General features: G+C 54.3%; 47 protein-coding genes, 1 other RNA gene and 2 pseudogenes (1 of these 50 only partly in view). 39 read left to right on the top strand and 11 right to left on the bottom strand.

Going from position 1 to position 53,983, the window contains the following annotated elements:
• Positions 1–214, bottom strand: a pseudogene (locus tag H627_RS16485) (IS21 family transposase); the annotation flags it as partial.
• Between the two features lie 108 nt (positions 215–322).
• On the opposite strand from H627_RS16485, the gene H627_RS18975 reads away from it, so the two are divergent.
• Positions 323–2,269, top strand: coding sequence for a BspA family leucine-rich repeat surface protein (locus tag H627_RS18975; protein ID WP_051225066.1), 1,947 nt, complete (start codon positions 323–325; stop codon positions 2,267–2,269).
• A gap of 275 nt (positions 2,270–2,544) precedes the next feature.
• Complete coding sequence (locus tag H627_RS0101350) at positions 2,545–3,837, top strand: alpha-L-fucosidase (protein WP_027827468.1); 1,293 nt, start codon at positions 2,545–2,547, stop codon at positions 3,835–3,837.
• Between the two features lie 147 nt (positions 3,838–3,984).
• Here the strand turns inward: H627_RS0101350 and H627_RS0101345 are convergent, their stop codons facing one another.
• A complete protein-coding gene (locus H627_RS0101345; RefSeq protein WP_027827467.1) occupies positions 3,985–5,133 on the bottom strand; it encodes a glycerate kinase family protein in 1,149 nt (382 codons plus the stop codon).
• A gap of 33 nt (positions 5,134–5,166) precedes the next feature.
• Positions 5,167–6,477 (bottom strand): GntP family permease, encoded by a 1,311-nt coding sequence (locus H627_RS0101340; RefSeq protein WP_027827466.1) that lies wholly within the window; start codon positions 6,475–6,477, stop codon positions 5,167–5,169.
• Between the two features lie 168 nt (positions 6,478–6,645).
• On the opposite strand from H627_RS0101340, the gene H627_RS0101335 reads away from it, so the two are divergent.
• On the top strand, positions 6,646–7,803 hold the full coding sequence (locus H627_RS0101335; RefSeq protein WP_162143209.1) for a pyruvate kinase: 1,158 nt from the start codon (positions 6,646–6,648) through the stop codon (positions 7,801–7,803).
• 67 nt (positions 7,804–7,870) lie between these two features.
• Positions 7,871–10,021 (top strand): glycoside hydrolase family 65 protein, encoded by a 2,151-nt coding sequence (locus H627_RS0101330; RefSeq protein WP_027827464.1) that lies wholly within the window; start codon positions 7,871–7,873, stop codon positions 10,019–10,021.
• Between the two features lie 88 nt (positions 10,022–10,109).
• Here H627_RS0101330 and H627_RS16475 read toward each other — a convergent pair whose 3' ends face one another.
• Together H627_RS16475 and recU are read right to left on the bottom strand one after the other, a co-directional pair.
• Entirely contained in the window at positions 10,110–12,425 is a 2,316-nt protein-coding gene (locus H627_RS16475; protein ID WP_081674537.1) for a PBP1A family penicillin-binding protein, read from the bottom strand.
• A gap of 16 nt (positions 12,426–12,441) precedes the next feature.
• On the bottom strand, positions 12,442–13,068 hold the full coding sequence (gene recU / locus H627_RS0101320; RefSeq protein ID WP_027827463.1) for a Holliday junction resolvase RecU: 627 nt from the start codon (positions 13,066–13,068) through the stop codon (positions 12,442–12,444).
• 72 nt (positions 13,069–13,140) lie between these two features.
• On the opposite strand from recU, the gene H627_RS0101315 reads away from it, so the two are divergent.
• From H627_RS0101315 to H627_RS0101295, 6 genes and pseudogenes are all read left to right on the top strand, one after another.
• Positions 13,141–13,710 (top strand): SLOG family protein, encoded by a 570-nt coding sequence (locus H627_RS0101315; RefSeq protein WP_027827462.1) that lies wholly within the window; start codon positions 13,141–13,143, stop codon positions 13,708–13,710.
• A 174-nt stretch (positions 13,711–13,884) separates the two neighbouring features.
• Positions 13,885–14,205: pseudogene (gpsB, locus tag H627_RS20575) on the top strand (cell division regulator GpsB); the annotation flags it as partial.
• Between the two features lie 459 nt (positions 14,206–14,664).
• Positions 14,665–15,022: RNase P RNA component class B (gene rnpB, locus H627_RS19545), an RNA gene on the top strand.
• 349 nt (positions 15,023–15,371) lie between these two features.
• Positions 15,372–16,550 carry a THUMP domain-containing class I SAM-dependent RNA methyltransferase gene (locus H627_RS16465; protein ID WP_051225076.1) on the top strand — a complete coding sequence of 393 codons (1,179 nt, stop codon included), beginning with the start codon at positions 15,372–15,374 and terminating at the stop codon, positions 16,548–16,550.
• A gap of 108 nt (positions 16,551–16,658) precedes the next feature.
• Positions 16,659–16,892, top strand: coding sequence for a hypothetical protein (locus H627_RS0101300; RefSeq protein WP_027827461.1), 234 nt, complete (start codon positions 16,659–16,661; stop codon positions 16,890–16,892).
• A 119-nt stretch (positions 16,893–17,011) separates the two neighbouring features.
• Positions 17,012–17,353, top strand: a complete 342-nt coding sequence (locus H627_RS0101295) for a hypothetical protein (RefSeq protein ID WP_027827460.1) — start codon at positions 17,012–17,014, stop codon at positions 17,351–17,353.
• A 51-nt stretch (positions 17,354–17,404) separates the two neighbouring features.
• Here H627_RS0101295 and H627_RS16460 read toward each other — a convergent pair whose 3' ends face one another.
• Entirely contained in the window at positions 17,405–18,292 is an 888-nt protein-coding gene (locus tag H627_RS16460) for a DegV family protein (protein WP_035439614.1), read from the bottom strand.
• Between the two features lie 146 nt (positions 18,293–18,438).
• Here H627_RS16460 and H627_RS0101285 point away from each other — a divergent pair, with 146 nt between their 5' ends.
• Complete coding sequence (locus tag H627_RS0101285) at positions 18,439–19,041, top strand: nitroreductase family protein (RefSeq protein WP_027827459.1); 603 nt, start codon at positions 18,439–18,441, stop codon at positions 19,039–19,041.
• Between the two features lie 74 nt (positions 19,042–19,115).
• On the opposite strand, the gene H627_RS0101280 is transcribed toward H627_RS0101285, so the two are convergent.
• Positions 19,116–19,508, bottom strand: a complete 393-nt coding sequence (locus tag H627_RS0101280; protein WP_027827458.1) for a reverse transcriptase-like protein — start codon at positions 19,506–19,508, stop codon at positions 19,116–19,118.
• A gap of 65 nt (positions 19,509–19,573) precedes the next feature.
• On the opposite strand from H627_RS0101280, the gene H627_RS0101275 reads away from it, so the two are divergent.
• The 14 genes from H627_RS0101275 (at position 19,574) to H627_RS0101210 (ending at position 34,232) form a co-directional block, all read left to right on the top strand.
• Positions 19,574–20,005 (top strand): EbsA family protein, encoded by a 432-nt coding sequence (locus H627_RS0101275; RefSeq protein ID WP_027827457.1) that lies wholly within the window; start codon positions 19,574–19,576, stop codon positions 20,003–20,005.
• 27 nt (positions 20,006–20,032) lie between these two features.
• The gene (locus H627_RS0101270) at positions 20,033–21,709 is read left to right on the top strand and encodes a formate--tetrahydrofolate ligase (protein WP_027827456.1); all 1,677 of its coding nucleotides are present in this window, start codon (positions 20,033–20,035) and stop codon (positions 21,707–21,709) included.
• Positions 21,684–22,169 (top strand): signal peptidase II, encoded by a 486-nt coding sequence (gene lspA, locus H627_RS0101265; protein ID WP_051225065.1) that lies wholly within the window; start codon positions 21,684–21,686, stop codon positions 22,167–22,169. Before H627_RS0101270 ends, lspA begins: the two co-directional genes overlap by 26 nt.
• Positions 22,166–23,086 carry an RluA family pseudouridine synthase gene (locus H627_RS0101260; RefSeq protein WP_035439612.1) on the top strand — a complete coding sequence of 307 codons (921 nt, stop codon included), beginning with the start codon at positions 22,166–22,168 and terminating at the stop codon, positions 23,084–23,086. The genes lspA and H627_RS0101260 overlap by 4 nt, the downstream gene beginning before the upstream one ends.
• A 284-nt stretch (positions 23,087–23,370) precedes the next feature.
• Positions 23,371–24,624 carry a hypothetical protein gene (locus H627_RS0101255; RefSeq protein WP_027827453.1) on the top strand — a complete coding sequence of 418 codons (1,254 nt, stop codon included), beginning with the start codon at positions 23,371–23,373 and terminating at the stop codon, positions 24,622–24,624.
• Complete coding sequence (locus tag H627_RS0101250; RefSeq protein ID WP_027827452.1) at positions 24,617–25,327, top strand: ABC transporter ATP-binding protein; 711 nt, start codon at positions 24,617–24,619, stop codon at positions 25,325–25,327. The genes H627_RS0101255 and H627_RS0101250 overlap by 8 nt, the downstream gene beginning before the upstream one ends.
• Positions 25,320–26,429 (top strand): hypothetical protein, encoded by a 1,110-nt coding sequence (locus H627_RS0101245; RefSeq protein WP_027827451.1) that lies wholly within the window; start codon positions 25,320–25,322, stop codon positions 26,427–26,429. Before H627_RS0101250 ends, H627_RS0101245 begins: the two co-directional genes overlap by 8 nt.
• Positions 26,430–26,555: 126 nt before the next feature.
• Positions 26,556–26,771, top strand: a complete 216-nt coding sequence (locus H627_RS0101240) for a hypothetical protein (RefSeq protein WP_027827450.1) — start codon at positions 26,556–26,558, stop codon at positions 26,769–26,771.
• Between the two features lie 95 nt (positions 26,772–26,866).
• Positions 26,867–27,442: a GDSL-type esterase/lipase family protein gene (locus tag H627_RS0101235; protein WP_027827449.1), complete on the top strand. Its 576-nt coding sequence runs from the start codon at positions 26,867–26,869 to the stop codon at positions 27,440–27,442.
• 231 nt (positions 27,443–27,673) lie between these two features.
• Positions 27,674–28,177 (top strand): bifunctional pyr operon transcriptional regulator/uracil phosphoribosyltransferase PyrR, encoded by a 504-nt coding sequence (gene pyrR / locus H627_RS0101230; protein ID WP_051225075.1) that lies wholly within the window; start codon positions 27,674–27,676, stop codon positions 28,175–28,177.
• 15 nt (positions 28,178–28,192) lie between these two features.
• Entirely contained in the window at positions 28,193–29,512 is a 1,320-nt protein-coding gene (locus H627_RS0101225; RefSeq protein ID WP_027827447.1) for a uracil-xanthine permease family protein, read from the top strand.
• 5 nt (positions 29,513–29,517) lie between these two features.
• Positions 29,518–30,612 (top strand): carbamoyl phosphate synthase small subunit, encoded by a 1,095-nt coding sequence (locus H627_RS0101220; RefSeq protein ID WP_027827446.1) that lies wholly within the window; start codon positions 29,518–29,520, stop codon positions 30,610–30,612.
• Positions 30,605–33,775: a carbamoyl-phosphate synthase large subunit gene (carB, locus tag H627_RS16455; protein WP_051225064.1), complete on the top strand. Its 3,171-nt coding sequence runs from the start codon at positions 30,605–30,607 to the stop codon at positions 33,773–33,775. The genes H627_RS0101220 and carB overlap by 8 nt, the downstream gene beginning before the upstream one ends.
• A gap of 139 nt (positions 33,776–33,914) precedes the next feature.
• Positions 33,915–34,232: a hypothetical protein gene (locus tag H627_RS0101210; protein ID WP_027827445.1), complete on the top strand. Its 318-nt coding sequence runs from the start codon at positions 33,915–33,917 to the stop codon at positions 34,230–34,232.
• Between the two features lie 68 nt (positions 34,233–34,300).
• Here the strand turns inward: H627_RS0101210 and H627_RS0101205 are convergent, their stop codons facing one another.
• The gene (locus H627_RS0101205) at positions 34,301–36,016 is read right to left on the bottom strand and encodes an NFACT RNA binding domain-containing protein (RefSeq protein ID WP_027827444.1); all 1,716 of its coding nucleotides are present in this window, start codon (positions 36,014–36,016) and stop codon (positions 34,301–34,303) included.
• Positions 36,017–36,182: 166 nt separating this feature from the next.
• On the opposite strand from H627_RS0101205, the gene H627_RS16450 reads away from it, so the two are divergent.
• From H627_RS16450 to H627_RS0101190, 3 genes are all read left to right on the top strand, one after another.
• Positions 36,183–36,893 carry a YoaK family protein gene (locus tag H627_RS16450; RefSeq protein ID WP_051225063.1) on the top strand — a complete coding sequence of 237 codons (711 nt, stop codon included), beginning with the start codon at positions 36,183–36,185 and terminating at the stop codon, positions 36,891–36,893.
• Positions 36,894–37,042: 149 nt separating this feature from the next.
• Complete coding sequence (locus H627_RS0101195; RefSeq protein ID WP_027827443.1) at positions 37,043–37,330, top strand: hypothetical protein; 288 nt, start codon at positions 37,043–37,045, stop codon at positions 37,328–37,330.
• A gap of 136 nt (positions 37,331–37,466) precedes the next feature.
• Positions 37,467–37,760 carry a hypothetical protein gene (locus H627_RS0101190; RefSeq protein WP_027827442.1) on the top strand — a complete coding sequence of 98 codons (294 nt, stop codon included), beginning with the start codon at positions 37,467–37,469 and terminating at the stop codon, positions 37,758–37,760.
• 45 nt (positions 37,761–37,805) lie between these two features.
• Here H627_RS0101190 and H627_RS0101185 read toward each other — a convergent pair whose 3' ends face one another.
• Positions 37,806–38,534, bottom strand: a complete 729-nt coding sequence (locus H627_RS0101185) for a hypothetical protein (RefSeq protein WP_027827441.1) — start codon at positions 38,532–38,534, stop codon at positions 37,806–37,808.
• Positions 38,524–39,309 carry an ABC transporter ATP-binding protein gene (locus H627_RS18970; protein ID WP_226999248.1) on the bottom strand — a complete coding sequence of 262 codons (786 nt, stop codon included), beginning with the start codon at positions 39,307–39,309 and terminating at the stop codon, positions 38,524–38,526. The genes H627_RS0101185 and H627_RS18970 overlap by 11 nt, the downstream gene beginning before the upstream one ends.
• A 202-nt stretch (positions 39,310–39,511) precedes the next feature.
• On the opposite strand from H627_RS18970, the gene H627_RS18965 reads away from it, so the two are divergent.
• The 7 genes from H627_RS18965 (at position 39,512) to H627_RS0101145 (ending at position 49,434) form a co-directional block, all read left to right on the top strand.
• A complete protein-coding gene (locus tag H627_RS18965) occupies positions 39,512–41,068 on the top strand; it encodes a serine hydrolase domain-containing protein (protein WP_051225061.1) in 1,557 nt (518 codons plus the stop codon).
• 84 nt (positions 41,069–41,152) lie between these two features.
• Positions 41,153–42,454, top strand: coding sequence for an alkaline phosphatase family protein (locus H627_RS0101170; RefSeq protein WP_035439611.1), 1,302 nt, complete (start codon positions 41,153–41,155; stop codon positions 42,452–42,454).
• A 27-nt stretch (positions 42,455–42,481) separates the two neighbouring features.
• Positions 42,482–43,351, top strand: coding sequence for a DegV family protein (fakB, locus tag H627_RS0101165; RefSeq protein WP_027827439.1), 870 nt, complete (start codon positions 42,482–42,484; stop codon positions 43,349–43,351).
• Positions 43,352–43,503: 152 nt separating this feature from the next.
• Complete coding sequence (locus H627_RS0101160) at positions 43,504–44,277, top strand: ABC transporter ATP-binding protein (RefSeq protein ID WP_027827438.1); 774 nt, start codon at positions 43,504–43,506, stop codon at positions 44,275–44,277.
• A 6-nt stretch (positions 44,278–44,283) separates the two neighbouring features.
• A complete protein-coding gene (locus H627_RS0101155) occupies positions 44,284–46,059 on the top strand; it encodes a hypothetical protein (RefSeq protein ID WP_027827437.1) in 1,776 nt (591 codons plus the stop codon).
• Positions 46,060–46,095: 36 nt separating this feature from the next.
• Positions 46,096–47,868 (top strand): hypothetical protein, encoded by a 1,773-nt coding sequence (locus H627_RS0101150; protein WP_027827436.1) that lies wholly within the window; start codon positions 46,096–46,098, stop codon positions 47,866–47,868.
• Positions 47,869–48,009: 141 nt separating this feature from the next.
• The gene (locus H627_RS0101145) at positions 48,010–49,434 is read left to right on the top strand and encodes an MFS transporter (RefSeq protein WP_051225073.1); all 1,425 of its coding nucleotides are present in this window, start codon (positions 48,010–48,012) and stop codon (positions 49,432–49,434) included.
• A 46-nt stretch (positions 49,435–49,480) separates the two neighbouring features.
• On the opposite strand, the gene H627_RS0101140 is transcribed toward H627_RS0101145, so the two are convergent.
• Complete coding sequence (locus H627_RS0101140) at positions 49,481–50,959, bottom strand: alpha-amylase (protein ID WP_027827434.1); 1,479 nt, start codon at positions 50,957–50,959, stop codon at positions 49,481–49,483.
• Positions 50,960–51,120: 161 nt separating this feature from the next.
• On the opposite strand from H627_RS0101140, the gene H627_RS0101135 reads away from it, so the two are divergent.
• The 4 genes from H627_RS0101135 to H627_RS0101120 form a co-directional block, all read left to right on the top strand.
• Complete coding sequence (locus tag H627_RS0101135) at positions 51,121–51,678, top strand: NUDIX hydrolase (RefSeq protein ID WP_027827433.1); 558 nt, start codon at positions 51,121–51,123, stop codon at positions 51,676–51,678.
• A 9-nt stretch (positions 51,679–51,687) separates the two neighbouring features.
• The gene (locus H627_RS0101130) at positions 51,688–52,533 is read left to right on the top strand and encodes an aldo/keto reductase (protein WP_027827432.1); all 846 of its coding nucleotides are present in this window, start codon (positions 51,688–51,690) and stop codon (positions 52,531–52,533) included.
• Positions 52,534–52,635: 102 nt separating this feature from the next.
• The gene (locus H627_RS16435) at positions 52,636–53,334 is read left to right on the top strand and encodes a deoxynucleoside kinase (protein ID WP_051225072.1); all 699 of its coding nucleotides are present in this window, start codon (positions 52,636–52,638) and stop codon (positions 53,332–53,334) included.
• A gap of 151 nt (positions 53,335–53,485) precedes the next feature.
• Positions 53,486–53,983, top strand: partial view of a Cof-type HAD-IIB family hydrolase gene (locus H627_RS0101120; protein ID WP_027827431.1) — the 5' portion only. It continues 312 nt past the right edge of the window; only the first 498 of its 810 coding nucleotides appear in the window; its start codon is at positions 53,486–53,488; the stop codon falls past the right edge of the window.

Here is a 53,983-nt window from a genome sequence, read left to right as displayed (position 1 = left end):
CTTCGACCTTCTCTCGGATGAGCCCTTTGAACGGATCTAATTTACTGGGCCGTTTCAGTTTTTCTGGTGGCTTGGCAGCTGGGTTGAGGCTTTGTTCGTAGTATCGTTTGACCGTTCGTGGGTCGGTATCGAATCGCCGGGCAATCTCGGCAAAGTTAGGTTTAATTTTATTCATCAGGTGCTGGTGGACGCAGTGCTCAACATCTAAACGCATATGGGATTCCTCCAAATTCAGTATGCGTTTAAGTGTACTAAAAAATGCAGGAAATCCGACATTTCTTAATCGGCAATTTCCTACATTTTACCGCCGGCGTTAACAGATGTGACCAATTTCGACACCAGTAACGTCCTTGATATGAGTTATATGTTCGCTTCGGATCTCAAACTCAACGCACTGGATCTGACCAGCTTTGACACCAGCAAGGTCACGACCATGTACTGGCTGTTTTATGGCGACAGCGGGCTGAAAGCCATTACTTTCACCCCGACCAAGTTCAATACCGGCAATGTGACGAATATGGTCGGTATGTTTGGCGGATGCAGCAGTTTAACTGCTCTGGACGTGAGCCACTTTGATACGGCGAAAACGAAGGCCATGAACCAGATGTTTTGGAACTGTGCCAAGCTGACGACCCTTGATCTGAGTCATTTCAATACCAGCCAAGTGACCGATATGAGCTGGATGTTTTACCAATGCGCATCGCTCACGAAGCTTGATTTACGCAGCTTTGACACGCGTAAAGTCGGTACGATGTGGATCATGTTTGCCGCCTGTCCGGCACTGACCAGCCTCGACGTCAGCAGTTTTAATACGAGTGCCTGCCGAAGTTTTGCCAGCATGTTCATTGGCGACAGCAAGCTGACAACATTGGATTTGAGCGGCTTTGATACGCGCAACTATGATCAAAGTGTCCTGGGTAATTTAGGCAAAGATGCCTTCAACGGATGTACCAGTTTATGGCGCCTGTCAGTTGGTGATAAAACAACGCTGGTTAATAGCAGTCTGCCGGGGCATACCGTAGGCGCCATCACTCAGAATGATCCGACGTACAAAGCGGCCGCGGGCTGGCAAGAGCTGGGCGTAGCTGCCGATCCCCTTGAGGCCGCCGGTGCTCAGTTCAGTAATTCCACCGCTCTGGCGACCGAGCTGGCCACGGCCCGGGTGGGCACAGTCAACCCCGCCACCGGCAAGCCGGTTTGGACTTACGTTTGGCAACCGCAGCGGTGGTGGACCATTAATGGCGACACATTGACGATCAATGCCCATACCTTAAATTTTGCGACGGATAAATACTCGACCGAGACCTGGCCGTGGTATAGCCAGCGCAGTGCGATCAAACATGTTGTGCTGGCCACCAGCGGATTGAATGCGCAGGGGGCAGTCAACGGACTGTTCAAAGGGCTAAGCAAGACTGTTGACATTGCCAATCTGAAGCAGCTCGACCTGAGCCGGGCCACCGACATCAGTGATATGTTCAATGGCTGTGCCGCATTGACTAATCTTGATCTGAGTACTCTGGATACGCGGCAGGTGACCAACGAAACCGGCATGTTCACTGGGACCACGACTCTTTGGCTCCTGGTTCTAGGGCCGAACTTCAAGACGACCACCGATGTCCTCGGGCTGGGCGGACCAGTGCCAAACACCGTCATTACCCGGACCGACACTGCCGGTCAAGCCCATTCGTATATCGTTCAGTCCACGGACACCGCCTGGCAGGCACTGGGAACCACCGGAACTATTCTTGCCCCCGCGGGCACCACGTATACGCCTGCAGATCTCATCAAACTGTACAATAACAGCACCCGGCCGACAACCATTCAGACTTATGTGTGGCAACAGACCAGCTCTGGTACGATTGCCCTGACAATCAGCGGCAGTTTCGATTACGGCAAGCATTTTCAACCGCAATTCAGCGGGTTGAACGCAAAAAATGCCGAACCGTTTACGATCAATGTGACTGACTCCCGCGCAGATCGAGCCAATATGCCATGGCATATTGATGTCCTTGGTTCTGATTTTGTCAGCGCCGATGACGCACAGGTCAAAGTCTCGACCAATCCCTGGCGCTTCAATTCAGGCAATGGGGCGCTGCAATCGATCGCGACGCCGTACACAATCTGGCAAAACACCAGCAATGGGACGGATACGGCATATATCAAGACTTGGCCAGCGAATCCCTTTGAATTGGATTTCGCGCCTGGGAGTGTACCGGTTATTGGTAAGTATCATGCCACGGTTACTTTTACGTTGACTAACGGGCTGTAAAATACACATTAGGCAATATCTGCTCTCTGATGGGCAAACAGAATTCAAATTGTTGGTGATTCTGTCTGTCCATCAGTTTTTGTGCAAAAATGCTGATTAATAATTTCTGACTGATTGTTTTTGAATCTTTATGAAGAAAGATGATTGATCTCTCTGACGAGTTACCAATTATCTTGAAGAACTTCTGCGAAATAATGAAAGACGTTACACTAGACGTGGTTCATTGTTAAAAATAGAAGGATGGCAGCAGATGCGATACTGAGAGGAGACAATATATGAATTCCAAGAAGACAAAGTGGTACGAAGACAGCCGGTTTGGCATGTTCATCCACTGGGGGCTCTATTCGTTAATCGGTGTGGACGAGTGGATCAAGAGCATCAACCATATGTCCGATGAAGATTATGACCGCCTGGTCGGCAAATTTACGGCAGATCAATTCGATGCCGATGAATGGGCTGCCGCAGCTAAGCAGGCCGGGATGAAATACGCCGTATTCACAGCAAAGCATCACGACGGCTTCTGCATGTATGACAGCCAACTGACCGACTACAAGTCCACCAATTCGCCGGCGGGACGCGATTTTGTCCGTGAGTTCCTTGATGCCTTCCGAAAAGCGGGGATCAAAGTCGGCCTGTATTACTCCCTGTTGGATTGGCATCACCCAGACTATCCGCATTATGGCGATATCAACCATCCGCAACGGAATAATCCGGCAGCCAAGGGGGTCGAACGGGACTTTCAACGCTATCTGGACTACATGCACGGCCAAATCAAAGAGCTGCTGACCAATTACGGCCAACTGGATATCATGTGGTTTGACTTTTCTTATCCTAAAATGGCCGGTGAGACGTGGCAGCCGCAGAAGATTATGGACATGATTCATCAGTATCAGCCGCAAATGCTGATCGACAATCGGATGGAGGGGAGCGGGGCGAATTATGGTACGATTTTGTCGGCCCATCCCTCGAATTATGCCGGTGACTTCGCTTCACCAGAGCAAATGATCCCGCCTAAACCGATCGTTAACGAACTGGGTGAACCGGTACCCTGGGAAGCCTGCATCACCATGAACAAACATTGGGGCTATAATGCGACCGATGACCAGTTCAAATCAACATCGCTAATCATCCATACCCTTGTGGAGTGTGTCAGCAAAGGCGGCAATTTGATCCTGAATGTTGGACCGACGCCGCTGGGCACATTCAGTGCGCCGACCAAAAAGCTGCTCGCTGAAATCGGCGAATGGATGGCCGTCAACGGCGAGAGTGTCTACGGCTGTACTACTGCGGAATTAGCAAAACCTGAGTGGGGGCGGTATACCCAGAAGGGCAATACGCTTTACGCCCACATTCAGGAGGAATCAATCAGCGCATTCCCGATTGCGGTGCCCAAGGAGCGGATCAAACAAATGACGCTGCTGATTGATGGAATTGAAGTCAAAGCAACCGATTACTGGGCACTGTCCGCGTTCAAAGAGTATAGCTACATTTTCTTGCATCAAGACGTCACGATTGGGTATCCGTTGCCGGATCCAAAGGACACTGTGGTCCGTATTGAGCTGACATAACGACAACGATTCGTGTGAAAAAACAGGTCTTTTCCAATAGGGGACGATCTGTTTTTTTGATTGGGTAACAACCAAGGAATAGACGAAAAAAAAAGCAGTCAGCTGAATTGGCCAACTGCTGATTATCGTCACACCGTTAATTCGGCCTTATTTGCGCTGCATTGCAGCAATCAGCCGGCCGATATTCTCAGAGACCATTTCGATATCGGAAGCAGCATCTGCGATGGCTTTCTCCAGCGATTTGGCCGCCGTGGCGGTGGGGAAGATCGCGTCGATAGCGTCCGGCCGATACAAGACATTAAGCCCGTCGCCAATGTTCCCAGAGAGAACGATCACCGGTGCTTTCGGCGCGACAGACTTCGTGGCCAGCGCCACCCCGAACGGGGTCTTGCCATACTGGGTCTGGGAATCGATCCCGCCTTCACCGGTGAAGACGAAGTCCGCATCCTTGGCGCGTTCCTTCAGATGGGTGTATTCAATAACAATATCAACGCCTTTTTCCATTTGGGAGTTGGTAAAGGCCATCAAGCCCGCCCCAAGTCCGCCGGCAGCGCCAGCCCCGGGGGCCTCCGCGAGATCTTTGTTCAATTCATGCTTGATCACTGCCGCGTAATGGGCCAGATTGGCATCCAAAATCTTCACCATTTCCGGGGTCGCGCCTTTTTGCGGACCAAAGACTGCGGAAGAGCCGGTTTCACCAACCAGCGGATTGGTCACATCAGAGGCGATCAAAATCTTGGTCTTGGGAATCCGCGGATCGATCTCCCGGGTATCGATAGTCGCTAGTTTGTCCAACTGACCGCCGCCATATTCCAGCTCATTGCCTTCAATATCCCGCAAGTGGACCCCGATGGCTTGGGCCATGCCGGCGCCGCCGTCATTGGTGGCGGAACCGCCGATACCCAAGATGATTTCTTTTGCCCCATGATCCAGGGCGTCCAGAATCATCTCACCGGTACCGTATGTGGTGGTGATCATCGGATTGTGGGTCGTATCGTCAACATACTGAATGCCGCTGGCTTGGGCCATTTCGATTGCGGCGGTGGTCCCGTCGCCCAGCATCCCATAGCGGGCAATGACTTGATTGCCCAAGGGACCGGTCACCGAGACGTTGATGATTTCGCCGTGGGTGGCGTCGACCAAGGACTGGACGGTGCCTTCGCCGCCGTCGGCCATCGGTACTAAATCGTATTCGGCGTCCGGGAACACCTTACTCAAACCGGTTTTCATGGCCGTCGCCACCTCGATCGCCGAGCGGCCGCCTTTAAATGAATCAGGCGCAAGTACAAATTTCATCGTGATGAAGCCTCCTTTAAATTTGTTATTGGCTTACAGGTGCAAGAAACCATACATGACTGTGGCCACGATGGTGGCAGACAGGCCCACCAGTGATTCATAGAGAATCGCGTGGGACCGTTCGCTGATATCCATGTGCATGGCATTGGCGGTGACGTGGAAATAGTTCCCATGGGGCAGGTGGTCGATGACGATCGCCCCCGTGTGAACCATCGCCGCCCCAGCGATGGGGCTGACCCCGAAGCCGAGAATTGCTTTACTGAAGGAGCCGGTTGCCAAGATAACACCTGTGGATGTGGACGCAGCCGCCGCACCCATCAAGATACCGGAAATCGGCGCCAGGAAGACGCCGGAAATACCGGAGGCTTTGATCAAATTGATAATCTGCGCCGGTAAATCAGAGGATGTGATCGTTGCCCCAATCGCTCCGGCGCCGATCAAGATCAGGACCACATCGGTCATCCGGGATACACCGGACTTGGCAAAGGGCAGGATTTTCTTCCATTGTTTCATGGCAATCGCGCCAACAATGGCGGCGAAGGGCAGAACATAAAAGGCATCCAGATTGATGCTTTCCAATAAGCTAATATGAAAAATGGAGCCAATCGGGTTTAACAACAGCAAGACAATCGCCACCACCGGCGTCACCAGCGACGAGGCAAGAGAAGGTAATTCCTTGGTATCGGCGGAACTTTCTGCAGCGAGATTCTCCAGATCGGCATCCAGCACGGCGGAGCCTTTGCCCCGGAGCAGGAACGCCAACAGCACCGCCACGATCAGGGCCACGATTGCCGGAATAAAGTCGGCGATCATGACTTGACTCAATTCCACGTTGAACCCCTTGGCCGCCGCAATGGTATTGGGGTTCGGCGAGATAATGTTCCCCGCCTTGCCGCCACCGGACAGGGCGACCAGCAACGATAGTTTGGAAAAGCCCATCCGTTTGCCAACTTCCAAGGCGATGGGCGCCACAATCAACACAGCCACTGGGATAAACACCCCAACGGCTGTGATCACCATCGAAGCGACCGCCAAAGCCAGCAGGGCCCAGCGGTCACCGAAAGTTTTGACAATCGCGCGAGCCAATGTATCGGCGGCTCCGGACTCCATCATCACTCCGGCCAGCATCCCCGCTGCCAGCACCCGGAGTACAGTCCCCATGACACTTTGGGACCCCTTGATCAGGATATCAATGGTTTGGACAAGATTAGCGCCCCCTAGCAGGGCACCGATCACTGCTCCCAGCAGTAGTGAATACACTGGGTTCAGCTTCCTCAGAATCAAAATAATGGCAACGGCCAAGCCGATTAACGCGGCCCACCAGGATAAAACTGGACTCGCCATAAAATTCCCCTCCTAAAATAATGTATTCTTGTGAACAATATTAGTGTAAGCGACTTCCCACTTATGCACAACAAAAACATACCGGAATCTGTTTGGTGTTCAAAATCCGGCAATCTCGGTACAATAGAGTCAGCAATTGTGGGAAGAAGAATGGAGTGGACGAAAATCGTGAAGACAAAAATCGTGATGAAACTAGGGCTGCCGGTCCCCGCTGAACAAGCGGTCAGAGAGTACATTCGCGCTGGTGCGACCGTGTTCAGTGTTGATCCCAATATGGGTACCAGTCAGGATCTGGATGACTTGTACACCGCTGTACAGCAAGCGAGTGCGGCGGAAAAAGCAGCCGTCGGCATCCTGCTTGATCTGCCGGTCACAAATGATCCGTTACGCATCGAACGCAACATCAGCAGCACGGAGGGAACGCTGCTGACCCGGATTGATCGGGCGTTGGCCGTCGGGGCGGCAATTATTGCCATTCCAGTGATCACAAATGCCGTTTATCAAGCCATTTGGGACCTGGCCCGGCAGCATCCAGATGTCCTGATTCTAGGCAAAATCGCCAGTGCGGCCAACATTACCGATTGTCCCGATATTCTAAAAACTTACGACGGCCTGCTCATTGACCGGGATCACCTGGCCAGGGAGATCCCTGTGGAAGACGTGCCCGAAGTGGAGCAATCACTGATTCAACAATGCTTGGCGGCGGGCAAGCCGGTCATCACGGCGGGGCAAATGCTCAGCTCACTGATGATGTCCAGCCGACCTTCCCGGGGTGATGTAACCGACGTGGCCTATGCGGTCGTCAGCGGCACTGATGCGGTTTATCTCTCTGAAGCGGCCAGTCGCGGCGGCGATCCGGCCGGTGCCGTAGCCATGTTGAACCGGATCAACAACAAAGCGGCCACAATGCTGCCCAGCGAGTCGCCACTTTTAACGCAGCAGCCGGCTAATGACTCTATCACCGAGACCACCGCCACGCAGGCGGTGGTCATGACTCGGCAAGCCCAAGTCAAAGCAATCGTGACAATCACCAGCGCTGGCTTCACAGCTCGGCAAATCGCGCGCTACAAGCCTCAGGTGCCGGTCATTGCAGTCACTGCTGAGCCGATTGTCGCGGCTGGTCTGCAGCTCTCCTGGGGTATTGACCCATTGGTCGTAGCCAGCGGCAGCACTCGCGAGGCAATGATTCAAGAAGCAGAAAATGTACTGGCCCAAACCGGTGTGATCCAAATAGGCGATGCGATTGTCGTCGTGGCCGGTTATCCTTTTGGCCAAGCTAAAGACGTGAACAATGTGACGATTCATGAGTATGGTGTTTATGAATAATTCTCCCACCATCCGGACGCCGCACTCTGACAACCCGATGCTCTAACCATCTCGAAGGGAGAAAATTATGTTTGATCCATACAAATTACAACTTGACGACTTAAAGAACCGGGATCCCAAATATCTGGAAACTATTTTTTCAATCGGCAACGGTCATTTCGGTTCCCGCGCCACCGATCCGCTCAAGCCGACCCATAACGGCGGTACGGTCATCAACGGCTTTTACGAAAGCAGCCCGATCATTTACGGCGAACAGGCTTACGGCTACGCCAAGAATCATCAAACGATCATTAATCTGCCGGATTTGCGCAGCATCCAGATTGCGGAAGGAGACGGCCAGTTCTTTGCGACTGAGCAGCTGATTAGTCAAACACTGAATCTGAAAACCGGTATCATGACGACGGAGAGTACTCTGATCAGCCCCAGCAGCCATCGGATTCGTTTGACCCTGCAGGCGATTCTTGGCCAACACCGGCAGCAGGCGGCGGCTTTTCGATACACTTTAACCGCCCTGAACTTTTCCGGACCAGTCCGGATGGCAAAACAACTATGGTTGGATGCGGCGGACACCCAATCCGATGATCCGCGCCTGGCCCGCAGTGTGCAAACCTTGAATTTTACGCACAGTGCCAACGAAAACGGACAGCAAGTTGTTGTCACTACTGACCGAAGCCAACTCCAGACGGGGATAAAAATCGACGCGCCCGCGAAATGGGAACTGACCCTCGACGAAAGCATCAGCAGCTCGTTTGACGTTCTGGCAGCAGTCGGACCGATCGTGGATGCGGCAGCTGCGTATCCGGAGCTTGCTCTGCCTGAATCATTTGACATCCTGGCCGAAGATGCCCAAACCTATTGGAACAAGACCTGGGCGAACGGAAATGTGGAAATCACGGGGGATGACGCGCTTGCTCAGGGTATTCACTACAACCTTTTTCAACTGAACGCTTCCGCTGGCCGGGACGGTCTGACGAATATCGCGGCCAAAGGAGTCAGCGGCACCGGCTATGAGGGTCACTACTTTTGGGATACGGAAATGTACATGCTGCCGTATTTCACGTTGACTAATCCGACCATTGCCCGCAGTTTGCTGGCGTACCGCTATCATGTGCTGCCAGCGGCTAAAAAACGGGCGCGCGAACTCGGTGTTGATCACGGTGCTTTATTCGCCTGGCGCACGATCAATGGGGAAGAAGCGAGTGCCTACTATCCTGCCGGCACGGCTCAATATCACATCAACGGCGATATTGCCTATGCCATTGGCCAGTATTTTGCGGCGACGAGAGACTTTGCTTTCATGAGAGACATGGGTTTCGAGATGCTCCTTGAAACAGCAAAGTTCTGGGCAAGCTTCGGGTCATGGTTCACTGTTCGCGGAGAAAGCTATTTTGGCTTCTTTGACGTCACCGGACCTGATGAGTACACAGCCATCGTCGACAATAATTTCTACACGAATAAAATTGCCCAGCACAACCTGCAACTCGTGGTGGCGGTGGCCCGGGCGTTTGAAAAAGCCGGCCAAGCGATCCCGCTCGGGGTCACTGAAAGCGATCTGACCGAGTTAGCCCGCATCGCCAAGGGCATCTATCTGCCCGTCGATGACGCCCTCAAGATCCATCCCCAGGACGACAGCTTCCTCAAAAAGCCGCGCTGGCCGTTTGCAACAACGCCGAAGGACAAATACCCGCTGCTGCTGCATTTCCACCCGCTGACCATTTATCGCTATCAGGTCAACAAGCAGGCCGATACGCTGCTGGCGGATTACTTGTTCCCGGACAGCATCAGCGATAGTCAGACCCAGCGCGATTATGCATACTATGAGCCTGTAACGACCCATGATTCATCCTTGTCCCGAGCCATCTTCAGTGCTGTCGCCGCACGGCTGGGCATGGCCGGCAAGGCGTATGCTTACTTTACCGACACTGCCCGCATGGATCTGGTTGATCTGCAAGGGAACGCCGCCGACGGGCTGCATCTCGCGAACCTTGGCGGCAGCTGGTTGTCGATCATCACCGGGTTTGCCGGCGTGAAATACACCGGCGCACAGTTATCTGTGACCAACCATCTGCCGGAGCAGTGGGAATCGTTGGTCTTTATCATTAATTATCATGAGCGGGTACTGAAATTTACGCTGACCCACGGGACTACGACGGCCAGTTTGGAGTTTGGTGCACCAACCAACGTCGTAATTGATGGGCATCAGACATTGGTGTCTTAGACGATATAGAGAACCGGCCGTTATCCCATGTTCATTGTGAACACGGATACCGACCGGTCTTTTAATATAATACGTATTATATTAACACTTACGGCGTTTGTCCGCCGCCTTGATTATTACTGTTACTGCTGCTTTCAGCCGGCGGGGTGGTCGTACCGCCTGTTCCACCGGTATTGGTGCTCGACGAACTGGCTGCGCCGCCCTGACCTTGGTCGGTACCGGTGCCGGTACCGTCTTGTCCTTGATCCGTACCGGTGCCCGTTCCGGGCTGGTTCTCAGTCGTACTGCTGGAGGCCGACGATTCTGCCCCCGGACCAGTGCCGGACGATGCGCTGCTGCTGGAACTGTTCTGGGCTGACCCATCTTCAGCGGCGGAACCGTCATTACGCTGGCTTTCCGAACTGGAGGAAGACCCCGGTGTCACAGTGGCCGCTGGTTGGGTCCCGCGGATGTAGAGTTCCTGACCAGAGCGGACGACATCACTGGGTTTCTTCCAATCGGTGTTGGTCTGCTTTTCAGCCAGATAACTCATGATCTGGCGATAGAAGAGGATCGCCGTGTTTTGTTCACTGCCGGCGAGGCCGCGTTTATTAGCCTGATCATATCCGGTCCAAATGGCGACAGAGAAGTGGCGGGTGTAGCCGGCCATCCAAGAATCCCGCACGGTATTATTCAATGCGGAATTATTGGCCAGAGTCGTGCTGTCGTAGTCGGTAGTCCCGGTCTTGCCGGCTTGATAGAGGCCGCTGATATTGGCCGCAGTGGCCGTGCCGCTAGTGAAGACGCCCTTGAGCATATCAGTGATCATGTATGCCGTGCTGGCCTTCATAGCCTGGCGGTGGGCGGCAGAATACGTATGGTCCACGCCGTCGGCCGTCGTGATTTTATTGACGTACTGCGGTTCGTAGTAAGTGCCGCCATTGCTGAAGGCACTGTAAGCAGAAGCAAGTTGAAGCGGAGAAACGTCGCTGCCGATGCCGACGGATAGACCGGCCGTGCTGGGAATCTTGATGCCTAAACCGCTGGCAAAGGTAGATGCCCGGGATAGACCGACTTTCTCCAGCGTCCGAATTGCCGGCACATTCCGGGATTGGACCAACGCCTGACGCATGGTCATTTGACCCATGTACTGGCGGTCCCAATCGTACAATTGAATGTCCGTCCCCGGATAGGTGTAGGCGGTATCGGATACCGGTTCGCTGGTTGGCCAATTCAGATATTCAATTGCCGGTCCGTAATCCATGATCGGCTTCATCGTTGAGCCATTGCTCCGGTCCGCGGTGACGGCTCGGTTCAAGGCCAGGCGCACATTGCCGAGTTTCCGTCCGCCAAGCATCGCCACCACCTGGCCGTTGTTCGGATTGGTAATGGCCACCCCGGTTTGCATTAGATTGTTGGTAAATACTCCGCCATCCGCGTTGGCCAAATCATAAAGCTGTTTCTGGACATCATAATCCACATTGGTATAAATCTTCAGATTATCGATGTAGGGGTTATAGCCCTTGGCCTTGACGTCATCAATGACCTGCTTCAAATACGGGTCCAGCACTAAATCCGTGGTATCGTTGCTTTGGTGGCTTTCCTTCGGCTGCAAGCCATCAGTGATGGCCGTGGCCTTCGCCGCGGCGCCTTGCTGGGCGGTGATTTTCTTATTAGTCACCATGGCATTCAGCACCTGATTGCGGCGGTTGGTCGCCTTACTGGGGTCCTTGTATGGATCATAGGACTCCGGCGCCTGGGGCATGCCGGCCAGGGTAGCAGTCTGGGCGATGGACAGCTGGCTCAAGTCCTTATTGAAATAATATTTCGCCGCGGTGGCCATACCATAAATGCCATTGCCCATGTACACTTTGTTAATGTAGAATTCCAGCACCTGATCCTTCGAATAATCCCGGGTCACTTTGAAAGACAGCCAGGCTTCCTGGGCCTTGCGCCGCAACGTCTGATCTGATGCTTTAGTGGAGAAAACGGTCAATTTGACTAACTGCTGGGTAATGGTACTGCCGCCCTGGAGCGAATCGGTGGTCACGTTGTTGACGAAGGCGGAGGCGATTCGCAGGGGATCCACGCCCAGAAATTCCTGGTAGAAACGGCGATCCTCGATGGACACCACGGCATCCTTCAATTGCTGGGGAATCTTATCTCCGGTGACGTAAGTCCGGTTTTGACTGCCCAAGCGGGTGAGCTGCTTGCCATCAGCGCCGTAAATGATGGAGGAGCCGCCGCTTTGCAGATCATCTTGGGTAATGGCCGGGGCGTCCTTCGCGTAGTACGCAAAAAGCGCCGTGCCGGCCAGCAGCACGGTGACCAAAAGAATTGCCAGCCACTTGAAAAAGCGGCGGATCGGATGCCGTTTTTTCGGCTGGTGCTGCCGCCGTAATTCAGGTTGTTCTTTATCACTCATCTAATTTATCGTTCCTTTATTTTTGTGCTTCTGTCCGGGTAATCAGAGCATCCACAGCGTCAAGATAGGGAATTGGCGGGGCAAAGCCGACAGTCAGCTCAAACCCGGCGGCAGCGACTTCTTTGCGCGGAATCGAGTGCCGGCCTTGATACTGGTCCCAGTAAGCCAGCAGCGTCGTCGCCGGAAAGAGATAGACCGTCTCAGGATCCGCAAACTGCATCAGCGTAAAGCAGATGCCGTCTTGGGCCAAGCACCGGCGAAAATGATCGATCTGGTGCTGGTGGTAGTTCTTCAAGGGAAAGGACTGTTTATTCTTGGTTTGTTTGGCTTCGAAGTCCAGATAGTAGCCGCGATACACCCCGTTGTAATCGGTGGTGGAGGGTGTGCGGAAATAGGCTTCTTTGATCACGGCTTGGGAACGGGCGGGATAATCCACATGCACAATTTGCACGGGCGTGGGTTTCTTATACACCACAGCTTGATCATGAACGCGATAATAGTCGTTGCTTTCATTGATCGCGTCCTCCAGCCGCATGCCCCGTTTGCCGAAAATTACATGGTCATTCTCGTTTTTTTTCACCGGCGTCGGAGAATCTTGCGCTGGCGCGAGATATTTCTTACCATTAGGGTACGAGATCGTCATCGATAACACCTGCCTGTGAGCTTATTATACCAAGTCGCGGGCATAATTTGTACAGGAGAAGGGAACGAGAGTTTGGAACGTGTGTGGATCACGGGTTACCGCAGCTATGAACTCGGCGTTTATGGCGCTCAGGACCCGAAACTCAAAGTAATTAAGTATTTATTAGATCGTACCCTGCGCCGGTATGTCGACGACGGCTTGCGCTGGGTGATCACCGGCGGCCAGCTGGGCGTCGAGCAGTGGGCTTTGGAGACCGCCCTGGCCATTAAAGCCGACATTGGCTTGCCCAAAGCGGCAATGATGCTGCCATTTGCGGATTTCGGGCAGAAATGGAACGAAGAAAATCAGGGCCATTTGGCGGCCCTGAAAAGTCAGGCGGATTTTTCCGCTAGCGTCACCTCAGCGACCTACCAAAGCTGGCGCCAGTTGCAGGCATACCAGCAGTTCATGCTGGGCCATACCGACGGTGCCATCCTGATTTACGATACGGAGCAAGAGGGCAAGCCGAAATACGATTACGACATTATAACGAAATACCAGGAAACGCGGCCTTATCCGCTGGAATTAATCGATTTTTATACATTGCAGGATGCCGCCAATGAGTATGAGGAGAGCCAGCGGCCGGATCAATGGGACGAATAAGGACATAAGAAATCCCGGTTGCCTTTCTCTCACCCCGGCACTTTGCTATACTGAAAGGGACAACATACTTGCTGTGGGTTTTTTAGTTGAATTACGAGGTGGATAAGAATGGATAATCGGAATAATCAAGCACAAGCCGGGCAGGGCGGGACCAATGCGCCGCAAAACCGGCGGTTGAACCTGACCCCGACGGATATTGTGAATCAAGACTTTGGTCATAAGATGCGCGGTTATGACGTGGAAGAGGTCGACAATTATCTTGATCTCGTCATCAAGGACTACGAAACATATAATGAGCAGATCAAGGCCTTTCAACAGGAAAATAACCGGTTGAAGTCCCGGATCGATGAACTGACGAAACAGATGAATGCCCAGGGCGGTCCGGCTGTGGCCGGTGCCGCTAATCCGGGCAGCAATGTTTCAAATTACGATATTTTGAAGCGGATCTCTAATTTGGAACGGCACGTCTTTGGTGCCAGCAAGGCCAACACCACGCCGAGTATGCCGCGCTCTTATACGGCGCCGCGGTTCTCCGCACCGCAGCCGCAACAGCCGAATCCATCGGCCGCGCCGGCGGGTTATGGTCCGGCACCTAAACCAAGCACGGAACCGTCGTTCGCCAGCGGCAGCCCGTTTCAAGAGTCCAGCCAACCGCGGCCGACTCAGCAGCAAAGCGGTCAACCGCAGCAGTCCGCGGCGCCCCGCAATGAACCAAATCCCTATCAGGGCGGCGGTACGCAATACCGCAACTACGGTCCGGCAGCCAATAATGGCGGCCAGCCCGCCCCGCAACCGAATAATGCCCCGTACGGTAATCCGCGTCCCAGCAACCCAGCGCCCCAAAACGGACCGGAACAGCCGGCCAATGGTGAAAACAACGGCTATCGGCCGCAACAACCCCAGCAGTAAAGCCAGTGGACACCGGCATACCAATGGTGTATGATAATTAATCGTGGTCTTGAGTAATCGCGGTCAAGTTAGCTTGGCTGAGGAAAGTCCATGCCCGCACAGGCTGCGATGCCTGTAGTGTTCGTGCGTCGCCCAATAAGCGGCGGTACGCTTCGGCGTAACGGCAAGACTTAAGCTAAGGGTCCTCGGATCTATGCGGCGGTCTTTGAAAGTGCCACAGTGACGATCCCGTTTGGAAACAGACGGGTTGGAACGGGTAAACCCCGCGAGCGAGTAACCCAAACTTTTTGGTAGGGGCGTCCCATGAGGGAACTGAACTGGACATGGGAGCACTTCGGTGCAGATAGATGATTACTGAAGAGACGGCCGACACCCGTCTTGGAACGGAACATGGCTTATAGAGACCACATGTCAGCGACTGGTTCAGAGCGATCTGCCAGTCGCTTTTTGTATAGAGAGAGGGCGAAAGCGGCCGCTCAGAAGCGTAGGCGTAAGACAAAGCGGGCCGAAAACCCGCCCTTAGGTTTTTGGCCCGCTTTGTCTTACGCCCTAGCTTCTGGCCGCTTGAGCCCGTTTAAGCGGAGGAGCCCTAGCTTCTGTCGGCCGAAGCCCGTTTAAGCGGAGGACACCTCTTCGAACGCCGTGCCAAGTGCTCCGCAAGCTGAAAAGCCGTCAACCCTAATCCAGGAATAAATAATCTACTAAATAAAAACCGATCAACCAGCAGAGGAGAAACACAAAAAAATATGGCAATAAAATACAAATTAATGGCCGCCATGGCCGGCGGTTTCGAAGCCGTCACCGCCCGAGAACTGATGGATATGGGCTACCAGACCCACAACGAAACCGGCCGGGTGGCTTTCGAAGGCACCATGGCTGACGTTTACCGCACCAATCTCTGGCTGCGCAGCGCAGATCGCATCTTGATCGTGCTGAAAGAATTCAAGGCCCTGACTTTTGACGACTTGTTTGAAAGTGTCAAAGCCTTTCCGTGGGAAGATTGGCTGCCGATGACGGCCCATTTCCCGGTCACGGCCAAGGCGGTCAAGTCGAAGCTGCACAGTGAACCTGATATTCAAAGTATCGCCAAAAAGGCCATCGTGGAGCGCTTAAGCACCTATTACCACCGGCGCACGCGGCTGCCCGAAACTGGCTCGACCTACCACATTGATGTGCGGATCACCAAGGATGAGGTCCGGCTCACGCTGGATACCACTGGTGAGAGTCTCTTCAAGCGCGGATATCGGGCAGAATCCGCCGGCGCTCCGTTGAAGGAAAATTTTGCGGCCGCGCTGGTGCTGTTGACCCGCTGGCACCCGGAAGACATGCCGTTTTTGGACCCGACCTGCGGGAGCGGCACAATTCCCATTGAGGCGGCGTTACTGGCCCGAAATATTGCCCCCGGCATCCAGCGGCACTTTGCCTTCGAAGAATTCCAAGTCTTTGATCCCCAAGAATTTGCGGCCCAAAAAGAACAAGCGGTGGCCGGCCAAAAGAATGATCCGCTGATGATTTTCGGCCAGGATATTGACCAGAACATGGTCGAGCTCTCCCGCACCAACGCCCAGAAGGCGGGGGTACTGCACGACATTCGCTTCAAGCAGCTGGCCGTCAAGGATTTCAAGACCAGTGTGCCAAACGGGGTGATTGTCGCCAACCCGCCATACGGGAAGCGGCTTTCTGATGCGGCTGGCGTCCATGAGCTGTACAAACAAATGGGCGACGTGTTCCGGCCCCTGACTACCTGGAGCAAATACTTTCTGACCAGCGATCTGGCTTTCGAAAATCTGTATGGGGCTAAGGCCACGAAGCGTCGGAAACTTTACAACGGCGCGATGCGGGTCGATTTCTTCCAGTACTGGGGCAAACCGGATTGGAAACAACCCAAGGCCCTGGTCACATCGTTAAGCGACCCGGTAAAGGAAGACTAAAGCCGGGCTGGATTTCCCTATTCTCATCCCTCAGCGTGGTATAATAAAGCTACAGTGATATCGGTTACACCGATGCACTGCAATCGTTTCGAAAGGGTGGATGAGATTATGGCACATCGTCAAGATCTTCAAGAAATTTCTACTATTCTCGACCAGTCGCTGCAAAATGAGGCACCGGTCAAGATCAAGACCATCGACCACCGGACCTTGGGTGGTATCGTGACGGGCTTTGAAAATGGGACTGTGAAGCCCTACTTTGAACGGCGCACCGTCTTCCTTAACACCCGAAAAGGCATGAAACGGATTAAACAATATGCGATTCAGCAGGTCCTTGCTCAATAATTTGTGACTAAAACCAAAGACGCTGTACCGGCCGTTGTGGGGTCGGGCAGCGTCTTTTTATTTTTCTGAGCCGCTGGGGCGGCGAGGTGCGCTATAATCGAAGCATAGGAGTGATTACGATGGCAAAGAAGAAGCAACGCGAAGCGCGGCACCAGGCAATTGTGGATATGAACGACTTTTTATTCAATTACGCGCATAAAACATTGCCGGACGTACCTTTGGACCAATTGGCCGAAAAAGTGATCAGCGCGGCCAAGCCGGATTTGAAGGGGTTGGACGGGTTGTTCCATGATAACGGCATTGGCCGAGAGGATAATTTCTATGCGATCGGCCTCGGATTCGTCAAGGATTATTATGATCTGGGCGGCGAACAAGCCAAGCAGGAGACGGACAAACTGGCCGAAGAAGCGCTGGATTACCTCGGCGGGCACAGCAGCGACTTTGTACGTTGGGAACATTAAGCAGTGATGCAAAAAGCGCCTCGGCAATTAAATTTGCTGAGGCGTTTTGCATTATTGGGCGTACTTTGCTGCTAGGTCTTGATAATCCTGGGTCCAGATAATGGCCATGGCGCCTTTACCGGTATGCACCCCGATCACCGGGCCGATAATACTTTGATCAACTTGGACTTGCGGGAAGGAATCCTGCAGGTCCTTGACCCATTCAGCCTTCATCTTCGGTTCATCAGCATCGAAGACCGTGACCCGGACTGGATAGTCCACATTTGCGATCGCATCACCAAAGTCTTTTTTAATATGCTCAAAGGCCTTCTTTGCCTGACGCTCCTTGGCAATCGCCGTGATCTTACCAGCGCCCTGGATATCAATGGTCAAAATCGGCTTCACTTTCAGCAGCCCGCCGATCGTGGCCGAAACACCGCTCAAGCGGCCAGTCCGACGCAGATGGGCCAGATCGTCCACCATGAACCGGACCCCCATCCGGTCACGCATCACTTCCAGCGCCTTTTCCACAGTATCCAAATCATGGCCCTGTTCCAGCATCGTCGCCGCCAGCAGATCCATGTAGCGCAGTCCGGCACAGGTGATGTGAGAATCGTAGGTCACCACTTTAATGGTGTTGAAGTGTTCTGCGAACGCGCGCAGATTGTCCACAAAGGACGAAATGCCGGAGGACAAGACGATACACAGTACGTTGTCGTACCCCTCGGCGGCTAATTTCTTGAAAGTCTCTTCCATTTCGCCCAACGCGGGGAACGAAGAAGTCGGCTGGACCGGATCGGATACCAGCCGGTCGTAAAAGTCAGTGAAAGAAATGTCGATCAGGTCGCGGTACGTGTTTTCTCCCCAATGAATCGTGACCGGGACGACGGTAATGTGGTGCTTGGCCGCTTCCTCGGGGGTCAGGTAAGCAGTGGAATCAGTAACAATAGCTGTCTTCATAGATGTAAGCCCCTTAGTTTAGAATAATTGCAGTACATCATTGATTTTACCATGCTTGGCCAGAAAAACTGGCAAAAACCGGTTGACTTACTTTAAGTAAGCATGATAAAGTCTTGATAACGCTAAAAACAAGGTGGTAAACAATTTTGAATGATCAAGTTTTGACAACCCTGAAGAACCGTCGCTCCATCTATCAATTGGGCAAGAACGTCAGCCAGAAGCCGGCAGACATCGTTAAGCTGGCTGAGGATATTATTATGGATTCCCCGACTGCCTTCAACGGTCAAACGGTACGCGCCGTCTTCCTATTCGGCGCCAGCCACGACAAGCTCTGGGACATGACCGGCGCTCGCTTGAAGAGTGAAGTTCCGACTGAAGAGGCGTACCAGCGCACCCTCGACAAGATCAACGGCTTCAAAGGCGCTTTCGGGACGATCCTGTTCTTCCGCGATCAAGACATTGTCACCCAGGAAGAGAACGATTTTGTCCTCTACCGGGACAACTTCCACGATTGGGCCGAACAAGGCCAGGGCGGGGCGCAGCAAGCCATTTGGGCCGCTTTTGCGCAGAACAACATTGGCGCCAATTTGCAGCACTACAACCCGCTGATTGATGACCTGGTAGCCAAGGAATTCGATATTCCCAGCAACTGGGTTCTGCGGGCGCAAATGCCGTTCGGTTCCATTGAAGGTCAAGCTGGCGAGAAGGAATACTTGGCCCGGGAAGACCGGTTCAAGACGTTTGGTTAATTAATCAATTGATCACTCCCCACAAGAGTTGAAAAAAGGCCGGCACGTTTGTCATATTTGGCAGGCGTGTCGGCTTATTTTTTTCGTTGCCGCTGCAGCGCCTGCTGGGCCAGCGCATGGGCCTGATGGGTTTCTTTCTCCGGCACCCATTTGGGGAAAACTAATTTAAAGCGATCAGTGACTGCCAGCAGCGCGGTCAGATCATCCCCGTAACCATGACTGTACCGTTTCTGCATGGCGGTCACCACGGCTTTAGAATCCGTGGTAAACTGAATAATGTTGTCCGCCAGGCCCAAATCGTTAAGAATTTGGAAACCGGCCAGAGCCGCGGCGAACTCAGCGGCGTGGTTGTCCCGGGCACTGATCACTCGGCTGATTTGCTTGGTATCACTGTCTTTTTGCCACAAAATCCCCGCCCCGGCCAGACCGTCGGGGGCGAAGGCGCCATCGGTTTGTAACCGAATCATTGCAAAAGTCCTTCCTTGATAAGGTATACTGTATTACGTATCTTAACACGAAAGCAGGGATTGCTTTGCAGAGCAAGCACCGCAAGTTGTACTACCAGCCTGGTATTCCGGTGACCATCATTTACTGGTCCCTGACGATTGGGCTGATCCTCATCGGCTGTATCTGGGAAATGGAGTCGGCCAACTTCCATTGGTGGGCATTTGCCCTTTGGATCCCCGGAGTACTGCTGGCGATTTATGGCATTCTGGCCAACACGGTGACCCTGAGCGATGCAGCGGATGAACTGATTTTTCGCCGGATCTTTTGGCTCAAACCGCGGACCGTGCGGCTGGTCAATGTGGCGCGGGTCGAAACCACGAAGATTACTCGCACGGTGCAGTACAAACACCCGCGGTATATGCGGCACGAGTTCATCTTTTTGAAAAAAGACCGGGCCCGTTTCGATGAGTGGACGCACGCGGTCCGCCGTATCAAGCGGCCGGACCAAGCAGAATAAGAAGTTTGCAGAAGGGAACGATGTTTAGTGGAAACTGATTTGGCGATTGCCCAAGAAAATGAAAAAAACGAGATCAAGCCAATTACAGACGTTGCCCAACAAGTCGGCCTGAGTACCGATGACATTGAAGTCTATGGCAAATACAAAGCAAAGCTGTCCTATGCAGCGATGAAGCGGCTGCAGCAGCAAAAACAAGGCAAGCTGGTTCTGGTGACGTCCATCAACCCGACCCCCGCTGGGGAAGGGAAGTCCACCGTCACCATCGGCCTGGGCGATGCGCTGAACCAGATCGGCAAGAAGACGACGATTGCCCTGCGGGAACCAAGCCTGGGACCGGTCATGGGGATCAAAGGCGGCGCCACTGGCGGCGGTTATGCCCAAGTCGTGCCGATGGAAGACATCAATCTGCATTTCACCGGCGACATGCATGCGCTGACGACGGCCAACGACACCTTGGCTGCGCTGATCGACAATCACTTGCAGCAGGGTAATGAATTGAACATCGATCCCCGTCGGATTCAGTGGAAGCGGGCGCTGGACATCAACGATCGGGCGCTGCGCAATGTGGTCATCGGCCTAGGCGGCCATGCCAACGGCATTCCCCGGGAAGACGGCTTCGATATCACCGTCGCCTCCGAGTTGATGGCTGTGCTGTGTTTAGCGGATTCTTTGGCGGACTTGAAGCAGCGGATCGCGGCCATCGTGATCGGTTATACGTATGACCGCAAACCAGTCACAGTGGCTGACTTGGGCGTTCAGGGCGCCATTGCGATGCTCTTGAAGGACGCCATCAAGCCTAATCTGGTGCAATCCTTGGCCCATACCCCGACATTCGTCCACGGCGGGCCGTTCGCCAACATCGCCCATGGGGCCAACAGTGTGCTGGCTACCCGGGCGGCGTTGGGTACTGGCGACATCGCCATCACGGAAGCCGGCTTCGGTGCAGACTTGGGCGGGGAGAAATTCATGGACATCACCGCCCCGGCCATTGGCCATTTGCCCGATGCCGTCGTGATCGTCGCCACTGTCCGCGCATTGAAGTATAACGGCGGGGTCAAACTGGCTGATTTAAAGACGCCGGATGTGACTTCGTTAAAGTCAGGTTATGTTAACCTGCAAAAACACATCCGCAATATGCAGCGCTATGGCCGACCGGTGACGGTGGCCATCAACGTTTTCACCCAAGACAGCCAGGCAGAGATCCAGACCCTGCAGCAGCTTTGCGCCGCTGACGGCGTCCAAGCCTTCCCGACCACCGTCTGGGCCGACGGCGGGGCTGGGGCCAAGGCGTTAGCGCAGCATGTGGCTGAATTGGTGGACGAAAAGACAGAATTTCTGCCGTTATACGCCAATACCGATGACGTGGAAAGCAAACTAACGACCATCGCCCAGACCATTTACGGGGCGAAAGACGTGGAGTACAGCGTCGCGGCGAAGCGCGACCTGCGCCAGATCAAGCGCAACGGCTGGGAAGCTCTCCCAATTTGTGTCGCCAAGACACAATATTCGCTGTCCGACAACGCGAAGGTGTTGGGCGCCCCCACTGGCTTTACCCTGCATGTCCGTAATTTGGTGCCGAAACTCGGCGCGGGCTTCATCGTGGCGATGACAGGCGACATTTTGACCATGCCGGGTTTACCGAAACATCCGGCCGCACTGGATATGGATGTGGATGATAATGGCAAGATCACAGGTCTTTTCTAAACTCTGGTGGCTGTATAGCCTCCTGATCGTGGTACTGGTCGTCATTGGCGATCAATTGTTAAAAAAGTGGATCGTCGCTAACGTGCCGCTGAATACGGCCAAACCGGTGATTCCTGGGGTGTTCTCCCTCGCCCACGTGCGCAATGACGGCGCGGCTTGGAGTATCCTTTCTGGCCGGCAGCCGTTTCTGATCGGGATTACCGTCATTGCCCTGGTGGTGCTCGGTTATTTACTGTTCCACTACCGGTACTCAGCCTTTCTTACCATCGGCATTAGTCTGATGATCGCGGGGGCAGTGGGGAACTTCATTGACCGGCTGCGTCAGGGTTATGTTGTGGACATGTTCCAGCTCGACTTCATCAACTTCCCGGTGGCTAACGTCGCCGACATTGCCATGACCGTCGGGGTAGCGCTGCTGTTCATCTATCTGCTGTTCCTAGATAAGGGGAGAAATTCATGACTGCACCAATTGACTGGACCGTGACCGCTGCCGGGGCGCAAGCCCGGATTGATAAAGCGCTGGCAACGGCCTTGGCCGATCAGGACATCACCCGGTCCCAGATTCAGAAATGGATCAAAGAGGGCCGCGTGACCGCCGCCGGCCAGCCGGTGAATGCCAAGGCAAAGCTGGCCGAGGGCACCGTGGTGACCGTCACGCCGTCTGCGCCAGCACCCATTGCAGCGGAACCCGAGGACATTCCGTTGGACATTGTCTACGAAGACCACGATGTGATTGTCGTGAATAAACCTCAGGGAATGGTCGTTCATCCCGCGCCCGGGCACCATCATGGCACGCTGGTCAACGCCTTGCTGGCCCACGGTCAGCTAGCCACGATCAATGGCGCCATTCGGCCGGGCATCGTGCATCGGATCGACAAAGATACATCGGGCCTGCTCATGGTGGCCAAAAACGACAAGGCCCAGCAAAGCCTGACAGCACAGTTGAAGGCGCACAAGAACGCGCGCAAGTATTTGGCCATCGTCCATGGTGTGATCCATGAAGACCAGGGTACGATTGACGCGCCCATCGCCCGCAACCCGAAAGACCGCAAAAAAATGGCGGTAGTCGTCGACGGCCGGGAAGCCGTGACGCATTTCAAAGTGCTGCGGCGATTCCGCCACTACACTTACATTCAGGCGGTGCTGGAAACCGGCCGAACCCACCAGATCCGGGTACACATGGCTTATATTGGCCACCCCGTGGCCGGAGACCCGTTATACGGGCCGGCCAAGACGCTGCCAGGGGCGGGTCAATTTCTCCACGCCGCCACGCTGAGCTTGACCCAGCCGACGACGGGGGAAGAAATGACGTTTTCGGCTGAGCCGCCGGAGAACTTTCGAGAGATGTTAAAATGGCTAGCGGAAAACGACGATTAAATAACGGGAAACGGTTGCATTTTCCTCCACACCGAGGTATAGTTTGCTTGTTAGGTAATGCACGAGACTATGGGTGTGTGGGGACTTAATTTGTGGAGAGAGTCTGGACAAACTGTCCAGGCTCTTTTTTTCGGCCTGATGCGCACTGAATCACGGTCAAAGACAAGTGCAAATGCTAACACATCAGACCACTGATCCGATATAATTTCGGTGATGAGCGAAATGAGAACAATAGGACATTGAGCAAACGCATGGCCCAGCCGTAGTTGGTAGGAGGCGCCGACATGATTCAATTGGAATTGATTAAGTTGTGGCGGCAAAACAAGCTGCTTCCCGGAATACTCGTACTGCTCATCTGTATGATCGGGTCCATTGAAGCATCCCTTTATTTTCAAAACCAAAGCGTTAACACGGCTATTCAATATAGTCAGACCAATTTGGCGATTTTTAAAGTCAGTGCAGACAAACGTTGGGCGGAAGGCTGGCTGCCGGATGTGAAAACTGACTACAAATCATACGAAAACCAACTGACCGATTTACAACATCGTAATCGATCTGCAATGACCACTGATGCCTTAACAAGTTACTCTACACCAACGCCGTATTTGTTATATACCGGTTTTGATATAACCCAAGGATTGCATGCCGGGGAAAACGAGGCCACGCACCAAGAACTGCTGTACCTGCACCGTTACCATATAGGATCTATGATTCCAGTCACTATTCGAACTAATCCGGAAACCGCTGGCACCAACAATATTCCAGCCAACGAAGCTGAAGTCTTTCAGAATCTCTCCACCCGCTACTACGAATGTGGCTGGTGGCAGATTTGGTTCTGGGCGATTGCCGGCGGTTTATTGGTTTCATTAGCCATTATCAATCTATTTTTCGGGGACATCCTAGCCAGCGAGTGGGAGGGATCGACAGACCGTACCCGCTGGCTGCGGCTGCAAAATGAGACCCATACCAAACTGATTCTGACCAAGTTGGCCGTCCATTTTGGGTTATCCTGCCTTTTGCTTGGCCTAGCGCTAGGGTTGTTCCTACTTTATGCCTGGCTGCGCACGGGTTTGGGCGATCTGCGCTATCCGGTACAAACTTGGGCCCTGGGTAAACGAGTGGTCTCTTTTTACAACTGGATGACCGCTAACGCTGAAGCCAACTACTTTTATCCGCTGCACATCGTTTTTATCCCTTTGGCCCGTTACCTTGGACAGTTGAGCGTTTTCTGGGTGAGTCTGCTGTTCTTGAATAGTACCGTAACACTCTTAGTGAATCGCATCTTGCACATTCGGCTGCTGGCACTGCTAACGATGGTGATCGTCCCGTTACTGGGACTCGTCTTGCCAACCAGTATCTACAATCCCTTCACATATTTGAAGGGGGATTGGGTCATTACCAACTATCTCGGATATCTGCTGAATCAGCGTGCGCCGGTATTTCCCTGGGTCGTCGGGATCATGATTGCCGCAGGCGCCGTGTGTCTCGGGTTGACTTTAGTGCCGTTATCGCACAGAGGGGGTGTTCATTTTGACTGACTCGATTTTTCAAATTCAGAATCTCAGTTTTGCGTATCACCGCCAAGTGATTTACGGTCAGGCCAACCTGACATTAACTGATCCGGGGGTCTACGGACTGATCGGGCCCAACGGAAGCGGGAAGAGTACCTTATTTAATTTGATCACGCGGTTGTTACGTCCGGCCAAGGGCACAATCTCGTTAGATGGCACAGTACTCACGCCCGCCCGGGTCTTCGCCAGCGTGGCTTATGCTCAAGACAGCAGTGTGCTCTATCCTTACCTCACCGGCCGCGATCATTTGCGTTTTGTAGCAAAGCAGCATGGCGTGGCGCGGGAACGAATCAAGCTGCTGAGCGACGAACTCGAAGTAACGGACTTCATTGATCGGCGCGTCGCCCGGTTGTCTTTAGGGCAAAAGCAGCGGCTGCTGATTGCGCTGGCGCTGTTGCCGGAATCGCGGCTGCTATTGATGGATGAACCGCTGAATGGACTGGATCCGGACAGCGTGATCATCATTCGGGATCTGCTGGAGGCATTCAAAACCAGCGACCAAATCGTCATTGTATCGTCCCATAATTTGGACGAACTGGATAAAGTTACAGATCGCTTGATTTTCAAAGTTGATCACGGTCTCTCGCTGGAAACCGTCGCCGAGGGGGCCGAAGCCCGGTATGCTAAGCTCTATCGCCACCCGCGAAAGAAGTTGGTGCACCATGCATAATTTACTGTTCTTTTCCTGGCTGCGCATCCGCCGGCGCTTATTCTGGCTCATGATCCTGGGCACGGCGCTGCTCATCAGCAGCGCTTTTTTCGGCATCACCAAATGGCAATTGCAGGAAGAGAACACGACTGTTGTGCGTCAGTTGGACCGCGGCAGTGACAGTTTGGGCATGGCACTGTATAATGTGCCGCCCAAACCGGCGAAAGTCCCGCCGGATCAAATAGTGTATTGGCAGATCATTGAGGCCAAGAAAGTATTATTGGTCGCGATGCACCGCGCCAGCCAGGCCAAAACGGCAGGAGATGAGCACGCTTTTTTGCGCCAACATATCGCGCTGTTGCAAGCCGCACAGAAGCTTAACCACTATCAGCCCGGTGTCGCCGCGGCATATATGTCATTGGATGCCCCGACCATCGCCAAAGAGCTGAAGCAGGACAAATTCCTCCGATCCACTGGCCAAACGCTGATTACCTCAACGTATTCCTTGGCGCCGCGGGCGCTCATCACGCGCCTATGGCAATTATTGCTTTGCCCGCCGATCTTAATTTTCCTGCTGGTCGGTCTGAACTGGCTTTGGCGGGACGACTTTGATACCAATGCCCATCAGTTCCTGTTAATCCATGTCCGTCACCGCCGCCAAGTGGTCAGCGAAAACATTGTCAGTACGGTGGCAGCGACCGGCGTCTTTGGTCTGGTAAGTACTGCGGTATTATGGATGCTCGGGGCGCTGTTTGGCCGTAACGAGGCCATTCGCTGGCTATACCCCCTCAGCCCGCAGGTCTCCTTAGGGCAGCAGGCCATCAGCCTGGCATTGTTTACGCTCCCGGCGATTGTCTGTTTGGCCGCGATCGTACAGGGTAGCACATTGCTGCTGCACCATCTCAGCACCCGAATTGCGGTGCTGGTCATCGTCGCGGCGGGCGGCACATTTCTGCCATTAGCCCCGCACTGGAATCCGTTTAACCAGCTGGGGCAAACCCTGCTCGCCTGGCAAACACCAGTCAATAACTGGACTGCTGGAATACTGCTTGGCATTGCCATTGTTCTCATGATGCTGGTAAGTATCCTCCTCAATCACCGCAATAACCGATTGGCGGATTGACGTCTACAAAAACTCGTATGATCCGATAATCACCATTTTCATTTGCCCTCGCATGTGCTTTTAGCTCAGTCGCCGTACAAATTATTGCATCCAATTTGTCAACATTACATGATGGAGGTGTGCCAAATGACCAAAACAACGAAACTGATCGTATGCGGGGTAATTGATGTCATCACAATTATCCTGTTGCTGTTTATCCCGAGTCTCATTTCCCTTTGGCTGGCTTTTAGCCAGCTTTCCCATGCGGCTGACCTTGGCGCGTTAGTGGTCTTGGTACTAACAATTGTTGGTACCGATACTGGTCTTTTGATTTTGCGCCACGATATCATTAAACTATTGTAATGAGTTGTTTTTCTTACCCAAAGAAGGCGCGCGACATGAATCATTCTGGGCATAGGCTAAATTGATTCTCGATTTGATTGAGGGGGAGTGGGAAATTGCGCCTATTACTGACTGGTGACAGCATCATCGCCCGGAAAGAAGGACTGGCTGAACCGCGGCTCAACGCCACGCTAAAATCAATGCACCCTGGCTGGCAAATCGAAAACACCGCTGTCTCTGGCATCAATTCTGAAGCGCTGTTAGTGCAGCTGCCTCAATTGGTTCTCCAGCGGCCGGCAGCCGATGCCGTCACCATTCTAGTTGGCACCAATGACCTGGCCCGAAATAAGCAGGTCCCGTTGGCCCGCTACCGGCAAAATCTTGCCGGCATTGCGGTGAGCGTGACCAAACAATACGCTCCGAAGCGGGTCATTTTCATTTCGCCGCCGGCAGTGGATGAGACCAAGCAGCGCATGCGGGACAACCAGTTGATCAAAGCGTATGCGCAGGGCATGGCCGCCACAGCAGCGGCATATCAGTGCCGTTATGTTGATTTGCGGTCCGCCATGATGCAAACCGGTCAATTATCCGAATTATGCCGGGGCAGCTTAAACGACGGCCTGCATTTTGGCCAGCCCGGCTACGACGTGCTGGCTCATTTAATTTCTGAGACTGTCACTCAGCGGGCTTAACATTTTTCGCTCCCGTTCACGCCGTCGAAGCATTGACATCCATCTCCCCGTTACGTATGCTGTATCTAGCATTCCTTTAAGGACTGGTCCTGTGAGGCTAGGAAGGTAACTCGGCATTGGCCCCTTATTCTCACGCGGAATAGGGGGCTTTTCTCATCTAAAGGAAGCCAAAAAACTTGGAAGAGGGCATTTATTGTGGCAGAGAATAAAGAAATCGTTGACGCGCAGGCCATGACCCGGGCATTGACCCGGATCACGTACGAAATTATCGAACAGAACCATGGGGTGGACGATCTGGTGCTGGTGGGGATCAAGACCCGCGGGATCTATTTGGCCCAACGGATTGCTTCCCGCTTAAAGCAGCTGGAACACGTCGACGTCCCGGTGGGCGATCTGGACATCACCAATTACCGGGATGACCGGGGCCGCCGCACGGGTCAGGATCCGGATGTGACGGCCACAGAAGTCGGCTTCCCGATCAATGGCCAAAACGTCATTCTGGTGGACGATGTGCTGTATACCGGCCGGACGATCCGGGCGGCGCTGGATGCCTTGATGGATCTGGGCCGGCCGAAGAAAATCGGTTTGGCTGTCTTAGTGGATCGCGGCCACCGGGAACTGCCGATTCGGGCGGACTTCGTGGGCAAGAATATTCCCACGTCACTGAACGAACGGATCCAGGTGCGGGTGAAAGAAATCGACGGCAGCGATGGCGTGGCCATCATCCAAGACTAGCGGAGGACACGACTGATGGCAGAGAAAGAAACCTACCATAACGACGATGTCGTCCTCGACATCCATGACAAGCCGCCCTTTGGTCACTGGGTCGGGCTGTCCATTCAGCATTTATTCGCCATGTTCGGTTCCACTGTGCTGGTGCCGATCCTGGTCGGGTTAGACCCTGGTATCGCGCTTTTTTCTTCCGGTGTGGGCACGCTGCTCCACATCATGATCACCAAACGCCGGATTCCGGCGTACATGGGCTCATCGTTTGCCTTCATCGTGCCGATGGTGGCATTAATGAAGACGGCCGGGTATCCGGCGATCGCCCAAGGTACGGTGGCCGTCGGTCTGGTATACTTAGTCGTAGCAACCATCGTGTATTTTATGGGGTCGGGCTGGATCGATAAGGCCTTGCCGCCGATCGTGGTGGGGCCGATCGTCATGGCGATTGGGCTGTCCTTAGCGGCCACCGCCGCCTCCGATGCCACGATGAACGGGAAGCAGTATGACTGGCGCTTTTTCGCCGTCGGTATGCTCACGGCCCTGATCACTGTCGCCTTCAACATGTACCTGAAGGGCTTTGCCAACCAAATCGCCATCCTGCTGGGCATCATCGCTGGGTATCTGATTGCGGTGGCCTTTGGCATCGTTGATTTCTCCGGCGTGATCAATGCGCCCTGGCTGCGGCTGCCGAATTTTGAGATCCCGTTCATTCAGTACCAGCCCAGTTGGCATATTGATGCCGTTCTGAGTATGGCACCAATTGCCTTTGTCACGATGACCGAGCACATGGGCCATATCATGGTGCTGAACGGCCTGACTCATCGGAATTTCTTCAAGGATCCCGGCTTGCACCGCACCTTGACCGGGGATGGGGTGGCCTCCATCGCCGCTGGTCTGCTGGGCGGCCCGCCGGTTACCAGTTACGGTGAAAACATCGGTGTCATGGCGATCACCCGGGTACACAGTGTCTATGTCCTGATCGGTGCCGGGATGTTTGCCATTCTGTTCAGTTTCATCGGCAAACTGGCGGCCTTAATTGAAAGTATTCCGTCTCCGGTCATCGGCGGGATCTCGTTCCTGCTCTTCGGCGTCATCGCCTCCAGCGGCTTGCGGGTTCTGATCGATAACCACGTGGACTTTGATAAGAAACGCAACCTGATGATTGCGTCCCTGGTCCTGGTTATCGGGATCGGTAATGCCCATCTGCAGCTGACCACCAGCAACGGGATCCTGGATTTCTCCGGGATCGCTATTGCCACAGTCTTGGGTATTTTATTGAATTTAATTCTGCCGGCGGAAGCCCGGAGTGAAAGGGCCATGGCGGAACAGAAAAAAGAAAGGTAATGCTTATGAAGCGGTATCTCATCCTGGAAGACGGCTCGTTTTTCCCGGGGATCGGTTTTGGTGCGCCGGTGATCACCACCGGCGAAATGGTCCTGAATTCCGGTAACGGGGATTACACAGCAACCATCACCGACGCGGCCAACTTCGGCCAGATTATTGCGTTCACCGACCCGATTATTGGCAATGTGGGCATTAATCAGGAAGACATTCAAAGCCTCCTGCCGAAGATTCGCGGGGTGGTGGCGCGCAACATCACGGATGTACCGCGCTCCCGCCATTCCCAGTTCAACTTGGCCGATTATTTGAAGCTGTATAAGATTCCCGGCATCACCGGAGTCGATACGGCCGCTTTAAGCCGGATATTGTTGGCCAAAGGTCCGTTGAAGGCCAGTTTCATGGATACCGCGGATGAACATGCCTTTGATCAGATTCGGGCCTTGGTGCTGCCCCATGATCAAGTGAAGCAGGTTTCCACTAAGCAGCCTTACGCCAGTCCCAACGTTGGCCAAAATATTTTGGTCGTGGATCTGGGGGTACGGCATGCGCTGCTGCGCGAACTGTCGCGGCGGGACTGCAACTTGACCATCGTCCCGTATAACACGACGGCGAAGGAAATTTTGGCTTTTGCCCCGGATGCGGTGGTGTTCACCAGCGGCCCGGGGAATCCGAATGATGCCTTGCTGGTGGCGGAAAACATTAAAGAACTCCAGGGCCATGTGCCGATTCTGGGCATTGGTCTGGGGGCCGAACTGATTGGTTTGGCCAATGACGCCACGATCGGACTGACCGCGGCCAACCACCGGGGTGGGCCGTTCCCGGTCCGGGAAGTGGCCACCGGGCGGATCTGGCAGACGATGCAGAACCATACCTATGGCATCGATCGGGCTAGTGTTGCCGATACGCCGCTGATCGTGACCCACGAAGATATCCGGGATCACAGTGTCGCCGGGATCCGCCATCGTCAGTATCCGGTGAGCGGGGTGCTCTTCTATCCTGAGGCTGATCCGGAGCCGACGGATGCCACGCAGTTGATTGATGAATTCATGGAAATGGTGGCGGCGGCGCGCCACCATGGGGAAGGGGTGATCGACGATGCCTAAAGTCTTAGTGCTGGGTTCTGGGCCGAATGTATTGGGTCAAGGCGCCGAGTTTGACAAAGCCGGGGCGGCCGCGCTGGGGGCGCTGCACGACGCCGGTTACGAGACCATCGTGATCAACTCCAATCCGGCGACAGTGATGACGGATACCCACAGTGCCGACCGGGTGTATGTCGAACCGGTGACCCGGCAGTTTGTCAGCCAGATCATCCGTCAGGAAATGCCCGATGCGATTCTCGCTACGTTCGGCGGCCAAACGGCCCTGAACCTGGTCATGGAACTGGCCAACGACGGCCTGCTCAGCGAACTGCATATCAAGATGCTGGGCACGCCGCTCAATGCCATCGAACAAACGGAAGACCGGGAGCTGTTCTACAACCTCCTGCGCAACTTGCAGGAACCTGTCCCTCAGGCCACGGTGGTAGAAGATCCCCAAGACGCGGTTCAGTTTGTGCAGCGCGTCGGCTGGCCGGTCATTGTTCGGCCGGCTTATACCCTGGGCGGTACTGGCGGCGGCATTGCCCACAGCGACAAGGCGTTAGCGGCGTTTGTGCAAAATGGGATTACCCTGTCGCCGACGGGGCAGGTCGCAGTGGAACGCTCCATTGACGGCTACCGGGAGATCGAAATCGAATTAGTCCGGGACCATGCCGACAACACGGCGGTGGTCGCGGTCTTGGAGAATATCGATCCTGTTGGTATCCATACCGGCGACTCCATTGTCGTTACGCCAGCTCAGACGCTGAGCCACACGGAGCTGACCCGATTAAGGGAAGCAGCGATCAAAATCATCCGGGCGCTGGAAATCGAAGGCGTCTGCGATGTGCAGTTTGCCGTGGACCCGAACAGCGATGCCTATTACGTCATTGAGGTCAACCCGCGGCTGGGCCGCAGCGCCGTTTTAGCGGAAACCGCCACCGGCTATCCGGTGGCCCGGGTCACCGCCATGCTGGCGATCGGCCAGAGTTTGGCGGATATTCCGCTGAGCCCCGCAGGCGCAACCGCGCCAACGACCGCCGCCAGCGAACCGGTGCTGGATTATCTGGTCACCAAGCTGCCCCGCTGGTCTTATCAAAGTGTGGGCGCTGATCGCCGCATCGGCACCCAGATGAAGGCCAGCGGCGAAGTCGTCGCTTTCGGCCGCAGTTTGGAAGAAAGTATTCTCAAAGCGATGCGCAGTCTGACTTGGGATACGGATGACGAGTATTTGAACCGGGTCCGCCATTTTGACGACGATACCCTGGCCAGTCACCTGATTCACCCCGAAGACGATCGGCTCTTTGCAATGCTGGAGGCGATGCAGCGGGGGTATTCCGTAAGTGAAGTGGCGGAATTGACCAAAATTCATCCCTATTTCCTGGAACGGCTGCATCACATCGTGGCCATGCTGAAAACCGTCGCGGACCAGGCGGGTGATACCGACACGCTCATGGCGGCCAAGCGACTGGGCTTGTCAGACCGGCGTATCGGCGAGTTATGGCAATTGCCGGCGGAACAGGTCCGGGCCCTGCGCCTGGAAGCCAAGATCGTCCCGCACTACAGTGTGTCGGGGACCAACGACGGCAATAATTTTGGTCCAGCAAAACTGTTCTTCAGTACTTACGGCGAAGCCGGTCAGCAGACCCCGATGCAAAAGGACGCAGTCCTCGTGATCGGCTCCGGCGCTTACCAGACCCGCCAAGGCCAGGAATTCGACTATGGTACCGTCCACGCTTTGAATGCCATTCACCGCAGCGGGTATGCCGCGATCCTGGTGAATTGCAATGCCCAAGCGGTCTCCACGGACCGGGACCACAGTGATCGGCTTTATTTTGAACCCTTAACGATTGAAGATATTCTCAATGTCGTGGACGCGGAAAAGCCGGTGGGGGTGCTTACCCAATTCGGCGGCAGTACCGCTGCCCGCTTCCAAACGGCACTCAGTCAAGCTGGCGTCAAACTGTTTGACAGCCCGTTGACCGAACTGCCTAAGCAGTCGCTGAAAGAGCCGCTGAAGCTGCGCGGCCGGATTCCCACGGATCCGGCGCACGTTACGGCGCAAGCGGCCCAGATCGGCTATCCGCTGTGGGTCAGTCCGTCGAAGCGGCACTTTGCTGCCCACGCCCACTTCATCACCAGTGCAGAAATGCTGGCCCAGTTTTTGACCAGTGCCCATTTAGCCGATGATCAAGTCATTCGCTTGCAGCCGTATACGGATGGCGCGACGTACGAAGTCTTCGGTTTGAAAGACGATACTGACGCTTATGTCGCTGGTATTGTGGAGCACCTGTGGGCGCAAAATGCCAACGTCGACCACATGCTGTCGGTCTTTCCCACCAATCACCTGTCCGCCGCCCAGCGAACAGCGCTGGCCCAAGTGGCAACAACAGACCTGGGCCAGATGAATGCCCGGGGTGTGGTGCAGCTGACGTATATCTGGCAGCGGGATCATTTCCGGCGGCTCTACGTCCAGACCATTGGCGGCGGCTCCCTGCCGTTCTTTGCTAAAGCCAGCGGGATTCCGCTAGTGGAGCTGGCCACGCGCATCTTCCTGGGCAACACCTTGAAGGAATTGCCATTACCGGAAATCACCCAGAAAAAGCGCCAAACCGTTTACGTCTGGGCGCCGGTATTCTCCGTGGCCAAACTGACCCAGCAGGCTGACGACTTGAATGTCACCACTTACCACACCGGGGAGGTCATGGGGAAGGCCGGCACCTTTGCCAAGGCTTACTACAAGACCTTGGCGGCGGGGAATAACCCATTCCCCAACCACGGCAACATTCTCTTCACCGTGGCCGACAGCGACAAGAGTCAGGCGCTGAAGCTGGCCCGGCGCTTCCGGGCGATCGGCTATCAGATCCAGGCCACACCGCACACGGCGAATTATTTCCAGGCCCACCATTTGCCGATCCAGCGGATTCAAAATAAGCACGCCGTCGCCCTGAGCATGGCCCCGCAGCATAATGCGGACGGCCCGCAGGCAATCGTGTACACCAACGACCCGATGGACGCGGCGTCGATCCGCGACACCGTCTTGATTCGCAATGTGACGCTGGTTCAGGGCATCCCGTTATTTACTGAACTGGATACCCTGGGGGCGCTGCTGAATGTGCTGGAATCCCAGCGTTTTGCCACGGTGCCCCAAGGTGCTGAGCCGGAAGCGGACGATGAGGATGACGAATAGCACTGTTTTTAAGCAGTCCTCCGGGGCTGCTTTTTTGCCGGCGTTAGGAATGTGGTAAGAAAGGGCTGGCATACTTGACGGCACTGCGCATCCTCCGCTATGGTCATGAGTAAGAACACGCGGAAGGGTGGGGCGGACAATGTTTCCTGGTTACTTGTCAGTTTTCTTCTTTGGTCTGACGGCGTTTTGTCTCTGGCGGGATCGGCGGGTCCGGCGGTATCTCTTTTCGACCGCCATGGCGGCGCTGACGCTGGGCTATACGGTGCTGCAATGGTATGCACTGTTTGCAGCGTTGGATAATGGGCTGGTCGTGGTGAATCAAAATTGGATCACGTACCTTGACTTGGCAGAAATCGTGGTCAGCGTCCTGCTGCTGGTCTATGTGTTGGTGCGGGCCGCGAAAATCGAACTGCCCAACGGGTTGGACGAACCCGCACGGAAAAAGAAGGTCTCATGAGGCATAAAAAAAGCTTTATCCGACGATGGTCATCGCTGATGATCACGGTGGATAAGGCTTTTTTCATTCTAAACAGTTTCCGGCTTCTTTCGCCGCGCCAGGACGTCGCTTTCCTTCGGCCTGACGTACAGCGTTTGCTGGCCTTCATAAATCACGAAACCCGGTTTAGCACCATTGGGCTTATGGATTTTCTTCACCTCAACGGTATCCACCGGCACGTTGGCGGACCCGCGGGCCTTGGAATAATAAGCCGCGATTTCAGCCGCTTCCGTCAAGGTCTGATCGCTGGGGTCGGCTGAGCGGACGATCACGTGGGAGCCCGGGATGTTCTTCACGTGCAGCCAGTGATCGGTCTTCGCCGCCTTGTGCAGCGTCAGCTGATCATTCTGCAAATTATTTTTTCCCACTAGGATTTGAGTGCCGTCACTAGCGTAGAACTTCTCCGGTTTGCCCAGCGGCGTGCGCTTGGCCTTTTTCCGCCCGCGGACCTTCTTCTCCCGTAAGTAGCCCTGCTGGGTCAGCTCCGTCTTGATGTCGCCGAGGTCGCCTGGATCGGCTAATTGGATCTCGCTCAAGATGTTCTCCAAATAGTCGATTTCTTCCTTGGCCAGCTTGATTTGGGTATTCAAGAACTGGACGGCGTTCTTCAGCTTCTGGTACCGGGTGAAATACTTCTGGGCATTGCGGGACGGGGTGAGCTGATTCGACAAACTGATCTTCAGCGGGGCGTTATCCGCATAGAAGTTGGGCAGGGTGATTTCTGTCATCCCGCGTTTCACCTCATGCAGATAGGTCGTCAGCACTTCGCCTTTTACCCGATACGTATCGGCTTTTTCGGTCGCCGCCAATTCCTTTTCCTGCTTGCCCAGCTTGGTCTTTTCCTTGTTCAGCGTGTTGTTCACCACCCGCAGCAAGTCGCTGGCCATGCCGTGCACCCGATCGCGCTGGGCTTTATCCCGATAATAATCATCCAGCAGGGCGGACAGGGACGCGGCCTGCGCCACCGGTTTGGTCGTTAAGGAGTAGGCGAAGGGGGTGAAAATGGTTTTGCCCTGGTCCGTTTCCGCGATGGTCGGCATCGGCTGATCATTGGTGATCGGGGCAAAGAAATTGGACCAGATAAAGTCCCACTGGTCGGCGGGTTTGTCCTTTAAACGCGCGACTAATTCACTCGCTGTGTCTGCGCCCAGACCTTGAAACGTGCTTTGCAGGGTCTTACGGTCCAGATCCCGCGTCAGCCCGCTGAGGTCCGCCTGCGCGGCCAGCGGGTCCCGCCGATCTTCGTGGGGCGGAGCAACATAAGTGGCGCGGGGCATGAGCAGCCGATATCGGTTCTGCTCCGGCGACACATGGCGGATCAGATCAAGGATCTTACCGCCGTCTTTTTCCACCAGCATGATGTTCGAGTGCCGACCCATCAGCTCCACGATGAGTAATAATTCTTGGGTATCACCCAGCTCGTTACGGGAACGGAAATGGATATGCACCTGCCGGTCGCTTTCAACCTGACTGATGCCTGTCACCACGCCGCCGTCCAGATATTTGCGCAGGGTCATGGCAAACTTTGTCGGGACATCGGGATTGACGTAGGGAATATCGGTCACTTGAATCCGCGCATAGGTCGGATGCGCCGACAGCAGCAGCGGATGGTTCTTCCGATTCGCCCGAATCGTCAGGACGATTTCGTTGTCATAGGGTTGTTGAATCTTGGTAATTTTGCCAGGGACAATGGTCCGATTGAGTTCGTTGACCATTCCCCGGGTGAAGATGCCGTCAAAGGACATGGTTCACCTGCTTTCTATTCGTTCAGTAAAGCGTCGTCAACTTACTATTATATAGATGACGGTCTGACGCGACAAGGGTCCCAACTGTTCCGGTCCGCGCGGATATGCTACGCTAGATACTGTTTTCACTGTATTGCATTGGTTTCAGAAACTAAAAGGAGTCGTTATGGAAAAGGAAACAGCCGGCAAGCCAGTCTACGCGCTGGGGGATCGTTTTGCGACCGCGTGTCTCATGACCGCCATTGGCGGTTTTCTCGATGCTTACACCTTTACCCAACACGGCGGAGTCTTTGCCAGTACCCAAACGGGCAATCTGGTGCTGTTTGCGATCAGTATCATGAACGGGCAATTTACTGCGGCGTTGCAGAAAATAGTGCCGGTGGGGTTGTTTTGCTGCGGCATTCTCAGCACCCATTGGGTCGAGCATCATTTGAACGGGACTGGTCGCAACTTCTGGCGGCTAGGCGTTATTCTGGTGGAAATTGTTATTTTTGTTGCGGTGGGTTTTCTGCCTACTCGGACCCCAGCAATATTGATTACCAGTGCCATTGCCTTCACCACCGCCCTGCAAATGACCGCCTTCCGGTCAATGAATGGGCTGGGCTATGCGAATATGTTCAGTACCGGTAATTTGCAAAAGGCGATGAACAATCTGTACAGCACGCTGGCCACGAGAAATCGCGCCGCCGGGGAAAAGTTTGGCCATTATGGCGGATTGGTCCTCTGTTTCGTCGCCGGTGCCCTCGTCTCCAGTCTCGCCGGCCGGTGGTTAACGACACGATCGATCTGGGTCGTGGCGGGGATTCTGGTAATATTTTCCACGGTTCAATTACGGTTGAGCTTGAGTGCGGAAATTTACTTAGACCGAAATCATTAGGGGTGATCAACACCGTTCTACAATTGTATACTTCTTAATCGTAGCGCGGATGCATATGATGTACGCGCATTCATCGTGAGGCGGTATAATAGAGGTGGCTGGATCCTGTCAATGCTCACCATATGTTTCTATAGGAGAGGTGTTTGTCAATGAACCCCGCAACGATGCAAGAAATCGTGGTGTTCAATGGTGTTGTTGTGTTGATCATGATCCTCATAGTGATCGCGCTTTGGGCAAAAAATGTCCAGCGGATCCTGCGCGGACCGGTTTGGTGGGTCGTCCTCGCTGTATTTCTGCTATACTGGCTGGTCACTGGTGTCCGAGTGTATCTCAATCCGGTGCCGTCAGGGCTGGTACAAGTCGCAGGCATGGGCATGACTGCATTCTTTTCCATGTTTACCATACGTTTCCTCGGTCGACCAAGACAAGCAAAGTAATTGTGTTGTTCCATGCTACAGAGTGTGGGCATGTCGTCGCTACTTCAATAAGTGTTTCTACCAGATCTACAAAATGGCGACATACTTTTGCAGTATGGTGGCGTATAATAGCCGCAAAAGAAAGAGGTGGCTGTGCATGTCAATCAACCCTGAAACCATGCAAGAAATTGCAGTGTTCAATTTTGTCGCCGTATTTTTCATATTGCTCAATCTAATCTCGTTTTGGGCACCAATTGTCCGGCGCGTCATGCGCGGGCCCGTTTGGTGGGTTGCTCTGGTTGCTTTTTTGCTGTACTGGATCGTTATTGGCGTGCGAGCGTATCTCAATCCGGTACCCTGGGGATTGGTCGTTGTCGTTGGTATGGGCGTAGCAACGTCCATGACATTGCTACAAATGCGCATCCGCGTTCGACCCAGAGAAGAAAAGTAATAACGTGTTATTTCAGGAATGGACAGCTGGCTGCCCATTCTTTTTTTATGCCATTTTCCGCCGTTGCTGCCACGCATAAGAAACCCCCGCCACCACGCCGGCATACAACAACTGAATGCCCGCCCACAACAGCGCTTGCCCGTTGCTCAGGGACGCAAACTGATTCAACACCGTCAGCGCCTCGCCGGTCGGCGGCAGCAGCCAGCTCACCCAGTGCCACCACGCATAGTCCGCCGCCAGGGTAGGGGTAATATAGCCGCAGATCAGCACCAGAATCGTCAGCAGGACGGCAAAATACCGATTCGCCACCACGTGCCGATTGAAGAAATTACCAATGGCCATTCCGGGCATTGAAATGGTCCACATGAGCAGAAAAGCGGCCAGGAAATGCTGACCCGTCAAGCGTTCAAAGAAAAATGGGGTGCCCGGGGCGAGCCAACGGACCAGCGGGAAAATAATGCCGATTAGGCTGAACAGGCCCGCCACCAGCGCAAAAAAGAGCCATTTGACCCAATAGGTCGTCCACCAGGAGCGGGCTTGGACCACAGCAATACTCAGGGCGGTGTCGCTGATAATGCTGTTCACGGCGTAAGCCACCCAGGTCATCAAAAGTACCAGGACCAGTGCATTGGCCCCGATGGCCGAAGCAAAGTACTGGGGGGCGATGGCATAATTCGTGGTCAGGAAAATAAACCACAACAGCAAGGGCAGGATCAGATAAATACTATGTAAGTACCGATGCACGTAGAACAGCAGCATGCCTTTAATTTTCATGGTGCACCTCCTGGATCGTGTAACCGCGCTGAATCAGCGTCGCCAGCACTTGGTCATGGTTGGCGGCGGGCACCCGCAGCTGATCCGGCGCCCAATCCGCTGGCAGGGGTTGTGCTTGGTCGGTTGGGGCGAACCGAATCACGTAGGTGGGCTGAGTAGTCGGCCCATTTTCTGGTCGTAATTGGCCCTCCGCCAACCGGTACACTGTGGTACCCAGCTGCTGAATCACCGCGGGTTCATGGGCGATCACCACCAGGGCGCCGCCGGCTTGGCGGAACCGCTGCAAATAGGTGATGATCTTCGGCCGGGCATCTTTGTCGATCCCGGACAACGGTTCATCCATCAGAATCAGCCCGGGGTTGCCCAGCAGCGCTTGAATCACCGCTGCCTTTTGCCGATTCCCCTTGGACAAATTGCGCAAGGGGGTCGCCAAATAGGGGGTCAAAGCAAACTCTGCCGCCAGCGCGGTGATTTGGGTCTGCCGGTCCGCGGCGGGCAGGCCGCCAATCTGACCGCACTCGGTCAGAAAAGTCCGGGTCGGCAAGGCTTCTCGGGACAAGCTATCCGGACACCATTGCCAGAGCAGATCTGGCGCAAACGTCACCGTCCCGTTGCGCGGCCGCAACAACCCGGCCATGATCCGCAGCAGCGTGGATTTGCCCGAGCCGTTGGCCCCGGTGAGCATCACGGCCTCGCCGGCCTGGATGGTAAAAGACACATCCTGCAACAGCGGCCGACGGTTGAATTGGTGGGCAATATGGGAAACAGTCAGCACAGTAGTCAATCACATCAGCTTCTTTCGCGGTGCTTGTGTCTTTGATGATACCTGTTTTCACGCCGCAGTTGAACTATTTTTCTAACCCAACTCACGCTTTGTTTCAGCCTGTCATCGGTTTGTAACCAATCTTGAACATTTTTGACGTGCACAAACGGTCGCAAATGCGGTAGGATAATGCCCGTGAGGAGATTACAAACTGATGATGAAAAAGAAAACGATGCGCGTTATGACACTGTCACTCCTGGCCTTACTGGCGATTGCCCCAATAGCGGGTCAAAACCGGCCAGTCCACGCGGCGACCATCACGACAGCGGCAGGGACGATCACGCCGTTGCCGGCCAATGATGTCATCGGGATCAACAAACCCGCTATTTTATACACCGGCTTTGGCGCCGCTAAGCAAAGTACCGGCCGCACGCTGGCCGTGGGGACGTCCTGGAAGACTTGGAACAAGGCCGAAGCAGCCGGTACCACGTGGTACGAAGTGGCCAATAACCAATGGGTAGATGGGGCCGATGTGGGTGCCCTGCCGCAGACGAGTACGCAATCTTTCAAAGGCACCGTTCAACTTAAAAATAACGAACCCCTGTGGATCGGTTTGCAGGGCAGTTACGCTGGCCGCTGGCTGAATCAAGGGTCGCGCTGGCAGGCATTTTCCATCGCCACCACCAGCGATGGCCAGCACTGGTACAACTTGGGCGGCAACCAGTGGGTGAACGCCAAGGCCGTTGCAGTGGACCAGAGCTACGCCCAGCAAAATGGAACGGCCAGTGTGGATCTGTTAAACCAGAGTGCCAATGATCAGCTGTATAATCGGTTAATGAGCGAGCAGTTCAATGGGACTTTACTGCTGGTGCGCAACGGACAGGTGATTTTCCACGGCGCCTATGGTATGGCTGATGCAGCCGCTGCCCGGGCGAATACCGTGCAATCCCTATACCAGATTGCCTCAGTGGAGAAGTCCTTGACCGGAGTGCTGATCGCCCAAGCGGTTGGTGACGGTCAGCTCAGTTACACGGATAACATCAATCAATACTTGCCTGACGTCCCCGCTTCATACAACATTACGATCCGTGATCTGTTGGATATGCGTTCTGGACTGACCATGACTGACGATGTGCCGACTGATGTTTTGACCGACGCTCAGGTTGTGCAGCGGGCGATTTCACTCATGCAATACGATCCCAGCCAGCACGGCGTCTCCAATTACCAGGGGGTAAACTACTGGCTGCTGACGGGTATCTTGGAACAGGTCACCGGCCAAAGCTACGAGCAGCTGGTCCAAGACCGGCTCTTCAAGCCGCTGGGTCTTGGAGCCGACCAAGCAGGCTTTGCTTGGGATATGGCCAACCAGCCCAACCACACCGTCAGCTACGTCACCGAAACCGGCTATGACCGCACGGATGACGAGACCTTGGCCGACATGCACAGCGAACTGGGCACCGGCAACATTTATATGACCTCTTTCGCCCTGTATAAGCTGGAACAAGCCATTACTCAGGGCAAAATCATCAGCCAGCAAGCCTTATCCGACCTGTGGACGGCGACCGACGGCACTTACCGCGGCGGCCTGTACAATGACGCTGATCATTATTATTCCCATGGGGTCAAAGCCTCCCAGGAGACTATTTTCTTAATGAGCCGGGACGGCAACACCGCGGTGGTCTATATCGACAACCGGGACTTCGACATTGATAATGCCGCCAGCCGGGGCGAATGGTATTGGCAGTTCGTCAACAACGCCGGTTTGCGTTAAACCGGAATGTCTATTGAGCGCCGGTCATCATGCATGACCGGCGCTCTTTTAACATATGCTATAATATCCTCCGAGGTGATTTTCGTGGGGAATCGTAAACAAAAACTGGTCGTGGTGTCCCTGGATGCGATGGGTGCTGATGATCTTAAGCCTGAGGCGTTACAAGATCTGCCCAATTTGCGGGCACTGATTGCGAGCGGGACGCATGTGCAAAATGTCCGAGGCATTTACCCGACATTGACCTATCCGTCCCATACCAGCATCATTACCGGCATGTATCCGCGCACGCACGGTATCGTGAATAATACTAAGATCCAGCCAGAGCGGCTGTCGCCGGACTGGTATTGGTACCGCAAGGACGTCCACGCCACACCGCTGTATCAGCTGGCCCATGAAGCGGGGATGACGACGGCGGCCTTTTTGTGGCCCGTCACGGCCCGCAGCGGGATCGACTACAATATCGCCGAGATTTTCCCTAATCGAATCTGGACCAACCAGGTGCTGATTTCCCTGTGGGCCAGTTCGCCGCTGTTTATCCTGCGGTTGAATGCAAAATATGGGAAGTTGCGGGACGGCATTCACCAGCCCCAGCTGGATGACTTCGTCACCGCCTCCGCGGTGGACACCATCGTCCGCAAGCAGCCGGATCTGACCATGATCCACCTGGTGGACATGGACTCCCAGCGCCACGCCCATGGGGTATTGTCCCGGGAAGCCCTGGCTGCCCGCAAGCGGCTAGATACGCGACTGGGTCGGATCATTCAAGCAACCAAGGACACTCACACGTACGCCAACACCACTTTTGCTGTTCTTGGCGATCATTACCAGATCGACGTGCATACGATGATCCGGCTTAACGCGCTGTTCCGAGCTAAGGGCTGGCAGCGGGCGACGCCGGAGGGCATGATTGCCAAGGACTGGCGGGTTTTGGCCAAGTCGGCGGACGGGTCCACCTACGTTTATGTCCGCGACCGCAATGCCCAGCTGGACAAAGAGATTGCCGACTTGATCGCACCGGTCCCGGGCATTGAGCACGTCTATTCTGCCGGGGCTGCAGCCGATTTCGGGGCCGATCCCGGCTGCGCTTTTCTCGTCGAAGCCAAACGCGGCTTCTACTTCATTGACGACGCCAACGGCGCGATCACTGAAGACGTGGACCCCAACGACATCGGCCAGCCGGAGCGCTACCGGGCTGTTCATGGCTATTCGCCGTTCAAGGACGATTACGCCACGACCCTGATCCTTAACGGTCCCGGCATCAAGTCCGGCTTCACGATTCCCAGCGCCAAGCTGGTGGATGAAGGCCCCACTTTTGCCCACGTTTTGGGGCTGCGTTATCCCTATCCCACGGATGGGGACGCATTGCTAGACGCGTTTGATAAGTAATGAGTGATTAGAAAGGCAGGGTACCGGATGCGCATCGCCATCGTAACCGATAGTACCGCATATTTAACTGATGAAGAGGTGGCGCGCTACCATATCTCAGTCGTTCCTATTCCCGTCATTTTGGATGGACAAGTGTACGACGAAGGCGTGACGATTGATTCGCCCACTTTCTATGCTAAAATGCGGACCAGTCAGTCTTTCCCCAGCACGTCCCAACCACCGCTGGGCGAAGTGACTAAACTGTATGAAAACTTAGCCAATGAAGGCTATGACACGATTCTTTCCATTCATTTGGCCAGTACGATCTCTGGCTTCTATAACACCTTGGTCGGTCTGGCGCCGACGCTCACTAATGTCCGGCTGGTGCCTTACGATTCCCACATCACGGTCAAGCTGATGGGCTACCTGGTCATCGCCGCCGCCCGCTTAGCCGCCGCGGGCAAGTCTCTGGACGAGATTTTGGCCAGCTTGGACAAGCTGCGCGCGACTATGGATGAAGTTTTCATCGTCAACGACCTGCAAAATCTGGTCCGTGGCGGCCGGCTGTCCAACGCCTCGGCCTTCATCGGCGGGATGCTGAAGATCAAGCCGCTGCTGACGTTCAATGATGAGGATAAGATCGTCGCCTTTGAAAAAGTCCGCTCGATCAAAAAGGCTTATAAGCGAGCCGAAACGATCTTCAGCGAACGCATCGCCGATGTGGACTATCCTGTCCGCTGTCTGGTGATCCACGCCAACGACCCGGAAGAGGGCAAACGCTGGTTGGCGGATCTGGAGCCGCGCTTCCCTAGGGTCGCCTTCGAGCTGAATGAATTCGGGCCGGTGATCGGCACCCACTTGGGCGAAAAGGCCATTGCCATCGCCTGGATGGCAGATGTTTTGAAAGTCACCAACTAACATTTTTGTAAGATAACCATACCAACCGCCAATCCCGCATCCCACCGGCACTGGCGGTTTATTCATTCTCTGCGATATACAATAATTGTTCATTTTTCTTTAATTTTCCCACGCGGTATGCTATCCTGCCGATAGAAAGCGGGTGTGTCAGCATGGCAGCAATTATTGAATTATCTGATGTTTATAAATCCTATGAAGTAACCCCAATTCTCACTGGCCTGTCGTTCTCCGTCGACCCCGGGACGATCGTCGGCTATATTGGTCCCAACGGTGCCGGCAAGAGTACCACGGTGAAGATGATATTAGGTCTGACTAAAGTGGACCGGGGGACAATTTCCGTCTTTGGCCAAGAGATCCATCCCGGGGACACCGACTATAAGAAACGCATCGGGTATGTGCCAGAAAGCGCCGATGTTTTTGACGTGCTCACAGCTAAAGAGTACCTCGGTTTTGTTGGCCAACTGTACGGTATGCCCCAGGCCGACGCGGAAGCGAAGGCCAGTGAATTATTGACGATCGTCGGGATGAAGAGTTCTATTGATGCCCGGATCAGCGGCTTTTCCAAGGGGATGCGCCAAATGGTCTTGATCATCGCCAGTCTGCTGCATAATCCGGACTTGTTATTCTGGGATGAACCGTTGAATGGCCTGGATGCCAATTCAGTCTTGATCATTGAAGAAGTCCTTCAACGATTGCGGGATTCAGGGAAGACCATTTTCTATTCTTCCCATATTCTGGATGTTGTGCAGAAAGTGTCCGATCGGATTCTATTGCTGAACGATGGCAAGGTCATCGCCAACGGGACCTTCGCTGAATTGAACGCCGAAAAGGACCAGACCTTGCAGGAACTGTTCAATGAACTCACCGGCTTCTCCGAACACGGACAGAAGGCGGCGGACTTCGTGAACGTCATTGAAGCGGGGTGACGGACAATGATGAATCTATTTAAGAAGAAAAACGAGTTGGATGACGGCAGTACGCCGAATGAACCGGCACCGGATACGCCGGATGAATTGCTGAGTAATTCTCGGTGGTTGAAGTTTTTTGACTTGTTCAAAGGATTCTTGACCCGAGTGGGGGTGGATTATCCGCAGTTTCGGTTGATTGTTGGGTACAAACTGTATATGGACGCCGTTGATCCTAGTTTCATGAGCACTTTGGATAATGGCCGCCGGCGGGCGGGGAAAAATGCGTTCTTTCGTGGATTGTGGGTCTACGCACTAGTCAGTTTGATCCTAATCATGTTTATCGGCCAATTCCCTAAGAACCCAGTGGTGGGTCTGGGCACTGCGATGTTGTTTTATACGTTCATGTACATGACTGTCCTCGTCCAAGCCTTCTCTGGCAGCCTGTTGGACGTACGCGATGTGGGGATATTAGAAACCCGGGGCGTGAGTGAAAAAACACGCTCGGCCGCGCAGACAGCACATATTTTGGTTTATGTGCTGTCCCTATTTATCGCGATGATGACCGTCCCCATCGTCTCCTCATTCTTCTTCATGGGTATTCCTGACGGGGTGATTTTCTTAGTCAGTTCTGTCGTGCTCATGCTGGTGAACTATGTGGTGTCGATTGGCCTGTATGCTGTTGTCCTGCACTTCTTCCGGGGTGAACGGTTGAAGAACATTCTCAGCATGATTCAGATCATCATCATTGTTCTGTCCGTCTTCATGTATCAGTTGCCGAATATCATGACTCAGTTGTCTGCCCATGGCGGCCTGAGTATGAATCGGCCCATGCAGTTTGCCTGGTTCATGGCCTTGATTTATCCATTCTGGTTCACTGGGCCGAATGCCTGGCTGCAAACACAACAATTCAACGCGGGTGGTATTCTGACGATTTTGATGCTCGCGGCAATGATTATCAGCTACTTTGTTTACGCTCCCGCCATGCGGCGCTTGACGAACAACTTGAGCAAGCTTAGCGAGAGCGGGGAAGAACCAGTGCATTCCGGCATCTTCTTCCGCGCGATGCGCCGGCTTGTCCCCCAGGATAAGGATCAGCGCACGTTCTTTACCCTCAGTTGGCGGATGATGCAGGCGGATGGGGATTATAAGATGCGGGTATACCCGCAGATGGCCATTGGCATTGTCATGATCATCGTCGTATTGGTCCCGACCATCAGCAACTCGGGCAAGCAAGCTGACATCCTGTCGGTTATCCAGAACAACTTTGTTTGGAGCGTGGCGCCCTTGTTTTGTACCATCGGCATCGTGACGGCGATATACTTCCTGCGCTTCAGCAAAAATCCATCCGCGATGAAATTGTTTGCGACCATCCCGGCGTTCAATAAAAGCGTCTTGTATCGGGAGGCCGTGCGCACAGTCTTCGTCCGGTTGGCGGCGCCGCTCATTATTATCGTGGGGTTGCTCACGCTGTTCTTTTTGCCGCCGTGGAAAGTGCTGGCCAACATTCTGGTCGGTCTGGGGTTAGGTTTGCTGATTACGATTATTAACGGTGCTTTGATGCAGGGCACAGCCCCTTACAGTACCGTCTTTCAAGCCGGGCAAGTGAACTCTGGGGCCACTCTTGGCGGAGTGCTGATTGCCATGGTCGTCGCTACGGTTGGCGGTTTCGCCATTGTATTCCTGCCGTGGTGGCTCACCTTGATTGCTGGCGTCATTATCCTCGTCGGCAGCTGGTTCATCCTGAACCACAGCTACAACAATGTGCACTTCACCTTACCGGGAGAAACCGATTTCGAATAGTCTTCCTAGAAAGAAATCTCAAGCGGGGTGACAACGATGATGAATCTGTTCAAGAGAAAGCCGGATCCTGCCGGCGGCAATACGCCGCTGCCAGACACCCCAGCGGATCTGTTCATTCATTCCCGCTGGCTGCAAGTTTTTGACCGTTTCCGCGGACTGCTGATCCGGTTGGGTATCAATTATCCGCAATTTCGGCTGATTCTGGGTTACAAACTGTACATGGACGCGGTGGACCCCAACTTTATGACGACGCTGACCAATGGCCGCCGGCGGGCGGGAAAGAATGCGTTTCTTCGCGGCTTATGGATCTACGCGTTGGTGAGTCTATTACTGACGGCAGTGATAGTCGCTATGCCAGGCAATCCAGTGCTGATTTTGGGGGCGGCTTTGCTCTATTATTCTACGATGTACATGACCGTCCTGGTTCAAGCTTTCTCCGGCAGCCTGCTGGATGTCCGGGATGTGGCGATCTTGGACACCCGCGGCGTGGGCGAAAGGACTAGGTCTGCAGCGCAGACCGCGCATATTCTGGTGTACGTCCTGTCCCTGTTTGCTGCTCTGATGGCAATTCCGATTGTCGGTTCGTTTTACTCACTCGGGGTGCTCGGCGGGATCCTATTCTTAGTCAGCGCGCTCGTTTTGCTGGTGGTCAATTATGTCCTGTCCATCGGCATCTATGCCGTGATACTGCGGTTCTTTCACGGTGAGCGATTGAAGAACATCTTGAGTATGATCCAGATCGCCATCCTGATCATTTCGGTGGCCCTGCCCCAAGTAGTCAATATCATTACGCAGCTCAGCAGCCGCGGAGCCGTAGCGGCGGTCGTGAAGGCGAGCGGGTTCCACTGGTACATGGCCATCGTTTACCCATTCTGGTTCGCTGGTCCCAATGGGTGGTTGGCCAGCGGCCAGGCGAACCCTGGCGGCATCCTGACTGGGCTCATGCTGGCGGCCTTCATACTCAGTCTTTTCGCCTATGGCCCAGCGATGCGCCGGCTCACCACGAACCTGAGCAAACTCAATGAAGAAAGTATCGAACCAGCCCACACCGGGTGGTTCTTCCGGCTGGTACGCCAGTTAGTGCCACGGAGCCGCGATCAGCGGACCTTTTTCACCCTGAGCTGGCGCATGATGCAGGCTAACGCCGATTACAAGATGCGAGTCTATCCGCAACTGGCCAGTGGTTTGGTAATTATGATCCCGCTGGCGCTGATTCCTTTTGGTCTGGCCGACGGCACCCACCGCAATTTCTGGACCACGCTGCAGGGCAGCTGGACGTGGAGTTTCTTGCAAGTCTATGCCATCGCTGAACTGCCCGTCGCCGTGTACTTCCTGCGCTTCAGTCAGCATCCAGAAGCGATGAAGATCTTTGCGACGCTGCCGCGTTTTGACAAATCGGTGCTTTATCGGGAAGCCATCCGGACCGTGTATCTACGCTTGGCGGTCCCGTTGATTCTCGTTTTAGGTCTGATCACCTTAATCTTTTTACCGCCGCTGCATGTATTGAGCAATACGATTCTGGCCCTCGGAGTCGGGTTGCTCATGACCCTGCTCAACGGGATGTTTATGTCCGGCACAGCGCCGTATAGCCAAGTTTTCCAAACCGGCCAAGTGAATACCGGGGCGACATGGGCCGCCTCGCTGCTGGACTTTATCATTGCCTTGGCCGCCGGTCTGCTCGGCGCCTTCGTGCCCTGGTGGGCGGTGCTCATCGTGGGGACAGTGATTCTGGCTGGCGGCTGGGTGGTATTGGGCCGCAGTTTCAAAGACGCTAACTTCATCTTGCCGGGTGAAGCAGATTTTAATTAATCGATCCCGTGTTGATCAAGCCGCTGACTGACTGTCGGCGGCTTTTTGCGTTGGCGTATAATAGACCCCAGTCATATTTTTTAGAAAGCGTGATGTGTTGTGTCCCAGAAGCAAGTTAAACCCGCCCGGCGGGGGATCGTCATGACCGCCGTCTTTATTGCCACCTTCATGACCAGTGTGGAAGTGACCATCGTCACTACCGCCTTGCCGTCGATCATCAGTGCCTTGCATGGTCTGGCGATGCAGAGCTGGATCATGAGTGCGTATCTGCTGACGACGGCGATCACGACCCCGATTTACGGCAAGCTGGCGGATGCCTGGGGCCGGCGGCGGATCTTCCAGTGGGGCGTGGTGGTCTTCACGGTCGGGTCCTTTCTATCCGGTCTGGCCCCCAGTATCAGTTGGCTGATTGCCGCCCGGGGAATCCAGGGCATCGGCGCGGGGGCAGTGATGCCGCTGACGTTCACAATCATTGCCGATTACTATGACTTCAGCGAACGGGCTAAGGTCCTGGCGCTGAATAACACCGCCTGGGGGCTGTCGGCTTTGGTAGGGCCGCTGATCGGCGGTTTTCTAGTCGATACGCTGTCCTGGCACTGGGTATTCTTCGTCAATGTACCGCTGGGCATTCTGGTGGCATTCTTGATTCAAGTCGGCTATCGGGAGAAGCGGCCGGCCTCGGTTCAGCTGACCATCGACTGGCCTGGCATCCTCTGGCTCACCAGCGGTTTGGTCACTTTACTGCTGGGAATCCAATTCCTGCTGCGGGCCCCTTGGCTGGCCGGTCTCCTGCTGGTCATCGCGGCCGTCAGCCTAGTATTCTTCGGGCGTACAGAAAAGCGCCAGCGTGATCCGCTGATTGCGCCGACCATGTTTGCTAACCGGACGTTTGCCATTCAAATCGCCACGGCCATGATCCTCAGCGGGGTTTTGATCGGTTATCAAGTGTATTTCCCCATCTGGCTGCAATCCCTGTACCGGATCGGCGCGACGGAGGCGGGCTTCGTCGTTACTTCCAGTTCCGTGATGTGGCTGACGTCGTCTTTCTTTGTCGGACCGCTGATCGCGCGGTTTGTGCCGAAACGGATCAGCCTGGTGATCATCACCGTCTTGCTGCTGAGTTATGCCAGTCTAACGCTCGCCGGGCTGCATTTTCCGATGTGGGTGTTCTACGTCATTGCCATGATCAACGGCACCGGCATGGGCATCGTCATTTCGATGAATACGATCCTCAGTCAGCATATGGTGCCGGCCGCGATGGTCGGGTCAGCAACAAGTGTGCTCACCCTCGGCCGGTCGCTGGGCCAGACGGTGATGACTGGGGTGTACGGCGCGGTATTGAATCTGGTGATCCGGTTCACCCGCGGGAATATTCCCTTTGCCCAAATCAATGGGGTGATCAGCGCCAAGGGCAGCCGGGTCCGGCCCACGCTGGCGATGGATCAGGTGATTCTGACCAGTCTGCACGGCGTCTTCTGGGTCGTCGTGATCATGCTGGCTGTGGTCTGGTGGATCAACTGGCGGGATCCATTGCATACCGTTATTGATCAAAATCAGGCGCATTAAAAATAAGGGCTATCCCGGTGGGGGACAGTCCTTATTTTTAATGTGCTTAATTCATTTGCTCTTCGGCTTCCAGACCAGCGACAACGTCTTCGTTCACGTAGACAGACACTTGGCCGTCACTCACTGGGAAGGTGCCGACGCCGTTTTCGTCCAACTTGACCTTGGCGTCATTGTTGCCCAGCATGTCCACGAAAGTTTGGCCGGCATGGACGGCGGAGACAGTCATTTTCTTTTCACCGCCTTGCTGGTTGGTCATGATCACCGCGTAACCGGACAGGTCGTGGTCAAAATCGCCAGTCCGCGTCCAGCCAATGATGTTCGGGTCGTCTAAGTAGTCCACCATGCGGCCATAGGCGAGGTACTCGCGAATCTTCAGCATCCGGACTAACCCTTGGCCCACCGGCGCGGTATCCTTCGCCGGGATACCAAACAGGTCGCCCCAGAAGACAGTGGGGATACCAGCACTGCGCAGCAGAATCAGCGCATAGGCGTGGAGCTTGAACCAGCCGTCAACCCAAGACTCCAAGCTCTGGCCGACTTGGGTGTCATGGTTGTCCACGAAGGTGACGGCGAAGTCCGGCCGGTCTTTGACTAAGGTATGGTCAAAGATATGGCGCATATCGTACTTGCCCATGGTGGTGGCGGCTTCGTACAAATTGAAGTGCAGGGGCACATCAAACAGGCTGATGATATTGCCGGAGTTGTCCAAGTAATTATTCAGGGCGTTGATATCGTCGGACCAGTATTCGCCGACCACGAAAAGATGGTTGTCGTGTTCGGCCCGGCGGTGGAGCAGCCAATCAACGAAGGCATCGAACTTGATATGCTTGACCGCATCCAGCCGATAACCGTCCGCCTGGGTCTGTTCCTGGAACCATTTACCCCATTTGTCCAACTGTTCCTTAGTTTCGGGATTGCTCACATCCAAGTCGCAACCCATTAAATAGTCATAGTTGCCGTTTTCGGAATCCACCTTAGGTTCCCACTCTTTGGTGTGGAACTTATAGATGGCGTGATTCTTGCTGCGGCCATCGTAGTCGATGCCGGTGAAGTTCTTCCAGGTCCACACGTAATCGTTGTACTTGCCGTGCCGGCCGGGGAAGGTGAACTTGGTCCAGGCTTTGATTTCCTGAGTGTCGCCGGTGGGCTTCAACCGGTCGTCAAAGGAATAGCTCTTAGCCTTGACATTTTCTGCCTCGTCGGCACCCATGAAGTGATCCACCACGATGTCGGGAATGACTTTCAAACCGGCTTCGTGGAGGGCTTTGATGGCGGCCAAATACTCGTCTTTCGTACCGTATTTAGTGCGCACCGTTCCTTTTTGATCAAATTCGCCGAGGTCATACAAGTCGTAGGTGCCATAACCCACGTCGTCGATGCCGGCGGCACATTTAGAGGCGGGGGGCAGCCACACAGCGGTGAAGCCCATGGCTTTGATCTGTTTTGCCTGGTGGGCGAGACGCTGCCAGTGCTTACCATCGTTGGGCAAATACCATTCGAACGCCTGCAGAATTGTTTCTGCCATGACAAAACTCCTTCCTAGAATATGCCAGGCGCGAGCGTCTGGCAGTTACCTCTATTGTACCCGCTTGCGGGGTCGGCGGGCGACTTTTTTCGGGCGATGGCGGTGGCCAATCCGTGGTAAACTAATGTTTAGGTGTATTTTTCAGAAAAGGGTGTGGTGGCGTGTTACCGCAATTAACCAATCAGGGCAAGATTCTCAGTGAAAAGTCTGTATTTAAGGGCCGTATTTTCTCCGTCAGCCAGAGGCAGATTCAGACACCGGACGGATTGACGGTGGAACGGGACGTCGTGACCCATATTCCGGCGGTGGTCATTCTGGCCCCGACCCCAGACCGGCAGCAGGCTTTGCTGAATGTGGAGTACCGGGCCGGGATCAACGCGGAAAGTTACTCCTTGCCGGCGGGGCTGCTTGATCCGGGTGAAACGCCGCTGCAAGCAGCCGTGCGGGAGACCAAGGAAGAGACCGGCTATACGCTGACCCAACCCCAAGCGATGACTCAGGTCAGTACCAGCGAGGGCTTCAGCAGTGAGACCAATACGTTGGCCTGGGGCATTATTGACCCCGCCGAACGCGGTCAGCAGCACTTTGACCACGATGAATTCGTGAACTCCAAGCTGGTGCCTTTTGCCGATATCGTCGAAGCCGTCAAGAACGGTACGATCCATGCCGGCCAGGCGGTGGCGGCGGTCACTTATTACTTAAGCTTTATTCAGAAATGAGGTTGTGACATGCAAGATGCCAAGTTTACGCCACCATTATTTCCCATCGGTCTGGGATCCTGGCACATCGGCGATGACCCGGAGGCGGCGGACCATAACGCTCAAACCGTACGCTTTGCTCTGGATCACGGGGTTAACGTTCTGGACACCGCGGAGATGTACGGTGATGGGGCGTCCGAAACGGTCGTTGGCCGGGGGATGGCTGGTGTGGACCGGGACAAGGTCTTTCTCATCTCGAAATTCTATCCGTGGCATGCTTCGGCCCGCGACCTGCCCAGAGCACTGGAAGGCTCGCTGCGCCGGCTGAATACTGATTACTTAGATCTCTACTTGCTCCATTGGCCCGGTCAGGTACCCCTTGCTGAGACGATCAAGACTTTGCAAGATTTGCAACGCCAAGGGCTGATCAAACAATATGGGGTGTCAAACTTCGATGCCGCCGCCATGCAGGAATTGTTCCGGGTACCCGGCGGATCTGAAGTCCAGTATAACGAAGATTTGTATCACCTGGGTAGTCGGGGGATTGAATATGACCTGCTGCCCTGGCAGCGGCAGCATGGTGTGCGGCTGATTGCCTATTCGCCTCTGGCCCATGATTGGCAGACACGGCAAAAGATTACCGGTAAGGAGACCTTGCGAGCGGTGGCCAAGGCTCACGGGGCAACACCGTTCCAAATCATGCTGGCTTGGGCGATCCGGGATGGGCAAACCATTGCCATCCCAGAATCCACGAATCCGGATCATGTGGCGACAAATATTGCTGCGGCAAAAATCACACTGACGAAACAGGATCTGGCCGCGCTGGATCACGCTTTCCCCGGACCAACGCAACCGGAAGCACTGGACGTTCTGTGACAAATTGCTTGCACCGATTCTGGCCGGCCAGTATACTGGAACAAGTTCGCGCGGGTCATCCGCGCAAGTTCGTTACGGAGCAGAGAGGGGAAATCAGTGACAGTGTTAGTTATGGCTGGTGTGATCGGCAGCGGGAAGAGTTCGTTGACCCAGATCGTCGCCGATCGATTGGGTACGCAACCGTTCTATGAGAGTGTGGATAATAATCCCGTACTGCCGTTGTTTTACAAAGGTAATAAAATCGCCGAAGAGAAACGGGCGGCAGGTGATTTGGAGGCCCGCAATCCCTATGCGTTTTTGCTGCAGATCTACTTCCTGAATACGCGCTTCCATTCGATCAAGGCAGCCTTGACCGACGACAACAATGTCTTGGATCGGTCAATCTATGAAGACGCTATTTTCATGAAGATGAATACGGACAACGGCAACGCCACTGAGGAAGAGTACCTGATCTACAAGGATCTCTTAAATAATATGATGGAAGAACTCAAGGGTCTGCCTAAGAAGGCCCCGGATCTGCTCATCGACATTCACGTCAGCTACGAAACGATGGTAGAGCGAATCACCAAGCGTGGGCGGCCGTATGAACAGATTACGACCGATCCGTCCCTGACGGACTATTACCAGACGCTGATTCAGTATTACCAAACCTGGTATGCCAACTACGACAAGAGTCCGAAGATGCAGATCGACGGTGATCGCTATGATTTTGTCAGCAATCCCGCTGATCGGGCGGCGGTGATGGAGCAGATCACCAGCAAACTGCATGCAGTCCGAGGCGACATGAACGCCACGGCTTAGGCAGGCTGGCAGGAAACGACTTTGCTGAAGAGGCAGAGTCGTTTTTTCTGTTTCAACGGATAAAACTTGTCCTCTTACGCACCTTGGACTAGCAATCCAGGGGAGTAATCGGTACCATGACAGATAAAGACATTACGAAAGGGAGTTCATCATGCAGGATATACGGCTGATTGCCACGGACATGGACCATACATTATTGACAGAAAAGGGGCAGCTGCCGCCGCAAATGGGATCTTATATCGACCGTCTGACCGATGCCGGCATCCTCTTCGCCATTGCCAGCGGTCGGCCCATCTATACGCTGCGCAAGCTTTTTGCGGCCAGCAAAGGGAAAATGGCCTTTATCTGCGATAACGGCGGGTCGATTTATCTCCACGGCCAAAATATCTACAAATCGCTGATCCCGGTTAAGGAATACCAGGAAATGGTCGGCTATGTGCTGGACGATACCGATGGCCGGCCCATCGTGTGCGGTCTGGATGCCGCGTATATTCCGAAAGAAGACGCGCGGTTTGTACCGGTGTACAAGACTTTCTATGCCAATGTTAAATTGGTGGACGATATCCGCCATTTGGATGTGGAAGCCAACAAGTTTACTATTTACTTCCCTAATTTGGACAGTGAGAAGCAGTACAAGGACGTCTTCGGT

The organism is Schleiferilactobacillus harbinensis DSM 16991, from assembly GCF_000425885.1.
GTDB classification, from domain to species: domain Bacteria; phylum Bacillota; class Bacilli; order Lactobacillales; family Lactobacillaceae; genus Schleiferilactobacillus; species Schleiferilactobacillus harbinensis.
This window is presented reverse-complemented; position numbering and strand designations above follow the sequence as displayed.

What these genes read in the sequence shown, in the direction of transcription:
- H627_RS0101350 (WP_027827468.1), top strand. Translation starts at nt 2,545, where the DNA reads ATGAATTCCAAGAAGACAAAGTGGTACGAAGACAGCCGGTTTGGCATG.
- H627_RS0101345 (WP_027827467.1), bottom strand. Translation starts at nt 5,133, where the DNA reads ATGAAATTTGTACTTGCGCCTGATTCATTTAAAGGCGGCCGCTCGGCG.
- H627_RS0101340 (WP_027827466.1), bottom strand. Translation starts at nt 6,477, where the DNA reads ATGGCGAGTCCAGTTTTATCCTGGTGGGCCGCGTTAATCGGCTTGGCC.
- H627_RS0101330 (WP_027827464.1), top strand. Translation starts at nt 7,871, where the DNA reads ATGTTTGATCCATACAAATTACAACTTGACGACTTAAAGAACCGGGAT.
- H627_RS16475 (WP_081674537.1), bottom strand. Translation starts at nt 12,425, where the DNA reads ATGAGTGATAAAGAACAACCTGAATTACGGCGGCAGCACCAGCCGAAA.
- recU (WP_027827463.1), bottom strand. Translation starts at nt 13,068, where the DNA reads ATGACGATCTCGTACCCTAATGGTAAGAAATATCTCGCGCCAGCGCAA.
- H627_RS0101300 (WP_027827461.1), top strand. Translation starts at nt 16,659, where the DNA reads ATGGCACATCGTCAAGATCTTCAAGAAATTTCTACTATTCTCGACCAG.
- H627_RS0101295 (WP_027827460.1), top strand. Translation starts at nt 17,012, where the DNA reads ATGGCAAAGAAGAAGCAACGCGAAGCGCGGCACCAGGCAATTGTGGAT.
- H627_RS16460 (WP_035439614.1), bottom strand. Translation starts at nt 18,292, where the DNA reads ATGAAGACAGCTATTGTTACTGATTCCACTGCTTACCTGACCCCCGAG.
- H627_RS0101280 (WP_027827458.1), bottom strand. Translation starts at nt 19,508, where the DNA reads ATGATTCGGTTACAAACCGATGGCGCCTTCGCCCCCGACGGTCTGGCC.
- lspA (WP_051225065.1), top strand. Translation starts at nt 21,684, where the DNA reads ATGGCAAGATCACAGGTCTTTTCTAAACTCTGGTGGCTGTATAGCCTC.
- H627_RS0101260 (WP_035439612.1), top strand. Translation starts at nt 22,166, where the DNA reads ATGACTGCACCAATTGACTGGACCGTGACCGCTGCCGGGGCGCAAGCC.
- H627_RS0101255 (WP_027827453.1), top strand. Translation starts at nt 23,371, where the DNA reads ATGATTCAATTGGAATTGATTAAGTTGTGGCGGCAAAACAAGCTGCTT.
- H627_RS0101245 (WP_027827451.1), top strand. Translation starts at nt 25,320, where the DNA reads ATGCATAATTTACTGTTCTTTTCCTGGCTGCGCATCCGCCGGCGCTTA.
- H627_RS0101240 (WP_027827450.1), top strand. Translation starts at nt 26,556, where the DNA reads ATGACCAAAACAACGAAACTGATCGTATGCGGGGTAATTGATGTCATC.
- pyrR (WP_051225075.1), top strand. Translation starts at nt 27,674, where the DNA reads ATGACCCGGGCATTGACCCGGATCACGTACGAAATTATCGAACAGAAC.
- H627_RS0101225 (WP_027827447.1), top strand. Translation starts at nt 28,193, where the DNA reads ATGGCAGAGAAAGAAACCTACCATAACGACGATGTCGTCCTCGACATC.
- H627_RS0101220 (WP_027827446.1), top strand. Translation starts at nt 29,518, where the DNA reads ATGAAGCGGTATCTCATCCTGGAAGACGGCTCGTTTTTCCCGGGGATC.
- carB (WP_051225064.1), top strand. Translation starts at nt 30,605, where the DNA reads ATGCCTAAAGTCTTAGTGCTGGGTTCTGGGCCGAATGTATTGGGTCAA.
- H627_RS0101210 (WP_027827445.1), top strand. Translation starts at nt 33,915, where the DNA reads ATGTTTCCTGGTTACTTGTCAGTTTTCTTCTTTGGTCTGACGGCGTTT.
- H627_RS0101205 (WP_027827444.1), bottom strand. Translation starts at nt 36,016, where the DNA reads ATGTCCTTTGACGGCATCTTCACCCGGGGAATGGTCAACGAACTCAAT.
- H627_RS16450 (WP_051225063.1), top strand. Translation starts at nt 36,183, where the DNA reads ATGGAAAAGGAAACAGCCGGCAAGCCAGTCTACGCGCTGGGGGATCGT.
- H627_RS0101195 (WP_027827443.1), top strand. Translation starts at nt 37,043, where the DNA reads ATGAACCCCGCAACGATGCAAGAAATCGTGGTGTTCAATGGTGTTGTT.
- H627_RS0101190 (WP_027827442.1), top strand. Translation starts at nt 37,467, where the DNA reads ATGTCAATCAACCCTGAAACCATGCAAGAAATTGCAGTGTTCAATTTT.
- H627_RS0101185 (WP_027827441.1), bottom strand. Translation starts at nt 38,534, where the DNA reads ATGAAAATTAAAGGCATGCTGCTGTTCTACGTGCATCGGTACTTACAT.
- H627_RS18965 (WP_051225061.1), top strand. Translation starts at nt 39,512, where the DNA reads ATGATGAAAAAGAAAACGATGCGCGTTATGACACTGTCACTCCTGGCC.
- fakB (WP_027827439.1), top strand. Translation starts at nt 42,482, where the DNA reads ATGCGCATCGCCATCGTAACCGATAGTACCGCATATTTAACTGATGAA.
- H627_RS0101160 (WP_027827438.1), top strand. Translation starts at nt 43,504, where the DNA reads ATGGCAGCAATTATTGAATTATCTGATGTTTATAAATCCTATGAAGTA.
- H627_RS0101155 (WP_027827437.1), top strand. Translation starts at nt 44,284, where the DNA reads ATGATGAATCTATTTAAGAAGAAAAACGAGTTGGATGACGGCAGTACG.
- H627_RS0101150 (WP_027827436.1), top strand. Translation starts at nt 46,096, where the DNA reads ATGATGAATCTGTTCAAGAGAAAGCCGGATCCTGCCGGCGGCAATACG.
- H627_RS0101145 (WP_051225073.1), top strand. Translation starts at nt 48,010, where the DNA reads ATGACCGCCGTCTTTATTGCCACCTTCATGACCAGTGTGGAAGTGACC.
- H627_RS0101140 (WP_027827434.1), bottom strand. Translation starts at nt 50,959, where the DNA reads ATGGCAGAAACAATTCTGCAGGCGTTCGAATGGTATTTGCCCAACGAT.
- H627_RS0101130 (WP_027827432.1), top strand. Translation starts at nt 51,688, where the DNA reads ATGCAAGATGCCAAGTTTACGCCACCATTATTTCCCATCGGTCTGGGA.